Origin of the sequence: Arthrobacter sp. Soil736 (assembly GCF_001428005.1) — a bacterium.
Taxonomy (GTDB): domain Bacteria; phylum Actinomycetota; class Actinomycetes; order Actinomycetales; family Micrococcaceae; genus Arthrobacter.
In genome coordinates, this window is sequence record NZ_LMSB01000027.1 from 1 (window position 1) to 44,504 (window position 44,504).

Here is a 44,504-nt window from a genome sequence, read left to right on the forward strand (position 1 = left end):
GCAGGCAATTACAAATCGGTTATTCTCATGACCAGTGCCGTCCGGACGGCGGCATGACACTCATCCGGGAATCAATTTCCCCACGAACCGCGAAGAGCCCGTTTGGCAGGGCGGTGAGCTGGATCCAGGAGACGAGGTTGAAGGCGAGGGCTGCGATGTTTGCCCAGGCCTGGTTCGCGGCGAAATCGAAGAAGGGCAGCTTGCCCAGGCCGGTGTTTTTCAGGGTTTTGATCCTGTTCTCGCACCGGCCGCGGGCGCGGTGTCTGGCGTCCAGGAATGGTCCGTGCCAGCGCGGTGAGTTGGTCAGCAGTGCGGTGATCCGGTGCCCGTCGGTATCGAGCAGGGTCGGCTGCGCTCCTGGGTGGAGCGGCTCGGCGCGCAGGAACAGTTTTGTGCCCGGCGGGTAGTCGGTGAGTGGGATGACGTCGGTGGCGTTGATGACCCACGCGTCGGTGCGGTCGTTGCCGGTCTGGTCCAGGGCCGGCTGCCAGTAGTCTTTGTCAGTGATCCAGTCGATCATGTGGGCCTTGCCGAACGGGAGGGTGTAGCTGGTGGAGAACTGCACGCCGAGGCTGTGCAGGTGCCAGAGGAACTTCCGTGAGGCCCCGGCACTGTCGGTGCGGACCAGGACCTTCTCCCCGGCCAGGGCCCCGGTTCCGTCGTAGAAACTCTGGGGCAGTTGGGCTGCGGCGGTGTGGAAGACCCGGATGTGGTCCTCGGCGCTATTCGCTCCGGCGTTGCCGGGCCGCAGCACGCAGGCGAGGATTTCCCCGGAACCGTTGCCGGCACCGTAATCACACGATGCGATGAACGGGGCGAACCCGTAGCCGCCCTTGTAGGTTCCGGCGACGTTCTCCTTGTCCGAGTGCGAGGTCACGAGCGTCGCGTCGATGTCGATGATGAGCGGGTCCGCGGCTGTCGCGATCAATGCCGGGTTCCGGTTCCCGGCGGCGTTCCATGCACGGGTGCGCAGTTCCCGGGTGAGGGTTTCAAAGCCGTAGCTGAACAGCTCCGGGTTCGTCACGGTGCGTTCGAAGAACCGTGAAACGGTCGCGTTCGAGGGCAGCTGGCCGAAGGCGCCGGGTGACGAACGCAGGATGTCCAGATCCGAGGCATGTTCACCTCCGGCGGCGAGCATCGCTGCCAGGGACCCGAGGACACTCCCGGGACGATGCCGTGCGCCCGAGGGAACAAACTGGCCCAGCCGGGCCTCGCACAGCCCGCCGAAACCCAAGGCCTCCATGAAGCCGGTGAGGACCGTGACTCCGGCGTGGGAGATCAGCGACTGGCCGGTGAAAGTGACCGGAACGGACGGAAAAACACGGGTAGACTTTTGCATCGAAAGGGTGCTCCTTCGCAAGGCAAATACAGGTCTCGACAACCACTATTTTCCCAGCTCAGAGCACCCTTTCCCTGTTTAAACACACACTCTCAGCGACCCGCCATGAAAACCCCGGGCTAACCCGCGGGCCCTATTAGCCGACCAACATCGTCGAGGATTTAGTGGTCCCAGAATGAACTGGAATGTCGGTCGTCTTCCGTAAGCTGACCGTTAACTCGGGAGAGCGGGAAAAGTCCGTCCTTCCCCGCCAATGACAGGAGGCTCCGCGGTGGCAGAGGTCGACGAGGTTCGCCAAGAGGCGCGGCGAAACACAAGGGCGCGGTTCGAGCAGTGGGCGAAGAACCCTGCGTGCGATGCCAACACGCTGTCGGCAGTTCACAACGTCCGGCTCGATGCTGCCGCTCGCAAGGTTGGCCTGTCGCCGAGCTTCGGCCAATCGCCGTTTGCGATCGCGCGTGGGAACCGATTCGAAGCTGGCCTTTTCCTCGAAAATGCTGCCCGACTTCGCCAGGCGCTCGAGGCGAAGGGCTGCCTGCCCCCGAGTTCGACGGGTTTCGTCGACCTCCGCCTCAAAATGAACGGCGGCCAGTACGTGTCGTCTGTGGATGAGGGCCTGCGGCTTACACAAGAATGGTTGCAGAGAATTGCCTGCGACCCCGGGACTGCCGAGTCGTTGGTTGCCGCTCCGATGATCAAGATTCCAAAGGGCGTCATCCTCCCGGAGGCGCTGCTGATCATCGACGCCGTAACAGTTACCGCGGCTGACGCGATGCGTCCTCGAGTCACTGTCGGCGAGATAAAGGTGTTCCCTGACCGTGGCGGGCACACCGAGCCGCAGCAGCTCGCGAGCGCCCGAGCGCAGGCAGGTGTATATCGCCATGCTCTCGAGTTGGCACTCCAGGAACTAGGTCTTGCCGACGATATGGATATTGCGGCCGACGGCTTTCTGGTGTTCACCTGGCCGGGGTCGAACTCCCCTTCCGTTAGGGCCGGAGAAGACCTCACCTACCAAGTGATTCGCGCTGAGCGTGGATTCCAGCGGCTCGAGGAGGTTGCACAATCGCTTGTTCGCACTGATGACTTCGCGGCTGACAATCCCGCTTTGATTCAGCGCGTGCTCGACGCAAACACGAGCTACTCGGAGGCATGCCTGTCCTTTTGCGATCTTGCCCCACGCTGCCATCAACATGCCGCGGACGCTGACGACGCCATCATCCTTGGAACGGATGTGAAGCGGTTGCTTGGCGAAACCCACATCTCCCGTGCCATCGCTTTGCTTAACGGTGCGGTGCCTTTCGATGACCGTGAGCAGGATCTTCAGCGGCAGCTGGGGTTGTCGTGACGGCGCGCCAGGTCAAGCGGAAGCTGCGGTCGTGGGAAGCTGGCCGCCCGTTACCGCGGTACGACACGCTTCACCACGCCGTGGTGCCGGAGGAACAGGCACTGATCGTGGCATTCGTGCGGATGGCAGGTGAGTCTCGGCCTTGGGGCATCGCTTGGGGCCACGTCGGGTCGGCACCGAAGATCTCTGCAGTCCCAGACGGCCGTGTTCGCGATGACGTTGCAGCCCTCTGTGCAAAGTTCGCTGAAGATCTGCTCGAGCACATGCGAGTGCACAACTGGACCTACGACCCCGTGGACGGCAAGGCGAAGCCAGATGACTTGCGTCAAGTGTGGCTGCCGAATGGCCAACATGTTGCCATGCTCCACCACCTCAGTTACACGTACTCCCAGACGAAGTTCGGTGGGGCCAACCAAGACATCCTGCGTGCGCTCGGCCGCCTCGCGTCTTGGATGTTCCGCGACACCTCACGAAAAGGCGGCCAGCACGTGGTCAGTGCCAGTGGGGCGCTGGGCGAGGCCTACGTGTATCCCGCCCAGGACGTCCGAACCGCACACCTCGGGTATCAGCTAGCCTGGCTAACCACGGATGGTGGTCGGGATCAAAGGATGAACGCCGCCGCCGTCGCTGAGCGGCTCACCGTGTCGCCCACGATGGACCCCGCCATGGAACGAGACCAGCTGAGTGATCTCGTCGAGAAGTGGCAAATCGCGAGGAGAAAAGGTCCCGATCCTACAGTTGTTGCGGAGATAGGGGCAATCCTGGAGCTTGAACTGCGACGTCGGTGGGATCTCACGGAACGGGCCTACCAGGTGTTGGCCAACAACGATAGAGGCGTCAACGCTGGTGTCACAGATCTGGTGAAGCAGGCACATGAAGAGTTCTGGTTCCAGCACCAGCGGATTGAACTGCGCCACAACGACCCGAGCCAGGGGCCGGCGTACGTTGCTCACCCGGAAACCGACTTCCACGGGTCGTCTGCTGCCTCTCGCTACCTAATTCATGCGGCGGCTGACGAAGCCTACATCGGCCACCTGATCCACAATGACGGAGAGTTGTTTCAGGAAGCACTGGACAGTGGAAAGGCACTCCGCGCAAAAGTCGCCAACGTGATTGACCTAGGTTCCGGAAGGTCAACCACCCCAACTTGGGTTCTCCACTTAGATCCGGGGCAGCCCCATCGGCTCCGCGAAAACGGCCGCTTGGCACCCTACGGTTCGCGTGGTCACGAGGTCACTATTGCGTCAGTGAACGTGGCTGAGGACGTACTAGAAGTGACGATCGAGTGGACCGGTCGAAAGACAATGGCTCTGTCGTGCGGGCTGGGGGCGAAGCCGGCGGACTCCGCTTGGGTGGGTGAGGAAATCGCTTTTGTGGTTAGTGATGCATCGGATTTGACCAAACGGCGGAGCAGTCGTGTCTGGAAGGCGAAGGACGGCCCGGGCGCCTGGCTCACACACGGCAAGTCCCCGACGCAGATAGAAATCACAGGAGATGATGGGGGTGCGGACCTTTTGATCGACGACGTCCGGCAGATTGAGGAAGGTCAGTCCCTATGACCGCCGTGAGCATCGACGACGAATACACACGGCTTCGCGAAGCGCTCATCGACTACCTTGTGGATGGCGGCAAACTTGCCGTAGTCAAGGCTCCGCCAGGGTCAGGGAAGACCTACATGCTGATTGAAGTGCTCGCCGCTCTCGTTGCCGAGGGGTCCCGGATCGCCGTGGCAGCGCAGACCAACAGCCAGGCAGACGATATTTGCCGACGTATCGCTCGGGACCACCCCCATGTTCCTGCGGTTCGGTTCTCCAGCAAGGGGAACAAAGCGCCAGATGGATTCCCCGCGGCGGTGCTCTGGACCAGTGATAAGGACGCGCTGCCCCCTGACACTGGCGTGGTCGTAGCGACGACCGCAAAGTGGTCTCTGACCGATGTTGCAATGCCTTTCGATCTTCTTGCCGTTGACGAGGCATGGCAGATGAGCTGGGCAGACCTTATGCAGTGCGCCCTATTGAGCAGAAACTTCCTCATGATCGGTGACCCGGGCCAGATTCCTCCAGTCGTAACCATTGATGTGCGCCGATGGGAGACGTCCCCCCGCGCGCCCCATAAGGCTGCGCCAACGGTCGTACTGGCAGAGCCCACCCTAGACGGAGTCCGATTCGTCGGCTCCCTGCCAACCTGCCGTCGGCTTCCGCATGAGTCAGTCGCCTTCGTCAAACCCTTCTACGACTTCGACTTCCAGGCATACGCTAAGGCCGCAACTCGCGGGATTGACCTGCCCGACGGTCACAAGCTCGGGAAGCTCGGCGACGGGCGACCGCTCGCTTTGACCCTGCCCACGGCGCCCCAGGGCCCACCCATCGAGGTCGACCACGAGCTGGCACAAGCGGCAGCCAAGGTAGTTGCGGAGCTCCTGGACTCCCGAGCTATGGTTCGTGACGGTCACGGCGCGGCGCGGCACCTGAGACCTGGCGACGTTGGGGTTTGTAGCAGTCATCGCGTTATGAACGCTGCGCTCACGTCCGGGCTGTCCAGATGGGGCACCAACATTCGCGTCGACACTCCCGAACGGTGGCAAGGGCTGGAACGTTCTGTGATGATTGCCATCCATCCGCTGTCGGGAGTTACCGACCCGTCTTCATTCGATCTCGAGACCGGCAGACTGTGTGTCATGGCATCCAGACACCAGGCGGCGCTGGTACTGCTCACGCGCGACCACGTAGGGGAGACGCTCTCGAATTACATCCCTAATGCGGAACAGGCTCCGGGGCGGCCGGACATGGTGGGTCGTGGTCACGACGCCCATTTCCGGTTCTGGCAGACGTTGCTTGAGCAGGAACGGGTTGCTCCGTTCAGTTGAGCTTCGCTGCACCGCAGACTTTGTGGAAGTCGCAGCTGCGGCACTTCTTGATTTCGGGAAGCGGCATAAAGTCCCGCTGCTTCAGGCTTTCCGCCGTGATGAGCACTTTGGCTTCGGCGGCGGCGACTGCCGCGTCATCGACGCTAACCGAATGTCGCGTTGTGCTGTCCATATCGTGGATGAATGCGGCCCCAACTGTAAGCCCCTCGCGCCTGCCGGCACCTGCGTAGACCTGGAGCTGGAGGGGCTCGATGTTCCCGCCTGTCGAGGTCTTATAGTCGATAATTGCAAGGTTGTCCTGGACACCATCGTGCTCGTCGTAGATCACGTCGGCACGTCCGCTGACGACGACGCCCGGGAGGTAAAGTTCGAATGGACGTTCGGTCGCCCAGGTGCGCAGCAAGTCCTCTTTATGGTCGGCGACGTATTTGAAGACCAGGCGCCTTGCCTTCTCGCGCATTTCCTTATGTGCCGCCTTGTTGGCGAACGGCAAGAAGAAATCTGATGTCAAGAGGTCGTTTATCTCTCGCGGCGATGGCAGCTTTCCGACGGTCTGCGTGTGCTCGGCGAGCACCCGCATGACGTGGTGTACGGCATTGCCGTATCCCAGCTCGGCCTTGATCGGCGGCATGAAACCGAGTTCCCTCCTCAGCAGGTAACTCTGTGGACAAGTTGCGTAAGCTGCGAGATCGCTGTAGGTGATCGCAAGGTCGGGCAGGTCGAATCCGGTGGCAATCGCGCTCTTGGGGAGCCCGACACTCTGAATCAACCGGTTGCACTCGACTAGATACGGTGACGGGGCGGTCCTTCGTGTTGTCACTCGCTCGTGCGATGACAGTGAAACCCAGTCGCGTGCGCGCGTCATGGCAACATAAAACAAACGTCGTTCGTCGGCATCAGATCCTTCGTACCGGGCGGCGTCGAATAGCCCTGGGTCGACGAGCCAGTTCTGCGGTGTGCCGACCTTGTTTGAAGGAAACCGCGCTTTAGTCAAAGAAGGCAGGAATACCACCGGCCACTCCAGGCCTTTGGACCCATGCACTGTCCCAAGCGCTACACCGTCGGCTCGGAGATCATCTTCGCCGTCGAAGTCGTCGTAGTTGCCGGTTGCATAGTTCACCAGCAGGAGCGCGAAGTTGCGGTAGAACCACTCGTCACCAATCGCGCCACCGACCTGCTCGGTTGGGGCGTTCGCGTCCCGTCTGGATCTCCTAGTGACCGTTTCATAGTCGGCGAGAACGTTGGTAAACCGTGCAATCGTACCGAGCCGGTTCCGCTGCCGCTCGTCGGCTAGATCCCACTCCGAGAGACGGAGCAGTCCGGCCAGTACGTAGAAGTCGCCTACGAGGTTTACGTTGAAGTCCTTCTCGCCGGTCCGTGCCTTCCACTGGGTCAGGTGCTCTCGAATTGTTCCGAGAATCAGGCCGCCGAGGCCGAAAACTCGGGCGTAGCTGTCCACGAGATCATCGATGGTGATGCGCGCGCGAGTGATGAAGCGTCCTGGCGACCAGTCAATGTCCGCGATCCAGGCGTAGGTAGCGCCGAAGACCGCGGCCTCCGGCTGCGCAAACAGGCCGGTCCTGCCCCCTGGCTGGACGGGGATGCCTGACGCCTCCATGGCGTCGAGAAGCTTGACATAAGCCACCTTCCCGCGGACAAGGACCGCGATGTCCCGGTATGGGACACCGTTAGCATGAAGCTGTTCGATGTCCTGGGCGACCATGTGCGCCTCAGCGGTCTCATCGTCGAGTCCAACATTGATCGAGACAGCCGGTCCATCAGCGATCCGATGCGTTCCCATTTCCTTGGGTAGGCGTCCTGGGATTGTCTGGGCGAACGCGTTTGCGAGGTCGACAATGCCAGGACGTGATCTGCGGTTCACGAGGAGATGGAACTGAGTGACGCCGTCGTAGCGCTCGGCAAAGGCCACGATGTTGTTCACATTGGACCCACGCCACTGATAAATCGCTTGGTCGTCATCGCCAACTACCACTAAATCGGCGTTGCCTTTCGGCTTAGCCAGCAACTCGATGAGCTGCTCCTGCGCGGGGTTGACGTCTTGGTACTCGTCGACGATTAGGTGGCGAAGGTCTGCGGTCACCTTCGCGTGTACGTTGGCATCCTTCAGCGCGTCGATTGCGCGCACGATCTGGGTGCCGAACGACATAAACCGGTAGCTGTCCAGCATCTCGTAGTACTTAACCAGCGCGTCTTTGAAATCCCCGGCCGCAAGCTGGTCGATGTGGAGAAGTTCGTTCTCGACTACGTCAACGCTCTTCTGGAATGCCGCCACTCCGCGGAAGAGCTTGCCGGCATTGTCGAATCGCTTCAACCCGAGCCGAGTCGCCTCCCGGTAGAGCAGGTTTACCAATTGATTCGCATCTAGCGGCGTGTAGGTCTCGTATGTCGGCACATGCGATTGCAGTAACCGGAAGCAATAGGCATGGATAGTGCCGACGAAGAGCTTTCCGAGCTGATTGGTGGCGGACTCGCCAACCTTGGCCGTCACTCGTTCTCGGATCCGTTCCTTGAGTTCGGTCGCGGCCTTCTCGGTGAACGTGAAGGCCACGATCGACGCAGGGTCCGCCCCCTCGGCGAGCAGAGAAGCAACCCGTTGGGAGACGACCTCAGTCTTCCCGGAGCCGGCAGCGGCAATAATCTGAACGTGGCCACCGCGGTGGGCGACCGCCTTGGCTGCTTCGCCCCCAAGGATGGGAATGGCACTCACTGCATCAATCATGAGACTCAATGTAGTGCAGGGCTTGGCCCTCTATATGGAGGGCAACAGTACAGATCGCGGTGTCGACCTTCGAGGTGCGCTAAGCGGCTTTCTCCGCCAGCTGACACCGAAGTGTTGCTGGTGAGAAATTCTGCAACAGCGGCCGCCTTTGCGAAGACTCAGGATCCCTATCTGGAAGATTGCGACAGGTCGAAGCAAGACAAATATGTCCCTCCGAACCCGCTCGGCCCAGCGCCCCGAGGGCTGTGTAAGGCGAATCTAGTAACAGGCGGGCCAAGGCATGGGATTTTCGCTGGTTGACGGCGAACAACGGGAAGCGGCCTATTTGTCCTTGGCCGGCGACTCTTCTGAGTTCTACGCCTGGAACGCAGGGTTGCTTAGCTATGGGCAGACCACTTTGAGGTGCGCAGCAACCTCTTCCGGGCAGGGCTAGCTTGATGGAGCAAGCACGATGTCGGTTGCGTGCTGTCGAACAGCTTGTACGTCCGTGAAAACGAGATACCCGAGACTGGCAAGGTGGTTCAGTTCATCGGAATTCCCATCCAATTCCAGCACGAGAGGCGGCGTCATTCCAGGCTGGAGGCCATCGGCCCAGTGCGCTTCTGCTACGCAGACGAGATCGCCTGACTCGTGATCGCGGACTTCGACGTCAACCTCACCCACGGCGAACCCCATGTCAGCTAGTTCGATGACTAGCTCCTCAACCTCGGCCAACTTGGTCGTCGAAACATCAGGTGCGAGTGCCGTTCGCGCTAGGTCATCCGAGGTTGTGCCGTGCCAGAGCTCGTCTAGGACGGTGTTTATGGCGTCCGCCAGGAGCTGGCGGCGAGCTGCCAGAAATTCTCGATATTTATCAATTGACCATAGAGATCGGTCCTGGGGGATCCACTGGCTGGCTAGCGCTCCCGGAAAGGCCGCTTCGACGACAGGGAAGTATTCAGCCGGGTCGCGGTCCGTTATGTCAAGGTTCGCGTCCTGTGTGAGGAAGCAATAGTTTGCGACAGCGTTGACTTCCTCCTTCGCGTATCCCGCTTCGTATAGTCGAGCCTTAGGGAAGATGTGGTGGACCTGCAGGGACGAGTTCCTGCCGAGCATATGAGCTGAGAGCGCTATGCCGGTGGTGAAGTCCTTCGCCCCCTGGGTGCGCGTAAGCATGTAGAGCATCGGGTAGAAGCGGGCGCCAATGGTGTTCCCTCCGAAATCTGCCTCTCTGACGGCCAAGTCGCCACGGGAACGGAGCATCTGCGCCATCAGACCCTCAATACCGTTCTCATCGACGGCCTTGAGGTCGACGTTAAGATACGACTCGGTTGAGCCAGCGAAGCGCCCCCACATGGCGGCGTGGATGTACCAAGTGAGAATTCGGTCGCGGTCTACTGCATTAGGGAACCGTCCGTTGTTGTTATGCAAATAACGGGCGATAACTGGCACGGCAAATCGGGCGGGGAAAACGCGGTCGAAATCGAGACCGAGACGGGCAGCAATGACATCCAAAACGATGGACACGAGGCCTGCTGTTTCCTTGAGCCCCTTACGAATGTCTTCTTCAGCGACCGGGGCCAGTGCTGTGAAGAGGGCCTCCCCGGTCACGACCGCGTTCACGTTACGGAGGAGCCATTCGAGCGTGAACCGGTAACCAGCGGTTTCCCATTTCAACCGGTGTGCGTTCATCTCGGATCGCGCCTCTGGCCAGGATGCACATATTTTAGCGAGAGCAAGGTCGCCCTTGGAAAGCTTGGTGCCCCCAGAGTTCACGCGATTGAAAATATCGACGACGACATCAATGGTCTTGTCTGATCCGCTTACTTCTTCAATATGAACGTCCCGGTGCTGAACGTCAGCGAGTTTGGTTATGCGAGCCATCACTTTCAGCATTTCGGCCGGTCCAAGCTCCGCTATGTCGGGGTGAGACGCCCAGTAGTTCTCCACGTTTTTAACCATGAGCTCGGAGACGTTGACCCATACAGGGTTGTCTTTCATCTTGACGGGAGCGTAGAACTCAAACACTTCGTCGTAAACGTTGAAATACAGATCGGTGAACGCTTGTGCGTTTCCTTCGAAGAATTTCGGGGGAACTCCGCGCATCACGCCATAAAGAGTCGTGGCGCGCTGCTGTCCGTCCAAGAGAAGCTTGACGCTGCCATCGCGTTCGATTTCGCCGCCTCGAGTTCTGGCCGTCATTACAGCGGTATTCCAAGTCATGAAGCCGCCAATGGGGTAACCCTTGTATAGCGATGTGAAGAGACTACGGACTTGCTGGCGGTTCCAGACATAGCCACGCTGAAACTCCGGAAGGGCCATATCTTGGCTGTCTATCTGGTCAAGAATTGTGGACAGCTTCATTGCTTGCTCCTGAATAGTGGGTCAGACACGGTTTTACGAGCTTCAGTGATTCAAAAACGGACATCAATCTACGAAACACTCCAGGTGTAGCCGCGGCACTCCTGCAAATAGTCCGTGGTCTTTTTCGTCATCTTTTTCAGTCCTAGCGCGTTTAGCACCTCCCTGTCCAAGTCCCAGTCCGCAACACCCCGGGCTGACACCAATTCGAATAAGGCCATGAGCTCGGACTTCGGTACTTCGAAAATCGTCCTTGGGCCAAGCTGCCGCACCAGCACCGGGTCTCGTCCCGGAATGTACAGAGTGGCGCCCACGACACCCTGGACACCGTCTTCGAGGCGGGCAATGGTGCCGGCACGAAGCGCGCGGCTGGCAGCGACATTGAAAATGCTTTGAAGAGACTTTCCAACACGCTGGCCACCAGTTGCCTGCTGATAGCGCAGGTAAGCCTGCCGGGCGATCATGGGTCCCTCATGGTTAAGGATCTCCACCAAGCCCTGCTGAATGTAATGAAGATTCCGGTCATTCACTGGAGGCTTTGGGACCAGCGGCCACACCTTGTACGGAGAAAGATCCACAAACTCGGTCGAGGGAGTTGAGTCCTGGCCGAAGAGCAGCTCTGAGGACTCCTCGTCCTCTGGGGCAGCTGGGACGTCAGCTTCAAGTTTCTCAGTGGCACCTGCCACGCTCGCTTCAGCGGCTTTGGCGTGCTCCCCCCCAGTAGCCGAGATATTCGTTTCCGAGTCATCCACATTCTTGATACGGGCTGTTTCAAAGGGCGTAGGTGCGTCGAGGGAGCCGAGGAACTCCTCCCATTCAAAGTCGGAGGGGCTTTCAGAGTGGGTCTCGTGATCGGTGTTATTGGGTTCCGTCTCGACGGACCCCTTTGCAAGGTCCGCCGTCGTGACTTCTCGAATGACTGACCTTGTCGGACCCTCTATCCACCCGTCTCCTGTTGGGATCCCAAGGGCATCTAGGTGCTCCCACACGGAGGTCATGGCCGCATGCGGGTCCCTAAAGAAGGCCGAACCGCGAATGCGTTCGAACGTCCAGCCTGAGCGTTCAAGAACCTCCTGCCGTGCCCGATCCTGGTACCAGACATCAGGACCGTGCCAGCGATCGCCGTCGCACTCGATTGCTAGTCGGCGTTCCGGTCCGGAAACCACAATGTCCAGGCGATACTGCCCGACCGTTTTCTGAACCTCTACACCTTTGTAGCCCCGGCCGAGTAATTCACCGACGACTCTTCGTTCAAATTCAGATTCGCAGGCGGCCATCAATGCCGCCTGCTCCGGGGCTTCTGCCACGTACGCGGCGCAATGACGGATCAGCGCAGCGCGGAGATCGCCCTGGGGGAGCATCTCGGGGTCAACTGAGGTTACAACCCACATCTGACTGCGGGCCCGTGACGCGGCGACGTTGATCTTGCGCAGATCCTTAAGGCTGGTCATTGCACCGAACCGCGTTGCCGACTGGGCTGGGTCGATTGCCACGACGGTTGAGATGACAATGACGTCGCGCTCATCACCTTGGAAGTTGGCAGCCTCGCCACAACGGATTTTTCGTTCCTCAAGCTGTTCCGGCCCGAGCTGGTCGTAGAGCTTCTCCCAGATGAGTTTGGCTTGGCTCGAACCCAGCAGAGTCACAACGCCAAAGGTCATCCCGTCATACTGCTCTTTGGCGCACATCTCAGTGATGAGATTGGCAACTTGCAGAGCCTCATGCTCGTTGACATCGCCAACTCGATATCCGTCCATTACGCGTACAACACCAAGGGGCACCCAGCCTGGCTGCGGCGCCTGATCCCGAAGGGGGACGATTCGCCCGTTATAGGCCTGCCTATTAGAGAAAGCGATGATTTCCGGGAGACACCGGAAATGCTCCGAAAGCATCACGGGCGTCGCAAATTTCTGTGTCGCGAGATCGTACAGACTATTGTCCGGGTCGAAAAGTGTCCGGTACTTGGGTACAGCCGCAAGGTGATCATCCATGATGTCGAAGACCTTCTGGCGGTCCAGACCGACGTGTTCGGGACTCGTTTGTTTGTCATCGCCCACGACTATCGCCTTCTTCGCCAGCGACAACAAGGGGAGGGCCTCGAATCCGATCTGAGAAGCTTCATCAACGATCAGCACATCAAACGGAGGAATAGCTGAAGGGCGGAAACTAGTCAGGGCCCGGGACGTGGTCATGATCCAGACCGGCACCGCGTCCTTCGAGTCGTTAAGCGACTCACGCATTTCGCGAATCCAACGCTGTGCGTACTTGCCGCCTGTTTTGCCGTACCTCGTCACGGCTTTCAAATAGCCCTGCAGCGCCTGGCGTTGGCTAGGCCCGAGGTTATCCGCGAGTCTCCTCCACGCTAGGACTTCGACAAGTTGCGCCACTGTCCGCTGTCGTTGACGTCCAAGATCATCAATGCGCGATTGAAGTTCTCCTGGCGACGACTGGGACATCGCCGACGCTACCCAGCCCTCAAGTTGCCTCCACTGCCATGCTGCCCTAATCGTCTCAGCCGGCGGGGCAGCATCTGGTGCAGAGGCAAGAGCCTCAGCCCATAGGGGAGCGACGCGGATCAGCGATGTGTGGAGTTCCTTGAGTCTGCGGGCCCGGTCAAGGAGCGCCGTCGTGCTCAACACTTCGTCACGTAGTCGGCTCCAAAGATCCAGCTGTTGGTTTTGAGCGGCGTCCAGAAGTTGGAACCAGAGCGGCGACGAATCTATCCGGCTGCCTCCAGTTTTCAACATGGCTTCAAGGGAAGTGATTCTGGCCATCGATTCAACAGCATCAAAGTGATGCATGGCTTCGTCGATGTCGAGTAGCAGGCGGCTCGTCTTCTCTGAACTCACGAGGTTTGTATCTCGAAGCCCGAGAGTTTCGAGCCTTAATGAGACCTGACGCTGCTGACTCGGTAGTTCTACAAGCTCCTGTAGTAGCCGAAGTTCGCCTGCCACGTCATCCTCCGGCTTGGCCGAAAGCGATACAAGGTGAGCACTGGGCGATTGATTGATGAAGATGCGGCCGATATTCTCGCGTGCCAACTCCAAAAAAGTTGCCGAGATGCAAAGATCTGCTTCGCGCGCAGTTGCCGGGACTCGACCATCCACCCTGAACATGGATACGGTCGCTCTATGTTGAAAATCAAAGAAGCCCAGCTTGCCAGCTGAAGCAAGCTGCTTCTGCGCATCGATGATTCGCTGGAGTAGTCCCTGGTTGGCCGGTTCCTGGAGCTGGACGGTGGAGGCGATGAGTGCACGGCGATGTTCAATTGCCTGCTGCCGAAGATCTGATAAGGCCTTGAAGTAGTCAGCCAATTCCTGTGCAAGCAGGTCATCCGACAAGTTGACTATCTTTGCCGCAAAGGGCGAGGACTCGAGCCTGACTAGTGAATCCAGATAGGTAGCGACGAGAGACCGCGCCGTCCTAACGGCGTCTTTTGACGAAGTCACGAAGCGCGACCAGTCGAAAAATGTGGATCGCACGGCGGAGGCTCTGCTCTCACCAGCTGCAACGGCGCCGAACAGGGCACCTAGTTCAGTCGCTGTTGGAAGCTCGGACATCGGCGGCAAGACTGTCAGCGCATGCGCGGCACGGTCAAGTCCCACTGTTTTCAGCAGTCCCAAGTATTCGCCGTACTCCGCGTCCGAGATGGGCATAGGTGCGGACAGTTCGATGACGTCTGGAATGTATGCGTGAGCCAAGGCATGTCGGCGGACCCAATCGGCAGCGGCTTGCGGCGAAATGTTTTCGCCCGCGTGCCATGTCCCTGGTGCGGTGTCGACCTCTGCCTGACGGGCTCTAAGCATGTCCGTCGTTGTTGCAGCGATCCCTCGGTTGGCGGCGTCCAAATCCAGACGGAGTCTAGCTATGGCTTCGTCTGCGCCGCGAGTGTCAAGGGTGCCGACTCTGCCTTGGATTGTGGTCACCGACTTTTCCAAAGACTTCCGGCTTTCCTCATCAGCACCCAGCACGGACACTGTCAGGTCCCGGATGCCGGCGGGGATCTTGTCCGCAAGCACACGCAGCGCCTGCTCCTTTTCAGCCACGACCAGCACTCGCTTCCCATATGCGACATAGTGGCTAATCAGGTTGGCGATAGTGTGGGATTTGCCTGTGCCCGGTGGGCCCTGAACCGTCACTCCGGGGTGACTTTGCGCGAGTTCGAGAATCCTCTTCTGCTCCTCATTGGTCGCAAGCGGGAGAAGGAGTGGTTCCGTTTCCGTTGCGACGTGGCCCTGCTCAGGATCCGATCCAAAGTTTCCTGATTCGTTACCCGCGTCCATGACGATATCCCGTAGCGGGTGGGGGATCGTCCCGTCGGCTAGGTAAATCGAGCGCATTTCATCAAGGAATCCCTGAGAGTCAGGGACGCGAGGCCGCATGTAAAGGGTCCAGCTCTTGTCCACGACGAGGTCGGGGGCGGGGGCACCAGCATCGGCTACGACGGTTCCGCGGTCATCGATAGATCTGGTAAGGCGGAGTATGAGATCTGATGTCTCGGCTGCATTCCAAGGATCGAGGTCCAGCTCGGACGCGGCCTGGCGCGCGGCAGTAATCGAAGGCCGGTCGTGAACGTCGAGGCCGGCGAGATAACGGATTTCGATCTCAGCCTGCCCCGCTGGCGTCACGGACAAACGCTGAGTCTTCTGGTCCAACGAGACTTCTACAGGAACGGTCACAACTGGGTGGTCGACGACATAACCGTCAATCGCCCAGCGTGCCCGTCCGAATCCCCACACGAGCTCAACTGACTCCCGATCCAACATGAGCTTCTCGCGTTGTTCGAAAACGTTTCGATGGAGCTGTTTAACGCTGGACGCTCGAGAATGCTCTGCAGCCCAGGGCTCCCACTCGCTCTGGATCCAGGATTCCGCGTCGGCGACGAACCTCGCGTACTCATCTAAAGCGGCTTGGCGCTCGTCATCTGTGGGCCCCTGATCAATCGGCGCATCCGCTGCATCGTGGGTGGCCGGTTCCTCGAAAGCGGGCACTGGGACCGTCACTGCCGGCCGTGATCCAGCTGACAACTTGGCGCCACCCGCAATGTGCTCCGAAAGCTCCTCCGGGACCTTGGGCGCGGAAGGCAGGTCAACGAAGTCGATGCCCAGCCATTCCGTTTCGCCAGGGCGAAGCTGTACGGCGTCGTGAACGGGAACGGCCTTTTCGGGAAGCCGGAAAAGTCGGTAGTCACCGATGTTACGTACAGGCTTGTTCCGCTGGGCATCGTATTCGGAGAGGAAGTCTATGAGTCTTAGAACTTTCGCCCGCGAGTCTTGCGCGTTGACTTCAGCGTCCGCTGTCATTGGTGCCCCCAAACTAAAGCGCTGGAGCCAAGACCCAGCAAAGTGATCCAATTGTATGGCGACATGACGGGTGTGCCTGCCAGTGGAGGCTCGCGGCGTCCAACGATCTGACCGGAGTCCACGGGGTGGCGCTATGTCAACGGGATACCTTCAAGGCCAGAGCAGCGACCAGCCGAGCAAGGGACGCTGCTGGATACTCAGCGGCGTGTTCGGTTGTTCGTTCTGTTGCGCCCGCTGGCAGCAGCACTCAGCTGTTCCACCACTTACGGAGGCGCCCAAAGATTGACTCTTCGGGCAGAAGGCGCCTTAGTTGTATCGGTATTTTCACGACCTCAGTCAGACCCTCATCCACGTAAGACAGCCAACCGTCATGCACGAACACCAGTTGGCCGACTGGAAGCGCGATATGTAGTGGCGTTACCCACTCTTCCGCCGCTGCCTTCTGATCGAGCCGCTGGAGCTTCAGCAGGGTGCCACTTTCATTTTGTCGGAATCCTAGAACCGTGAATGCTTTCTTTATGACAGACGCTGGCACTTGGTCTGAGACCATCTTTCGTCGGCCAACGGCGGACGAATAGAGTGCAGGAGACATTCGCTGGCTTTGTCCCAGCTCCGGAGAACTCTTGCTTCGGGCACTATCCGTGCATGGATGTTTTGGCCAAGGCGGACCAATCTCATCAAAATACACGCGACTGCCGAATTCGTTTGAATAAAAATACACAAATGCGCCACAAACTGGGCAAACTGCATTGGGTCGCACCAGGCCTGTGGAATAGGGGTAGCCGGGTCGTTGGAACAGATTGAGTTTGATAGGCAGGCTTCGCATATACCCCTGACACGGATCGTGGCGGCATAGGCGCATATGTCGGCCAGGTCGTTCGAGAAACGGTATGGCTGGACACCCAAACCCGTTGTCCGTTCGGGCCTCGCCGGTAGTGGCCTCGGCGGTGATACGTCGTCATTCGATAATCATGGCACCCGCCGTAAGAGCCGCCAATACATTTGGCAGTTTTTCAACTGATTTTAACAATCCGGGAGCAATGAAATCAGCAATTTGCTCTAGCAGTCGCCTCGAGTCCGAAAGGACGAAACTTCTCGGTCCGCGTCGTAGTGGCCCGTGATCCCGGGAGCGAAGCCCAGGACGCCGACCAGAAGGAACACTGCACCTACAGCCATGGATGCCTTCTGGACGTTAGTGCGGGCCGCCATACCGATGCTGGTGTGTGGCGCGCAAATGGCGTGTGCCGCCGTCGTGCGTCACAGCTCCAGCCGGAACACCCAAAGCAGCACGTCCTCGCCGGGTACGTACCAGTCGCGGGCCGGAACCCGCTGGAAGCCCAGGGACTCGTAAAGACCATGCGCCCGTTCCATAAACGTCGCACTCGTGATGCTGATCGCACCGATACCGGGCAGCGACTGTGCGTGTTCGATGACCCGTCGGACGACGGCGCGACCAACCCCGCCGCCCTGCGAAGTCAGCGTCACGGCCGCCACCACCGCGCCGGAGGCTTCGGCCACCCACACCTCAGCATGCTCCGCCCGGTGTTCCACGTTGTCCAGCACACTCATATACGGGTGGTCGGCAGTGAAATGCCCAGCGTGGAGGTAGGCGTCCCGGGTGACTCTCCGGACCTCTGAATAATCGGCCGGCCTTGCCGGCCTGAAAACGAAATTCACTGCCCGGCAACCCCGGCTCCAGCCACCCGGGCAACGTACCCCTCCAGCCGAGCGAGCGCCGGCTGAGATGACGGATCGCCCACAGCATCCGCCCCGACCGCGTTAGCCACTGCCAGGGCCTGGGAGTAAGGAAGCCCCGCCCGCAGCGCCAGGACCAGAGCCGCGCAGAACGCGTCGCCCGCACCAATCGTATTGGCCACCGTCACGGCCGACGCCGGCGCCTCCGCCACCTTCCTGCCGTGCTCGAACATCGCCGACCCGTCCTTCCCGTACGTCACCGCCACCAGCTTGGCCTCTGCCAGCGCGGGAATCAGGTCGTACTCAGTCTCGTTGACGATCACCAGGTCGCACCGCTCCAGCAATTCGGCCGGCAGATCCATGGCCGGCGCCGCGTTCAGGACGAAGAACCCGGAGGAACGCCGGGCGGCATCCAGCACAACAGGCAGTCCAACCTCAAGCTGGCACAGCACCGTCTCGTCCGGCCTGAACTCCACGCCGTCCAGCGAGAACTTGGAGTTGGCGCCCGGGCACACCACGATCTGATTTTCGCCGTCGCTGTCCACCACGATCAGCGCGGTGCCCGTCGCATCGCCGTCGAGCACCGCCACGTCAGAAGTGTCCACTCCGGCAGCAGCAAGAGACTCCAGCATCAGGCGGCCCTGGGCGTCGTTGCCCACGGCTCCGATCATCCGGGCGCTCCCGCCCAGCCGGGCGGCGGCAACGGCTTGGTTGGCTCCCTTGCCGCCGGGCTGCTGCTGCAGGACGCCGCCGCCGATGGTTTCGCCGGCCGTGGGAAGCCGGTCGGTGGTGGCGATGATGTCGAGGTTGATGCTGCCGACGACGGTGACGGCAGGAAGTCGAGTGCTCATGGGAAGTCCTATCGGGTGAAGCCAGGGCGGCTGGATTAGGAAATAGTGTACGCCATGGTTGTACTTGTTCGTCATACATGGTTGTATAACAACTCACATCCCAAAGGCAGGACCCGCCTGCAGAACAAAGGAGTTTGATGTGAACAGCCCAACCCCGGTCACCACCTCGCCGCCAGCCGCCGTCGGTACCGAAACAAGCGCAGCCCAGCCGCAATTCGGCGGCCGCCGCGCTGCCCTGCTGATCTCCACGCTGCTGCTCGGCGTGCTTTCCTTCCAGCTCAACGCCAGCATGGTCACCCCGGCGCTGCCCCAGATCGCCGCCAGCTTCGGCCAAAGCGCCGACAGCGCCGCCCCCGTGCAGTCCATGTTCTTCCTCGCCGGAGCCATCGCCGGCCCGGTGATCGGACGGTGGAGCGACTTCATCGGCCGCCGCGCCGCGCTGCTGCTGGTCCTCGGCATCATGGGCGCCGGAACCCTTCTCTGCATCGCAGCCCCGACGCTGCCCATGCTCATTGCCGGCAGGTTCCTCCAGGGCGTCTCCAGTGCCGTCTTCGCCCTTGCGTACATCGTTCTCAGCGAGAACCTGCACGCCCGCCTGTTCGGCACCTCTGTCGGGATCATCGCGGCCATCAACGGCGGGATCGGCGGCGTGGACGGCTACGTCGGCGGCCTGATGGCCGAGACCCTCGGATTCCGGTCCATCTTCGTCGTCGTGCTGGTGCTGACCGCCGTCGCCGCCGGCTGCATCCTCAAGATCGTCCCGAAGGGACGGCCCCAGGGCGTCCGCGGCGCCATGGACTGGTGGGGAGCGGGCTCGCTCTCGGTGTTCCTCGTCTTCATCACCTACTTCGTCTCCGGCGGATCGGCCGCCGGCTGGACCGCCCCCAGCACCCTGGCCCTGCTGGCCGGCACCGTCGCGTCCTTCGCCGCCTTCTGGATGATCGAGAAGAAGCGCAGCCACCCGCTCATCGCCGTCCACCACCTGCGCTCCCGCCAGGTCTGGGCCGTCATCGCCACCACCGTCCTCACCCTCGCGGGCATCTTCGCCGTCATCAACTTCACGGTCGTGCTGCTCAGCCAGGACGCCCGCCACGGCTTCGGGTTCAGCGCGTCCCTCTCCGCCCTGCTGTTCCTGACCCCGGCCGCCCTCATCGGCGTATTCGCCGCACCGCTCGCCGGCTGGCTCGCCGACCGCCGTGGCTGGATCAAGACCCTGCGCGCCGGAACCGGGCTGAGCCTGGCCTGCGCCATCGCCGCCGCCACGTTCTCCGACAACCAAGTGGCGGTGATGATCGCCGTCGCATCCCTCGGAATCTTCTACAACGGCTTCTTTCTGACCGCCATTAACGGGCTCTCCGTCCTGCTCTCGCCCAAGGAAGCCCCCGCCGCCCTGCCCGGCATCAACGGTGCCTCCTTCGGCATCGGGGCGAGCCTCGGCGTCGTCATCGTCGCACCGTTCGCCGCCCAGGCCACCTCCGCCGGCTACGCCACCGCGCTCTGGATCTCGGTAGCCATCACGGCGGCCGCGTTCATCGTCAGCCTCTTCGTCGCCGCCCCCAAGGGCGAATCCCTCTGACATCCCGTCCCAAACCAGCACCAACGAAACGAGAACCACCGCAATGACCACGCCCACCAGCCACCCGTTCTACCTCGACTGCGACACCGGCATCGACGACGCCCTCGCCCTGGCCTACCTGCTCGCCTCCCCGCAGGCGGATGTCCGGGGGATCGGCACCGTCAGCGGCAACGTCAGTGCCGCCGTCGGCGCCCGCAACACCCTGGACCTGCTCCAGCTCGCCGGGCACGCGCACATCCCCGTCGCTCTTGGAGCCCACGACCCCCAAGCCGGCACGTTCCACGGCGGGGCGCCGCACGTCCACGGCGCCAACGGCATCGGCGAGGTCTCGCTGGACGCGGCCGCCGCCGTACTGGCGCCGGAATCCGCGGCGGAGATGCTCGTGCGGCTCGCCCACGAACACCCCGGCACGCTGCGGGTCCTCGCCATCGGCCCGCTCACCAACATCGCCGAGGCCCTGCGGCTGGATCCGGAGCTTCCCCGGCTGGTGGAGGAGATCACCATCATGGGCGGGGCCGCGCTGGCTCCCGGAAACATCACTGCGGTGGCGGAGGCGAACATCGCCAACGACCCCGAGGCCGCCGCGGACGTCTTCGCCGCCGACTGGAACGTCACCCTGGTGCCGCTGGATGTGACCATGTCCAACGTGCTGGAGGAAAGCCACCGGCAGGAGCTGCTGGCGGCAGGCCACCCGGTTCCGCAGGCGCTGGGGGAGATGCTCAGCTACTATTTCCGGTTCTACGAGGGCATCTTCGGCCGGGCCTGCTCCGCCATGCACGACCCCCTCGCCGCGGCGCTCGCGGTGGGCGGCGTTAAAGCCGCCGTTGCCCCGCTGGTGCGTGTCGACGTCGACACTACCGACGGTCCCGGACGCGGCCAGACCGTCTGCGACCTCCGCGGACTCTACCTGGACTATCCGGCGCAGCCGGGCGCCCGCTGCCGGGTGGTGCTGGCGCTCGACGGCGACTTCGCGCCGCACCTGGTGGAGGTGCTGCTGTCGCTTGATCAGAGCACGACGGCGGGAGTTGCCGTGCGTGCGGCGGTCGCCTGACCGCGGGACCGGTGCTCCATTAAAACGCTGAGGGCCACGCCCACCGTGGCCCTCAGCGTGAACTCGCTGCTTACTCGGGGGTCACGTAGGCTCCGGCAATGCCGCCGTCGACGAGGAAGGTGGAGGCGGTGATGAATGACGCATCATCGCTGGCAAGGAAGGCCACGGCAGCGGCCAACTCCTCAGGTTCGGCGAACCTGCCGAGGGGAACATGGACGAGCCGGCGGGCGGCCTTCTCGGGGTCCTTGGCAAAGAGCTCTTTCAGCAGTGGCGTGTTGACGGGGCCAGGGCACAGGGCATTCACCCGGATGCCCTGGCGGGCGAACTCGACACCCAGTTCGCGGCTCATCGACAGGACGCCGCCCTTGGAGGCGCTGTAGGAGATCTGGGAAGTGGCAGCGCCCATTACGGCGACAAAGGATGCCGTGTTGATGATGGACCCTTTGCCCTGCGCCTGCATGTATGGCAGGGCATACTTGCAGCAGTAGAACACGGAGGTGAGGTTCACTTCCTGCACCCTCCGCCATGCGTCGATTCCCGTATCGATGATGGAGGCGTCGTCCGCCGGGGAGATTCCGGCATTGTTGAACGAGATGTCGACGCTTCCGTAGGTTTCGTTGGTCACGGCGTAGAGGTTCTTGACCTCTTCTTCGCTGGTGACATCGACCTTGACGAACAGTCCGTCGACCTCTTCAGCGGCACGCTGCCCGGCAGTCGGATCGAGATCGGCGATAACAACGTGGGCTCCTTCGGCGGCGAACCGACGTGCAGTTGCCAGGCCGATTCCGCTTGCGCCTCCGGTGATGACTGCGCTGCGGCCTTTGAGTCGGTTGGAGATGACTTCAATCATTTTGCTTTTCCTCGTCTTGTGTTCAGGCGGTGGTGGAGATGAAAACGTTCTTGGTTTCGGTGAAGGCGTTGAGGGCGTCAGGTCCCAGCTCACGGCCCAGGCCTGACTGCTTAAATCCGCCAAACGGCGTGGAGTACCTGACGGATGAATGCGAGTTGACGGAGAGGTTTCCGGATTCCAGTCCGCGGGCAACGCGCAGGGCCCGTCCGATGTCCCTGGTCCAGATGGAGCCGGACAGGCCGTAGATGGTGTCGTTGGCCAGGTGGAGCGCGTCAGCTTCGTCCGTGAAGGGGACTACTGCCACGACCGGGCCAAAGATCTCCTCCTGCATCACCCGGTCCTCGCGGGACGGAGTCAGGACGGTGGGCGGGAACCAGAACCCCTTGCCTTCGGGCGCCGATCCGCGGAATGCGACGGGCGCTCCATCAGGCACGAAGCCTGTCACGGTGCGGTGTTGCGCGGCGGAAATCAGCGGCCCCATGAACACGTCCTCGTCGCGGGGGTCCCCGACTTTCAGCGCTTTGACTGCAGGTTCAAGCAGTTCGAGGAACCTTTCGAACACATCGTGCTGAACCAGGATGCGGGACCGGGAGCAGCAGTCCTGGCCCGCATTATCAAAGGCCGCACCCGGGGCTGCTGCGGCGGCCGCCTCCAGATCTGCGTCAGCGAAGATAATATTCGCGCTCTTGCCGCCCAGTTCCAGGGTCACCGGCTTAACCTGCTCAGCGCAACCTGCCATGATCCGCTTGCCGACGCCCGTTGAACCGGTGAAAACCACCTTGCGCACAGCCGGGTGTGTGACGAAGCGTTCTCCGACGACGGATCCCTTACCGGGAATGATCTGGAGCACACCGTCGGGCAGTCCGGTTTCCCGGGCAAGCTGCCCGAGGCGCAGGGCGGTCAACGGCGTCAGCTCGGCAGGCTTGAGGACGACGGTGTTGCCCGCTGCAAGCGCCGGAGCAAATCCCCACGCGGCAATGGGCATCGGGAAGTTCCACGGGACGATGACCCCCACAACACCCAAGGGTTCGTTGAAGGTGACATTGACGCCTCCGGCAACAGGGATCTGCTGGCCTGTGTGGCGTTCCGGGGCGCCGGAATAGTACGCGAGGACGTCCCGGACGTTTCCTGCCTCCCAGCGTGCGTTTCCGATGGTGTGACCGGCGTTGATCACTTCGAGTTGGGCGAGGTTCTCAAGGTCGGCGTCTACTGCAGCGGCGAAGCGGCGCAGCAGCAGTGCCCGGTCGGCGGGTGAGACGTTGCGCCACGTTTCAAAGGCCACGGCGGCCTTTTCGATTGCCCGGTCCGTTTCTTCCAGTGTGGCGAGCGGGACCGTTTCAATGATCTCTTCCGTGGCCGGGTTCAGGACGTCAAACGTGCTGGTGGACATCGACTAGATTCTCCGTTCGTTCTTTGCGGTAGTTGCGGGCTGCTTCAATAAATCCCCTGAAAAGACGCAGGTCCTCCGGGTTCTGTTCGGGGTGGTACTGCACTCCCAGCACCCATCCCCCTGCTGTCGTCTCGAGTGCCTGTACGGTTCCGTCCTGCGCTGCCGCCGTCACACACAGTCCATCCGCGATCCGGTCCATGGCCTGGTGGTGGTAGCAGGGGGCGCTGGCCCGCGGCCCGAGCAGGCCTTCGCTGATGCTGCCGGGCTTGGTGGTGAATTCGACATTGCCAAACACTCCAGGCGCCGGCTGGTAGTGGGCTGCGCCCGGATTGACGTCCGGAATATGTTGGATCAGGGATCCTCCGAGTGCGACGTTGAGGATCTGGGCGCCGCGGCAGATGGAAAACAGCGGAAGCCCAGTGGCCAGCGCTGCCCTGGTCAGGGCGATGTCGTGGGTGTCCCTCCCCGGTTGGGAGCGGGTCAGTTCATGAGGCTCCGCACCGTACTGCTCCGGGCCAACGTCGCTGCCGCCCGCGACAATGAGCCCGTCCAGGAGGTCAACGATGGTGGGGTCGGTGCCTACCGGCGGCAGCAGGACAGGTGTGCCGCCGGCAGCGACCACTGCCTGTACATAGGTTCCGGGCAAAATGGCCGCATCGGCCTTCCAAACTCCCCAGGAGGCCCCTTGGTAGTAGGTGGTGAGGCCGATTCTCGGTCGGTAGGAATCAGAGACGTTCAAAGCCACGCTTGTGCTCCCAATCTGTGACTGCACTGTCGAATGCTTTGAGTTCGACGTCGGCGGCGTGCACATAGTGGTCCACCACTTCGTCGCCGAAGGACTTGCGGGCGATTTCGCTGTTGACGAGCAGTGCACGCGAGTCACGAAGCGTCGTCGGGATCCGGTCGGCAGTGGACTCGTAGGCATTCCCGGCCGTGACGGGCTCAAGGGGCAACTCGTTCTCGATGCCGTGAATAGCTGCCGCAATAAGTGCTGCCGCGGCCAGATAAGGGTTGACGTCACCGCCGCCCACACGGTTTTCCACGCGGAGGCTGGCGCCGCGCCCAACGATGCGCAGTGCACAACTGCGGTTGTCCAGGCCCCACGCGATGGCGGTTGGTGCGAAGCTGCCCTCGACGAAGCGCTTGTACGAGTTGATGTTTGGCGCCAGGAAGTACGAGAGTTCCTTCATGGCTGCCAGCTGGCCCGCGACGAAATGCTCCATCAGGGGGCTGAAGCCATGCTCACCGTCACCTGCAAGCACCGGATTGCCGTCCAGGTCCGTCAGGCTGAAGTGGATATGGCATGAACTGCCTTCCCGCTCGTTGTACTTGGCCATGAACGTGATGCTTTTTCCGTGCTTTCCCGCGATCTCCTTGGCACCGTTCTTGTAGAACGCGTGGCCGTCGCACGCGCGGAGCGCTTCGGCGTACCTGAAGGTGATTTCCTGCTGGCCGTAGTTGCACTCACCCTTTGAGGATTCGACCACGAGTCCGGCGCTTTCCATGCTGTTGCGGATGTCGCGGATGACCGGTTCGAGGCCGGCCGTCGCAAGCAGGGAGTAGTCGACGTTGTAGCGGGTGGACGGCTTCAGTCCCACATACTGCTTGTCCCATGCTTGCTCGTAGCTGTCGTCGAACATGATGAACTCAAGTTCCGTGCCGATGTGGGCACGGTATCCGAGGGCCTCGAGGCGTTCGATCTGGGCACGAAGGATCTGCCGCGGCGACTGGGTGACGGGGCGGCCATCAAGCCAGAGGATGTCGCACTGGACCATCGCCGTGCCCTCCAGCCATGGCACCAGCCGGAGCGTGCTGACGTCGGGCCGCATGACCATGTCCCCGTAGCCGTTTGCCCATGACGACATCGCGTATCCATCGACGGTGTTCATTTCCACGTCGACGGAAAGGAGGTAGTTGCAGCCTTCGGCGCCATGTCCAAGGACATCCTCCAGGAAGGACCTCGCGCCGCAGCGCTTGCCCTGCAGCCGGCCCAGCGAGTCGGTGATGGCTACGACCACCGTGTCGATTTCACCCGAGGCAACCTTCTGCTTCAGCTCCTCGACAGTCAGCTTTGCCTGGGAGTCTTTCCCTGCGATTTCATTGGTCATTTGATTTCCATAACTTCGATCGGGGTGTTGGACGTGATTCGTGCTCTCCGCCGTGTTGTGCCGGCGAGCGTGTTTCAGTTGCTGAGTTCGGCTTCGGCCGCCGCGAGCTGTGCAAATTCTTCTTCGGGTGCACCTGCCACGATCCTGTGGCGGCTGTAGAACCAGTAGTAAAGGAGCGCAGCGGCGAACACGGCGGCGGTGATGGACGCCGCCAGTACATCGACCACGAAGGTGGCAACGACGGCAACAGCAGCCAGGAGCAGGGCGATGGTTGTTGTGACGGCGCCCCCAGGGGTCCGGTATCCCCGGGGAAGATCGGGTTCCTTTACCCGCAGGACTATGTGCGAAAGGTTTAGCAGCACGTACGAGACGGTGGCTCCGAAAACCGCGATATTGATGAGCAGGGCACCGTTGCCCGTGGCGGCAGCAAGGACGAATCCGAGGGTGCCGGGGACGATGAGCGCCCAATACGGCGTACGCCTCTTACCCGTCAATGACAACCACTTGGGAAGGTATCCTGCGCGGGAAAGGGCGAAGAGCTGCCGGGAGTAGGCATAGATGATGGAGAAGAAACTGGCCACCAGCCCTGCCAGTCCTGCATAGTTCACAAAGTCGGCGAGGATCGTATTGCCCCCGTAGGCCAGGCGGATCGCTTCGGGGAGGGGGTTGTTTGAGGCGCCCATTGCCTCGGATCCGGCTGCGCCGGGAACCAGGACGAGCATCAGGGCTCCGAAGATCACCAGCACCAGGAGAGCGACGATGATGCCGCGGGGCATGTCCTTCTTGGGGTCGGCGGTTTCTTCCGCTGCCAGTGGAACGCCTTCGACTGCGAGGAAGAACCAGATGCCGTATACGAGGGCCCCCACAACACCGCCGATGCCCATGGGAAGGAAGGCGCTGGACGTCGGGGAACCGTCCGGCACTACATCGAAGAGGTTTGCCGCGTTGAAGTGCGGTACCAGGCCGATGACCACTGCCGCCAAAGCAACGACGGCTATTGTGGTGATCGCAAAGATCAGTTTCAGTGCCTCGCCGACTCCGCGGAGATGGATTCCGACGAAGACAGCGAAGGTTACAAGGTAGACCGGCCAGGAGTTGGTGAGGCCGAACAGCCCCAAGGCTTCGACATAGCCGCCGATGAAGGTGGCGATGGCGGCGGGTGCAACAGCGTATTCGATCAGCACGGCCATCCCGGTGGCAAAGCCGCCCAGCGGGCCAAGCGCCCTGCGTGCGAAACCGTAACCGGCGCCGGTGGTTGGCAGTGCGGAGGACAGTTCGGCCAGACCGAACACCATGCACGTGTACATGATGCCCATCAGAATGAATGCGATGAGGAGGCCGCCCCAGCCGCCCTGGGCCAGGCCCAGGTTCCAGCCGGCGAAGTCTCCGGAGATGACATAGGCGACACCGAGCCCCGCCAGCAGGACCCACCCAGCCGCTCCACGTTTGAGTTGACGGTGATGGAGGTAGCCTTCGTCGTCGTTGACGGGCTGCTCCGAGGGACGTAATGACATGGGATTTCCCTTCTTTCAAGGGTCTTAATGGTCTGTAATTAGTCCAAAAGTCCTTTGCCAGTGTGGTGCACATCACCGCAAAGAGTCAAGGATCATCCCGAATTTCACCAAAATTGGCCAGGCTTCCGCCTAAATCCGGGTGAATCATAGGCCTGTTATTAGACCGCGCTAGGATGGAGTCATGGAAGAGGCATTGCTTGGGGTCCCCACGAGGCTCATACGGCCGGTCCGGCACGGGAACGCCTTTGAGGAAACCATCGAACGGCTGCTCCAGAACATCAAGCTGGGGCTTTTCGGCGTGGGTGACAAGTTGCCTGCAGAGCGGGAGCTCTCGGAATTGCTGGGCGTGTCCAGGGCAACGCTGCGCGACGCCCTGGCGGAGCTCCAAAAGGCCGGCTATGTGGAAGTCCGCCGCGGCAGGTCCGGCGGAACCTACGTATCGGCACGAAGGCTGGGGGAGTTGAGGGGTGCTGCAGGCCTGGACCCTGCGGAGGTCAATGACGTCCTAACCTACCGCGCCGTGCTGGAACCGGCCGCAGCATCGCTGGCCGCGCAGGCCATGCTGTCTCCCGGGCAGAGGCGCCATCTGCTGGACACCCTCGCCGATGTGGCAGGGGCACCCGCGGAACTGTACAGGCCGAAGGATGCGAGGTTCCACGTGGCCATTGCAGAGGTGAGCGGATCGCCAAGCCTGGTTGCCGCCGTTGCAGACGCGCGTGCAAGGGTGAGTGACCTTCTGGACCGCATCCCGTTCTTGGAGCCCAACCTTGAGCATTCCAACCGGCAGCATCAGGAAATCATCGACGCCATACTCCGCGGCGATGCGGACGGCGCCTATCGGGCTGCCCTGGATCACCTGCAGGGCACGGCCTCGCTGCTCCATGGGTTCCTCGTCTCGCCGGAGAATTCCTCGGCAGCAACATCCGACGTTCCCTGACTTGCTTTCTTTGCCATCCCGGCAATGAACGTTTGTGCAGGCCCGTCCGGCGGTTTCTGCTGTCCATGCCCTGCGGATACAAGCTACTGACCAGTAACTATGGGGAAAACGAGGGCGGATTTCCGTGCGGGATGGGAGCTCGCCACGCAGCCGTCATTCACGCACATCTGTGCAAACCCATGGCCGCGTCGGACTTCGGGCTGCATACATTGAGTACCCGGGCCAAGCCTGATTGACACGCAGAACAAGGGTTCACTCCTGGCCCCGACCCCGCTGACACACGAACAAAGAGGTTTTCATGTCGCTGCTCACCAGAGCCCTTTCCGTTACCGCCATTGCCATCCTTGCCGGCTCTCTGGCCGTGGCGCCGGCCCAAGCCGGCGTCGTTGAGATTTCCCCGCCGGGAGCCAACGACTGGTCCTGCAAACCAACGGCCGAGCATCCCAATCCGGTGATTCTGGTGCCGGGCACGTTCGAGAGCATGGAAAAGAACTGGTCCACGCTTTCGCCCTACCTCAAGAGCGCCGGGTACTGCGTCTTCGCACTCAACTACGGCGAGACAAACGGCGTGTATGCCACCGCGCCGGTGGCCAAATCGGCGCAGGAACTTGGCCCTTTCGTGGACGCAGTGCGTGCCGCCACCGGCGCCAAGAAGGTGGACCTCGTGGGTCACAGCCAGGGCGGCATGATGCCCCGCTACTACATGGGCTTTCTGGGCGGCGCCAAGTATGTCCATCAGCTCATTGGTATCGCACCCTCCAACCACGGCACCGAAGGTGTGATTGTCCCGACGCCGGGCCTTGTCCCGGATCCGAACTACACCGGCCTGGGCTGTGCCGCCTGCGCCGACCAGCAGGCAGGGTCGGCTTTCATGCAGAAGCTCAACTCCATCGGGGACACTGTGGCAGGCCCCTCCTACACCGTCATTTCCACGGTTCACGACGAAGTGGTCATCCCCTACAACAGTCAGTTCATCGACGGCCCGGCCCGGCAGGTCACCAACATCACCATCCAGGACAAGTGCCCGGCCGACGTCTTCGAACATGACCAGACGCCGAACGACCCCGTGGTGCACCAGATTGTGGCCCACGCGCTGGGTAAGGCGTCCGGTCCCGCTGATCCGGCCTACCAGCCCAGGTGCCTTTAGCAGTAAATGACGGCGGAGCGCCCGCACGAGTGCGGGCGCTCTGCGCGCGGGCACATCGGCCGTTGCCTCGGATATGCCACTGCTCTCGATGAAAACCCGGGGGTAACTTTCCGGCAGACACTATCTAGCCGGTGCAGATTGAAGCAAGATACTCCCCATGAAAAGAATCGTTATAGCTAGCTTCGCGGCGGTAGCCATAGGCTGCGGCGCAATCACGTTGGCAGCCCCAAGCAACGCAGTGACCCCGGGCAATGCGGCGACCCAGTCATCACACATTTCGGGGCAAATCATGGTGAACTTCCGCGACAAAGGCGCGGCAGCGGGCGTACTGCGCCAGCATGGCCTCAGCCAGGGCCCCAGTATCGGCAGCACCGGCGCTCAACTCATCAAGGTACCTTCCGGCAAAGAGTTGCAGCTCATCGAAGCCTTAAGCCGGAACCCGGCCGTTGAGTACGCCGAGCCGGATGAGGTGGTTACTGCCACTACCGATGACCAGTACTTCCCGCAACAGTACGCCCTGCAGAATACTGGTCAGTCCCTCACCAGCACCGCCGGCACGCTGGTAGCGGCCGACGGCACAGCGGATGCCGATGTGGACGCCGTTGAAGCGTGGAACGTCCCCAACGTAAACGTCCCCAACGTCGGCGCCACCAAGGTGGCCATCCTCGATACGGGTGTGGCAAACGTCCACGACGACATCGCACCGCAGGTTGTTGGATACGCGAACTTCGTCAGTGCGGACACCAAAGAGGATCCCAAAGCAAACCCTGAGGATAAGTACGGCCACGGCACCCACGTCGCCGGCATCGTTGCCGCCAAGGCCAACAACAAGATTGGTGTTGCCGGTGTGTGCCCGGACTGCAGCATCCTGGACGTCAAAGTGCTCAATGACGCCGGGGCAGGCTCCAGTTCAGTCATTGCAAACGGCATCAGCTGGGCCGCCAGCAACGGTGCAAAGGTCATCAATATGAGCCTTGGACAGCGCGTCTCCTCACGCACGCTCGAAGCCGCCGTCAATGACGCCTGGAATAAGGGAGTAGTGATCGTTGCCGCGGCCGGCAACGCCGGTACCCAGGCCAAGATCTATCCGGGTGCGTATCCCAACGTTATTGCCGTGGCTGCAACCGACAACAACGATGCCAAGGCATCCTTCTCAACCTACGGCAAGTGGGTGGATGTCGCGGCGCCGGGTGTCAATGTTTACTCGACCTTCCCGAACCACCCCTTCGTCCTGGGTACGCAGAACGGCCGGTCCATGGGTTATGACATTGCCAGCGGTACCTCAATGGCCTCACCTGTTGTCGCCGGCGTTGCCGCGCTCGTCTGGAGCTCATCACCTGCCGACACCGAAAACAAAACAGTCCGCACAAAAATCGAATCAACCGCCGACAAGATTCTCGGCACCGGCACCAACTGGGCTTCCGGCCGGGTGAACGCATGCAGGGCTGTCGGTGGTAGCTGCCCCTAGCCCTACCGCATGACCGGCCTGCGCCCGCATGACCGGCCGGGGCCCGGGCCGGTCATGCGGGCGAGAGCAGCCCAAGCTCCGCCCCACCCGCCGGCCTAGGACTGGAGGGACTGCATCACTGAGAGGTGCCCGGCGCGGTCCGGGATGAGGCATTTGGCCAGGTAGAAGGGCCGGTTCGCGTGCCTGACGTACTGCGTCAGCACGAGGACCGGATCCGATGCCCTCAGGTCCAAGAGCTTGGCCCGGCTGGGTCCCACCTGGCTCAGGCCGATCTGGCATTCGCCCGGGCCCAGTACCCGGCCACCGCGTTTGTAGAGCGCCGCGAGCAGCGTGGTGCCGCCGTCGTCGTCGAGCTCCAACGGGGCGGCAGCAGCGGCACCGCTGCCGAAGCTGACCGGCCCCGCGGAGATGTTCTCCTGCAGGTGGGCGATGGCCTCGCCGTCGCGGATCAGGACCGATTCCCAGAGCCAGCAGTCGGCGCCGGGCTCGACGCCGACGCCGGGGGCGACGAACTCGGAGGCGGGCTGCCGCTCCCGCTGGACGCGTTTGATCTCGATGTGCTGCCCGGGGCCGCCGAGGACTTCCTCGAAGGGCCGGATCCGTTCGATGCCGATGCGGGGGAGGGTGTCGGAGACGAACCGGCCGACGCCGCGGCGGGCCCGGATGAGGCCGTCCTCCTCGAGCAGCATGAGCGCTTCGCGGACCACGGTGCGGCTGACCTTCATGTCCGCGCCGAGCTCGGTTTCGGTGGGGAGCATCGAGCCGGGTGTCAGCAGGTTGTTGCGGATGGCCTCGGCGATCCGCGAGTAGACCGCAACCCGGAGCGGTGAGCCGGGCCGGGCCTCCACCGGCTGGGACAGGAACCTGGCGGCGTCCTCGTGCACGTTTTGCCTCGCTTTGTTCTTCGGGGAAATCCAGCCTACGACAAGTGTGACTTGTTTGTTGGACAAGCCCTACGGATCGATGCAGAGGCGACGCCTCCACTGAGGAAAAGTGCAGGCTCAATGTCGTGTTCGGCAGGGCCAAAGCTGCCGCCGACAAGACCTTCGCCTATCTTGCCTGAAACTTTCGCGGATCTTTCCTGAACGGGGTGAGCATCAATTCATACCTGGAAGGAGTGAACATCATGGCTGACGACAAAGATCTGCTGGACTGGGTTTCCCCGCGCAAACAGCGGGAAATCGACAACCAGGCCGCATTTCTGCGCTATCTGCTGGAGCGTGAAGAGGCGCAAGGCAGTGGCAAATCATGAACGATTACGTTCCCCGTCCCCGTGAACCGTATGACGCGCATTGGGCCATTAAACGCGACTTAGCGAACATCATCGCCAAATACACCGATAGGGGCGACCATGAAACTGCCGCTGTCTACATGGAAGCACTTGCCCGTTACAACGGCGACTGAATCTGGCAACCGGCGGGCTTGGGTTCGACAAACTCAACCAGCGGCCGGGTGGAGGCGTTCTACGGCCCAGTCCCAGCGGATCAGCTCCTGTTCGAGGCGAACGCTCCCGCAAAATGCCACCGTTGACGCCGTACCTGGGAACTGCCAGTCTGGCGGCAGCGCCTTGCTTCCCTAATAGGCGATGACTCTGTGGACCGGCGAAGGAGACGGACATGGGAGAGCTCGAGGATTTCCTCACTGCCATGCTGGACCGCCACATATCGGCAGAAACGGCGCTCCACAACGGACGTGGAGCCGAGAATGTCGCCGACCCGGTCACATTGTTCGGAGCCATGGGCATGTCCGATACGGGGTGGGACACGGTCAGCAGGACCGTCCGCTGGGTTGCCTCGCGGTTCTCCCACTGCACCGCCTACAGTTTTGAACTTGTTGCGGCCGGAGCCAGCGGGGATCTTGCCTACACTGTCGGCTTCGAACGTGCGGACCTGTCGGTCGACGGCGGTCCGCCCCAGTCCACGAAGCTCCGCGTCACCCACGTCTACCGCCGCGAAGCCGGGGAATGGAAGATCGTCCACCGCCACGGTGACTACGTTCCCGTTGATGAGAACCCGACGGTCCTGCCGAACCGGACGCCTGACGCCAGGCTTACGGGAGCGGCTGCCGTTCGCCGACGCTGACTGCACCGTCGAGCGGGACGTACGTCCGCCGTCGTCGTTCGAGTCTTTCCTGTGGGGCCGGCGAAGGGATCTGCGCGCCTTTCGCGCGGTTGCATCTGCTGCACGCGGCGACGAAGTTCTGCAGGCTGGTGGATCCGCCCTTGGACCACGGGTAGAAAAGGTCGCCGTGCTCTGCGGGCCGGGAACAACGACGGCGGAAGCCCGCCTCCATCTCGCACTGGCCGGCTGCCTGGGCCATGCCTTCGCGGCGCTGTTGGCGGCGCCTGCGCGGCCAACACAGCCGGTGATCCCGTGGTTGTGTCTTTGGCTCGCGCGGGCGGGCATGGCGACGGGCCATCCCCCCGTTGTTGGGCGCGGGTCAGGCGCCGACCCAACGTCGGAGTGTGCTGTTCACGAGCCCGATCAGCACGGCCGTCCACCAGCAGACTTGTGAGACGGAAAGGGCCATCAGCAGTCGGTTCCTAAGCCTGCGGGCGACCTCGCCGAAGCGCGTCTGCGGAGGCAGGGCCAGCAGCTGGTGCATGGCTGGCCCTATGCTCAGACCATTGAGCATGAGCACTAGGACACAGGCCAGCTTCACAAGCGTGACGGGGTTGCCCAGATCCGGGTGGATGAAGGCACCGGAAATCAGTAGCAGGGACAGCCCTCCCCAGATCAGCGGCTTGGCCGCTGACTCCAGGCGACCGGATTCGTGGATCTCCCTCTTGCCGAGGAGCCAAAGGAACCCGATCCAGTCGATAACCAGTATCGCCCCGAAAGATAGCACCAGGGCGAGGACGTGAACGGCCAGGCCGATCCGGTGAAGTTCCGGCCCGAAGTCCACGTGGTGGCCGATCACTGCGGCGGTCAGCCACCCGGCAGTGCACAGGAAGCCGAGCAGCAGCGTCCGGACACGCCGATTCAACGGCAGGCGGGGTGCCGCTGCTGCCGGCGGTCCGCCCCCTGCCGGCTGCAGCAACTCAGTTCTCATGCCACTGCTCGTTTCTGATCGCTCGATGCGTCACAGTCGACCGGCAGGGCACATACGACGGCTGATTTTCTTTGCCTGGGGCGAGCTCGATGCGAGGGGTGGACCGAGGCGGCGTGCATCGGTCCCGGGAATCCGTTCATGTTGGTCTTTCAGGAACTGCGCGATTAGGTCAGGGTTTTTTTGACAGGGGCGGCGGGCTTGAATGGTCGGAAGGCGGGCTTTCTAACAGTGGCGGGAAGCGCCGCGGAGGCGACTAAGCCACCTCCTAGGAGAACGGGGTGGGGTGGGCCGTTCAAGAGTGCGGGCAAATTACGCAAGAGTTTGCTTACGTAATTACGCCTCCCCACTATAGGGCTTAGGTAAGCCTAAGCAAACTATGACGTAACGGACGCCTCACCTGGATTCCCATCTGCCAGAACCGCACCGTACGGTGGCTGAGGTCACATTGCGGTGATGGATAAAAACTGAGTAAGGTTCACGTAAATAAGGCTCCCCTAACTAAAGGACTTACGATGCTTCGTGCCACCCTGGCCGCCCTGACCGCCCCGCTTGCCCTCGCTGCACTCACCGGATGTGGCGCACAAGCCGCCGTAAAGGACGATGGGTTCGCCGTCCCGGCTGGCGTTCAGAAGCAGTACGAGGTGCTCGCCAATGAGGTTGCCGAAAAGGGCAAAACAGTCGAGTCCGGGGAATGGACCGTCAACCTGATCACCGAGGCTGCCGAACCATGGTTCGACGCACACGGTGCGCATTTCCGTGCGCCAAAGGCTGGCGAGACCCATCACATCGAGATCATTCCGACCGAAACCTCGACCGGCCGGATCGTCCCCAACGTGCCGATCACCCTAGAAGTGGTCGATGCCCAAGACAAGGTCGTGCAAGAGCTGAAGCTAAACTTCTACTACTCGACCTTCTACCACTACGCCAACAACTTCACCGTGCCCGAGGCCGGGACCTACACACTGCGTGCCACCCTCGGTGTCCCGGCATTCAACCGCCACGGCGAGGAGTCCGAAACACCCGCCCTGGCTAAGGGCACGACCGTCGAGTTCACCGACGTCGATCTGACCAAGGAGTGACCATGCACCGCACATTCACGGTGTCTCTAAACGGCCACACCGGCTCGGATGCGAGTGCCGCGTCAGGCAACGTTTGCGCGGCAAGGTCTGTGTGATATTTTCAGCGGAGCCGTGCAGCTCTACGACTGGAGGAGGTGAGACCGATCAACACTGTGATGACAGGTCGAGCCTCCCTCCCGTGCATGGTCTAGGGAGCGCCCGCGCAGGCACCCTCGAAAGGCTTGGAAACGCCATGCACTTCAGCTTGACCTCCCAGACGTCGACCGACGGCGTCACCGAACAATCCTTCACCCTTGGCGAGATCCCCGGCGTGCTGTTCACGCCGGAAGGCGCCACCGGCCCTCGCCCGCTGATCCTCATGGGACACGGCGGCGGCCAGCACAAGAAGGCCCCCGGCGTCCTGGCCAACGCGCACCGGTTCGCCGCAGAGGGCGGTTTCGCCGTCGCCGCAATCGATGCCCCTAACCACGGCGACCGGCCGAAAGACGAACAGTTCATCCAGTTCGCGGGCGACATGCGGACCCGCATGGCCGCCGGAAACGATCCGACTGAGCTGGTCGCGGCCATGCACGACCTGCTGGCCGGGCAGGCCGTCGCCGACTGGCAGGCCGTTCTGACCGAGGTCCAGAAGCTTGACCACGTAGGCGCCGGCCCGGTCGGCTATCTGGGTGTGTCGATGGGCTGCGGGCTCGGTATGCCGCTACTCGCCGCCGAACCCCGGGTCCGCGCCGCGGTGCTGGGCCTGCTCGGCGCGCACGGGCTGGCCGAGACCGCCGCCCGCGTCACTGTGCCGGTGCAGTTCCTGCTCCAATGGGACGATACGCGGGTGCCCAGGGACCATGCCTTGGCGCTGTTCGACGCCCTGGGCTCGACAGACAAGACGCTGCACGCCAACCCCGGCGACCATGGGGGAATCCCCGCGTTCGAAACCGACAATGCGCTGCGGTTCTTCGCCCGGCACCTTGGATAACGCGGCTGCCTTGTAGCTCGCGACGCGCTGGCCGATCCGTTCCCGGTCAGCGTGTTGGAGCCAGAGTGTTCAGCACGGCCGGGCGGTGCGGGTGCGGGAAATGCGCCTCGTCGCCGCCTCGGGGGAGCGGTGGCTCCTTAGGTGTCTCGTTTCCAAGGAACGGGCCCAGCGTGGGGTAAACAGGTGGCGGCGCCGCTCTATGCCGAGCTCTTGCAGATCCTCACTGTGCGAGGCCCCCAACGAAGGGCGCGGGTCCCGGGTTTTCCCAAGCTGCCCGAGTGAGAGTGGAGCCAGTCCTGCACCTGAGATTGTCGCGAGGCGTCAATGCGGGACAGCCGGGTTCGGTCCCTTTCCCCAAGATGTAACCGGGCCCGGCTCCTAGGGACCTGTGCCCGGCGGCTGCTGGGGCCGCCGGCACGGGACCGGGAAAACGCTCGCTTGTGAATGCTCGTTCTAAAGCTCGGGACTGACGTTGTCTGCGGGGCGGCGGGTGCGGAGCCCAAGGCTTCGTGGGGAGGGTGCTACCGCGTTACGCCCGGGGAAAGTGTGCTCAGTCCGGCATCAGTCGCTGCGGTGACCAGTTCGACGTCGTAGGCAATCAGCACGTCCGTCTCTAGGCGGATCGCAGTCGCCAAGTGTATGGCGTCGGCGCTGCGCAGCCTCCCGGGCATTGCTGCGGCGTAGAGGAGATCCGAACGGGCCAGATCGACCAGGTTGATTCCACCCAGCACCGTATTGATTAGTTCGGCCGGCAGGGCGCGGCGCTTTCCGGCGCAGTGAAGTTCGGTATATAAGAGCATGGAGGCGACCAAGTGGTTGCCTCCTTGCGCCGCCGTTGAGAGATGCTCGGCCAACGCAGTGGACTCGGTTTCCTCGACGACGAGTTTGAGTGCAGCTGATGTGTCTACGTAGATGATCAACGGTCGCCGCGCAGGTCGGACAGGATTTCTGCGCTGTCGGCATCACTTTTCACGCGAGGCAGGATCCGGAAATCGACGGGTCCCAAGGCCGCCCGCCTCACGCTTCCCGAGAGGAGCAGCCGCTCGAAAGGGGAGGCAGCAGGGGGTATCAGAGTAGCCGCCACCTCGCCGTTGTTGGTGACGTCGATGGTCTCGCCGTTCTTCACGCGCTCGAGGATCTTGCTGCTCTGATTGCGGAGCTCGCGATGCGGGATTGTTGTCATGACTGCCTCCGTAGCAATCGTAGCAACGGGTTTCGACAGGCTCAACCACCAGGGAGGAGTCGGTCGAGAGCCCAGTCCCAGCGGATCAGTTCCTGTTCGAGGCGGACTGCTGGTCCGTAGGTGTCATTGCGAAAAGCTTCGTACAGTTCGGACTCCTCCGCGGAAAGCCTGGCCAGCTCTGCCCGGGATTGCTTCGGTTCACTACCCCAGACGTCCCGGTGCGCCATCAGCGTGGCCTCATCCATGAGGACGCTCGTCACGTGAGGATGCGCTGCCCGCAGCTGGTCGAGGATGTGGAAGCCGTGGGTGTCCAGGTCGCCCCAGTACAGGACCTCGCAGTCCTGAAGCCAGGCTGCGTCCCGCAGGGCCGAGAAACCATACCCGGCACCGAAGAGCGCCAAAGTGCCAGGCCGCTCGGGCAGGGCCAGAAAGTTGACGAGGTTCTCGGTGACGATGACAGTCTGAACAGGCAAACGGAGCAAACTGAAAGCCTCCGCCGTGACCGTGATGTCCCGCCCTTCACCGAGTAGTGGCCTGTCTGCATCCAAGAGCCGAAACCGCACGAGCTCGGGCGGATGCAGGAATCCGTGCCGCGCCGCGAAGCGGGCTGCCGGAGTGCGTGCCGAGCCGTTCCCCAGCACCGCATCGCCAGCCTCCGGCACCGAGGGAGCCTCCGCTGATTCCGATGCATCATCAGCGGCCTCGACTTCGACCACGCCGCCGTCATCCTCAGGCGCCCTTGCCTCCGCCGGCTCAGACCCGGCCCCTCCAGCCGCCAGCACCGCCGCCATCTCGTCGATGACCCTCCGGTGACCCTCGATGAATTTCGTGTGCACCCCGGGAAGGCTGAGCTGCCGCACGTAGATGCCCGGTGCAGGATGGTCGCGGAGCCAGAGCGCCACCCTGGCTGCCGTCAGCGCCGCCTCGCCCAGGCCTAGCAGCTGCTGCGGACGCTTCAGCGCCCAGCGGCGTAGCGCCGGGTCCAGATCGCACAGCCCTGCAGCAAGCTCGCGGAACCGGACCGCGTCCCGGGTCTTGCTGACAAAGGCCATCTCATCTTCGACCGAAGCAAATACAGCCGCCGACGGAATCCGGTTCGACCCGATCGTCGTGCGCCCCACTTCGGCTGTTTCCAGCGAATACTTGCCAGCGCCTGCGACGAGTTGGGTGGCCCACGCCTGAGCGGCCGCATAGTCCTTGAGTAGTTCAGCCGCCGTCGGTCGCTTCAAAGATCGACGCCGCGGATAGACGCCGGACGGTTCCAGCAGCTCCCGCAGCAGCGATCCGCTGTTCCAGGCCTTCAACGACTGAGCCCGGAGCATTGCCAGCGTGGTCCACGGCGATGACTCAGCCGGCACGCCTGTCCCGTTCGTCCCGGTACTCCTGGATGGTCATGTTGCGCAGCTGTGAGTCGTCGCCGTTGGTGTTCGCTACGAATCCCACGTGCGAGACAAAGGGCTCGATCACGTGGATTTTCTGCAACGGCGTAACGATCAGCAGCTGCAGTTTCATCCGCTGGAACAGCTCCAGGCCATAGCGCGCCGACTCGTCGGATCCGCGGCCGAACGCCTCGTCAATCACCACGAACCGGAAGCTGCGCCCGCTGCCCGCGTTCTTGCCGGCACCCCGCCCTGAGCCCAGGCCGAACTGGAACGCCAGCGCCGCCGCGAGGATGGTGTAGGCCAGCTTCTCCTTCTGCCCGCCCGACTTGCCGCCCGAGTCGGTGAAATGCTCGAACTCCTCGCCGGTCTCGGTCCACTTCTCCGATGCGGAGAAGGTGAACCAGTTCCGCACGTCCGTGACCTTGGCGGTCCACCGTTCGTCCAGGGTGGTGTAGCCGTCCCGGCCCCGGAACCGCTCGATGAGCCGCTCCACCTGCAGGTACTTCTGCTCGGAATACTGGTCCTCGTCCCCGATGGTCCCCTCTGAGCAGGCCCGCAGGTCGATGCCGAACTGCCGGACGTCCAGGTCCGTGGTGTTCTGGTGCTCCAGCTGGATGTGGCGGCCGGTGTTGTACTCGATGCCGGCGAGGGACAGGTTGATTTCCCCGATCCGGTTCACGATGTCCTGCCGGCGGCTGTCCAGGAACGCGTTGAACGCCACCACCTCATGGATGGTGTTCTGGTTCAGCGACTCCTTGAAGCGGGCCTCGAAGCGGGGAAGATCGTTGTCCTCCAGCTGCTGGAGCATCCGGTTGAAGTCCCCGGCAGCGCCGAGGGCGGCATCGATTTCGGTGGTCTCGTTCGGGTACTTGTTCCGGAAATCGGCCATCAGCCGGACCGTGTTCTCTGCGGTCCGGGCAATCCGCTTCACCAGCGCGTCGATCACGTCCGTCAGCCCGGCGCGGACGGTGCTTTCCACTGCGGCGGTGTTCTTGTACGTGAGTGCCTTGTCCCCGAGCGCCTCTGCGGCGAGCTTGTCGACGGCGGCCAGCACGCCGCCGTCGTCCGTCAGCGGCTGCTCACGCAGCACGCTGACGCACTCGTCAATCGCCGCGGCGATCTCCTTGGCCGCTTCCTCGTTGGCGCCGATCCGGCGCTGGAGTTTGTCCGCCTTCTCTTCGAGACGCCGCAGCTCGGCAATCACGGCAGCCTCCTTGGCGGCCAGCTCCTGCAGGACGTCGCTGGCGGCCTCGAGCCCGGCCTTCTCCTTCTTCAGATCCTCGATCCGGCGGGCAGTGAGCTGCCAGCTGATCTCGGCGAAGTCCGCCACTGAGCGCACCGTGCCGAGCTGCTGGTTTTCCCGGCCCAGGGAGCCCAGGGCGTCGTCCACTTTGCGGAGCCGCGCGGTGATGCCCTGCAGCTGGCCGCGGACCTCGTCCTGTTCGGTGAGGAAGCGGGTGACCTTGTCCTGGTTGTCCCAGCCGAGAACGTAGTTGCGCCGGTCGGCCAGGTCACGGCGGTCATCCTTCTCGTGCCGGCCGCGGCCGCCCTTGAGCTGGCCGTTGACGGTGAGCGCCTTGGGGTAGCGGCGGAAGTCCTCCAGGTTGTCGCAGCAGAAGTAGTCAAACCTGTTGCTGAGCTCATCCAGCAGGAAGCTCCGGAACGGCGTGCCCTGCTTGATGGCGATCTTCGCCGCGAGCGTGCCCGGTTCAGGGGCCGCAGGAGAGTACGAGTCGCCCACTTTGAGGTAGACCAGCCGTCCGCGGAGGTTGTTGCCGTCCACCCAGCTACTCACGGCCCGGTAATGCTCGGAGGGGACCAGCAGGGAGAGGGCAAACCCGTGCAGGGTCCGTTCCGCGGCCCCTTCCCAGGCGGCTTCGCCGTCGCGGACCCGCAGCAGTTCACCGGCGTAGGGCAGGGCATTTTCCGGTACCCCGGTGCCCTCAGACAGACGACGGCGGAGCTCCAGTTGGGGGCGCGGCAGCAGGTTGGGGCGGGACTGCAGGCTGGTCAGCTCTGCCGCGAGTTCAGCAGCGCGCTCGCTGAGCGCGGTGCGCTCGACCGTCAGGCCGGTGCGGTCCTCCTGCAGCCCGCCGTGCCGGGACCGGAGCTCCGTTTCTACCTCGGCCAGCCGGGCCCGGTTGGCGTCGAAGAGAACCCGGTCTTCGGGGACCTGCAGGCCCAGGTCAGCAGCCGCCGTCGTGTAGTTCTCGAAGCGGGCACGCTGGGCGCGGGACTCCTGGGCCAGGCGGGTGATGTCGGCATCGATCGCGGCAAGCCGGCCGCCGCCGTTGGTGCGGATGTCATCCTTGACGACGGCGAGTTCCTCCCGCAGCCGCGCAATCTCGGCGGACAGCGCGTCGCCGTCCTCCCGGAGCCGCACACCGGTGCCCTCCAGCTCCGCCTGGTGCTCAAGGCTCAGCTTCAGCCGCCGGTCCGTGAACCACGGATGCAGCTGGTCCCGCTGCGACCGGGACAGCTCGTCCTCGCGGCTCAGCCTGGTGTGCTGCGCGGCGCCGTCCCTGATGGGCGTCAGCAGCGTGATCTGGTCCTTGGCCCGCAGCACGGCGTCGTGGGCTTTCTTCAGGTCGTCGAAGTGGTGGATGAGGTTGCTGATCCGGGCGGCAACGTCGTCCTCCTCGAGCATGTTGGTGCGCACGAACGAGGTGATGTTTTCCACCTGCTTCATGGACACCGTGCGGTGGAACAGCTCCATTGCCTGGTTCCCGCTGATGCCGAACTGCCGTTTGAACGCTGCGCCGTAGGGCTCGAAGGCATCATGGACGGTGACACCGGCCGTGCGGAGCTTCTTTTTCAGCTTGGCCGGGTCCTGGCCGAAGTTGGCGAAGTCCGCCGCGATGGACTGGTCCGCCTCGGCGAGGGAGTAGAACCGGTTGGGCTGGCCCGCCTCCTGCGTGGCCCAGAGCGTGACCGCCAGGGTGACCGACTTGTCCAGCACCGCGTTGTGGAAGACGCCGAGCACCACCGTGAGTGCGCCCGTTCCGCGCAGCGCCACCGGCTTGGAGTGCTCACCCCCGGTGCTGCGCGTGCTCTTGTGGAAGCCCCGGACATAGGACATCAGGCTGCGTTCCTTCTTCTGCGCACCCGCGGCCTTGTTGTAGTCGATGCGGTGGGCAGGCAACAGCAGCGTGGTGATGGCATCCACCACGGTGGACTTCCCCGACCCGATGTCGCCGGTGAGGAGGCTGTTGGCGCCGTCCAGCCGGAACGTGCGGACGCCCTGGTGGAACGTCCCCCAATTGAGCAGTTCCAGGCGGTGCAGCCGGAATCCCGGGGGAGTGCCGGCGTCGTCCGTCTTTTCTGCAGCCGCACCGCCTGCCGGCTCGGGCGCCCGGTTGTCGAAGCTGAAGAGGCTGTCCTGCAGCTCGGTGCTCATGGTGACTCCGTTTCGGTGGCCAGCGGTGCGGCGCCCCGTGCCGCGGCGAGCGGTTCTTTGGTGAGCGTGGCCCGGTAGTCCGCCAGCCGCGCGTCGAACTCCTCCAGCCATTGCGCGTCCACGTAGGCCTTGAGGATGCGGGCCACCTCATAGGTGCCCGGCTGGTTACGCAATCTCCGCAGGAAGCCGAGCTCCACCACCTTCTTGATGTTGGCGCTGAGCCGGTCCAGGATGCGGGCCTCGTTGCTGGATTCGGGCAAGAAGACCGACACCATGTCCGCGATGTCCTGCTCGGTCATGATGAGGCGCAGCTCGCTGCTGTTGGTGTCGAACTCCAGCATCCGGCCGCGCAACAATGCCAGCAGCAGGCTGACATCGAAGGTGAGCTGGCGCCGGGGGATGAGCCGCGGGAGTGTGCCGTCGGGATCCTCGCGGGACTTCAGGAAGGCGTAGCCCTCGGATTCGTCGAGGATCAGGTCCAGGCCCAGCACGGCCACGTAGTCCCGGACATGGCTGGCCAGTCCGAGCAGCGATTGCCAGATCTTTTCATCCGTTTCGGCGTACACCACGCCTTTGAAGAGACGGGTCACGACGGCGGGAAGCTCCTCGGGCGTGCGGGTCTCCGGTGCTTCGGCGGGGTTCATGCGGGCCTTCCAAAGATGATCTGTTCGACGGTGGCTTCGCGGACTGTGCCGTCCGGGAGCTGCCAGGACACCTGCTGGGTGACCTCCGGGTTGATGTCCGCCCATTCCGATTCGGTGGCGAGCTGGTAATAGGCCACCACTTCCGCCAGGCCCTGCGAGAGCGGATACGCGCCGGTGATCTCCGCGAGGGTGGCCTGTTCCGCGCTGGCCAGGACGGCGTCGATGTTGGCCTGGAGCCGCTCACGGTCCACATGGAACTGGTTGAAGAGCGCACCGGCGTCCATGCCCGAGTCGTCGGCGGCGACCACTTCGTCATCCACCATCACCCGCTGGCTCGGTTCATACATGGGCCGTTCAAAGGGCAGGGCGACGTCCACGGACGGGGCGGCAACGTCCATGAAAACGCCCGACGGCGGCTCTGCGCGGGTGCCGAGAGCGCCGGACTCGATGCTCCGGATCAGCTGCATGATGCGCTTGTTCTCCAGGAATACCTTGTCATCGAGGAGGCGGCGCATCTGCTGGGAGAGCTGGCGGACCGTGGCCTGGGTCTGCTCGACGGCGGGAAGCCAGTCCTGATGGAGGTTGGTGACGGCGTGGAGGTTGTCCATCCCGGACAGCGCCTCGATCCGGGTGGCCCGCTCCAGCAGATCCTGGAGTTCTTTGCGGGACTGCGGCGACATCAGATAATCCCAGAAGCCCTGGAAAGTGCGGCCCTGCAGCGAGCTGCTGATGTCCTGCTGGTTGGCGAAGATCGTCGCGAGCAGCTCGCCCTGGCTGCCGTCCCAGGTGGCGATCTGTTCCCGCACCTGCCGGTCCAGCTTCCGGAAGTTCTGTTCGACCTCGCGGAAGTCGGAGAGGAGGTCCTTGGCCAGAGCGGTGAGCTGCTGGAAGTGGTCGAGGGCCTCGGGTGCGGTCATGACCCGGATGTTGCCGCCGCGGATGCGCTCCATTTCGGCGTCGATGCCGTCGCGCTGGCGCTGCAGTTCGGCAAGCCGCACCTCGGGATCCGTCTCTGACTGCTGCACCAGCTGTTTGAGGACGGCGAAGATGCTGGTGAGCCGGGACTGCGTGGCCACGAAGTCGCGGCCGCGCAGGTTCTCCACCCAGCGCACCACGTCCTCCGCGACGGGAGTGAGGTCGTAGCGGGGTTCATCCTGGCCGGGCACGTAGTACTTCCGCAGCCAGGCTTTTTCGGGGGCGGCCCAGTCGTCGAGGTACTCTGATGCCGGCCGCGGGAACCTGTCCTCCCCATAGGCATCCCGCAGCCCGAAGAGAAGGTCATCCAGGCCGTCGATGAGCTGCTGGCGCCCCAGGTTCCGCTGGTTGGGCCCGGTGAACGCCGCCATGAAAAACGAGACTGCGAGAGGCGCGTTCTGGGCGCGGAGCAGGGACCAGCCTGAGTGGTTCTCACGCAGGGCGTTGATTGCGTAGTAGTCCATTGGGTCCTCGTGGTGGTCCGAGTCGCGTCCTGGGTTCACTCTAAAGGGCACCGCCGACATTTTTCTGTGGAGGAAGAGTCGGGGTAACTCGCAACGTGCGCCGAGAGAGGGCGCACGACCGCAGGAATGGCTAGGGGAGCGGCAGCCGTTCGCCGACGCTGACTGCACCGTCGAGCGCGACGTAGTCTCGCCGTCGTCGTTCGAGTCTTTCCTGTTGGGCCGGCGAAGGGATCTGCGCGCCTTTCGCGCGGTTGCATCGGCTGCACGCGGCGACGAAGTTCTGCAGGCTGGTGGATCCGCCCTTGGACCACGGGTAGAAATGGTCGCCGTGTTCTGCGGGCCGGGAACAACGACGGCGGAAGCCCGCCTCCATCTCGCACTGACCGGCTGCCCGGGCCATGCCTTCGCGGCGCTGCTGCCGGCTGAAGCGCCGGACCGGGTCGCGGCGCTTCACGTCCCTGGCCTGGATGACGACGGCCACGATTATCAGGACGACGGCGAGGACGCCAGTAAGCGCGCTGGCCGCCAGCACGCCGTCGAACATCTCTGTAAAAATGGCAGTCACTGCATTGGGCCGTCGGCCCGCAGCCACATTCCCGGAACGCGCCACGAACGACAGGATGGCAGCGGCGAAGATCCACACCGTCAAAGCAGCCATGGCCAACCGGAGTAATTGGCGCGTCCAGTAGATGCGTTTCAATTCAAGCATTTGGTCTCCCCCATAAAGACTCCGGCAAAGTGGCTCTTCGTGGTTCGTGGGGAAATGATTCCGTGTCGTAGCTGAAAAAAGGGCCCGTGGCCCTGCTGGGATGAGTGTGTCTAAGCATTCAACCTGGAAC

Annotated in this window: 35 protein-coding genes; 13 read left to right on the forward strand and 22 right to left on the reverse strand. The window is 62.7% G+C overall.

What is annotated here, in order from left to right:
• Window positions 1-25: 25 nt before the first annotated feature.
• Window positions 26-1,339 carry an IS1380 family transposase gene (locus tag ASG92_RS15525; RefSeq protein WP_240987155.1) on the reverse strand — a complete coding sequence of 438 codons (1,314 nt, stop codon included), beginning with the start codon at window positions 1,337-1,339 and terminating at the stop codon, window positions 26-28.
• A 271-nt stretch (window positions 1,340-1,610) separates the two neighbouring features.
• Here ASG92_RS15525 and ASG92_RS15530 point away from each other — a divergent pair, with 271 nt between their 5' ends.
• The 3 genes from ASG92_RS15530 to ASG92_RS15540 all read left to right on the forward strand — a co-directional run bounded on the left by ASG92_RS15530 (window position 1,611) and on the right by ASG92_RS15540 (window position 5,550).
• A complete protein-coding gene (locus tag ASG92_RS15530) occupies window positions 1,611-2,684 on the forward strand; it encodes a hypothetical protein (protein ID WP_056630041.1) in 1,074 nt (357 codons plus the stop codon).
• A gap of 359 nt (window positions 2,685-3,043) precedes the next feature.
• Complete coding sequence (locus ASG92_RS15535) at window positions 3,044-4,243, forward strand: hypothetical protein (protein WP_157372241.1); 1,200 nt, start codon at window positions 3,044-3,046, stop codon at window positions 4,241-4,243.
• Entirely contained in the window at window positions 4,240-5,550 is a 1,311-nt protein-coding gene (locus ASG92_RS15540) for an AAA domain-containing protein (protein WP_056630048.1), read from the forward strand. Before ASG92_RS15535 ends, ASG92_RS15540 begins: the two co-directional genes overlap by 4 nt.
• On the opposite strand, the gene ASG92_RS15545 is transcribed toward ASG92_RS15540, so the two are convergent.
• The 6 genes from ASG92_RS15545 to ASG92_RS15575 form a co-directional block, all read right to left on the reverse strand.
• Window positions 5,543-8,290, reverse strand: coding sequence for an ATP-dependent DNA helicase (locus ASG92_RS15545; protein WP_082579531.1), 2,748 nt, complete (start codon window positions 8,288-8,290; stop codon window positions 5,543-5,545). The two genes, ASG92_RS15540 and ASG92_RS15545, sit on opposite strands and share 8 nt — an antisense overlap.
• 429 nt (window positions 8,291-8,719) lie before the next feature.
• Complete coding sequence (locus ASG92_RS15550) at window positions 8,720-10,633, reverse strand: DUF262 domain-containing protein (protein ID WP_056630051.1); 1,914 nt, start codon at window positions 10,631-10,633, stop codon at window positions 8,720-8,722.
• 68 nt (window positions 10,634-10,701) lie between these two features.
• Window positions 10,702-15,933 carry an AAA domain-containing protein gene (locus tag ASG92_RS15555; RefSeq protein WP_082579532.1) on the reverse strand — a complete coding sequence of 1,744 codons (5,232 nt, stop codon included), beginning with the start codon at window positions 15,931-15,933 and terminating at the stop codon, window positions 10,702-10,704.
• Window positions 15,934-16,992: 1,059 nt separating this feature from the next.
• A complete protein-coding gene (locus ASG92_RS27430; protein WP_346762995.1) occupies window positions 16,993-17,142 on the reverse strand; it encodes a DUF4383 domain-containing protein in 150 nt (49 codons plus the stop codon).
• A gap of 48 nt (window positions 17,143-17,190) precedes the next feature.
• Window positions 17,191-17,610 carry a GNAT family N-acetyltransferase gene (locus tag ASG92_RS15570; RefSeq protein ID WP_056630064.1) on the reverse strand — a complete coding sequence of 140 codons (420 nt, stop codon included), beginning with the start codon at window positions 17,608-17,610 and terminating at the stop codon, window positions 17,191-17,193.
• Window positions 17,607-18,479: a ribokinase gene (locus ASG92_RS15575; protein WP_056630066.1), complete on the reverse strand. Its 873-nt coding sequence runs from the start codon at window positions 18,477-18,479 to the stop codon at window positions 17,607-17,609. The genes ASG92_RS15570 and ASG92_RS15575 overlap by 4 nt, the downstream gene beginning before the upstream one ends.
• A 139-nt stretch (window positions 18,480-18,618) precedes the next feature.
• Between ASG92_RS15575 and ASG92_RS15580 the strand changes: the two genes are divergently transcribed.
• Window positions 18,619-20,055, forward strand: a complete 1,437-nt coding sequence (locus ASG92_RS15580; RefSeq protein WP_056630069.1) for an MFS transporter — start codon at window positions 18,619-18,621, stop codon at window positions 20,053-20,055.
• 43 nt (window positions 20,056-20,098) lie between these two features.
• The gene (locus ASG92_RS15585; RefSeq protein WP_056630072.1) at window positions 20,099-21,106 is read left to right on the forward strand and encodes a nucleoside hydrolase; all 1,008 of its coding nucleotides are present in this window, start codon (window positions 20,099-20,101) and stop codon (window positions 21,104-21,106) included.
• Between the two features lie 70 nt (window positions 21,107-21,176).
• Here ASG92_RS15585 and ASG92_RS15590 read toward each other — a convergent pair whose 3' ends face one another.
• The 5 genes from ASG92_RS15590 to eat all read right to left on the reverse strand — a co-directional run bounded on the left by ASG92_RS15590 (window position 21,177) and on the right by eat (window position 26,968).
• Complete coding sequence (locus ASG92_RS15590) at window positions 21,177-21,944, reverse strand: 3-oxoacyl-ACP reductase (protein WP_200951990.1); 768 nt, start codon at window positions 21,942-21,944, stop codon at window positions 21,177-21,179.
• A gap of 34 nt (window positions 21,945-21,978) precedes the next feature.
• On the reverse strand, window positions 21,979-23,346 hold the full coding sequence (locus ASG92_RS15595) for an aldehyde dehydrogenase family protein (RefSeq protein ID WP_056630078.1): 1,368 nt from the start codon (window positions 23,344-23,346) through the stop codon (window positions 21,979-21,981).
• Entirely contained in the window at window positions 23,327-24,091 is a 765-nt protein-coding gene (locus ASG92_RS15600; protein WP_056630080.1) for a gamma-glutamyl-gamma-aminobutyrate hydrolase family protein, read from the reverse strand. The genes ASG92_RS15595 and ASG92_RS15600 overlap by 20 nt, the downstream gene beginning before the upstream one ends.
• Window positions 24,072-25,454: a glutamine synthetase family protein gene (locus ASG92_RS15605; protein ID WP_056630084.1), complete on the reverse strand. Its 1,383-nt coding sequence runs from the start codon at window positions 25,452-25,454 to the stop codon at window positions 24,072-24,074. Before ASG92_RS15605 ends, ASG92_RS15600 begins: the two co-directional genes overlap by 20 nt.
• A 74-nt stretch (window positions 25,455-25,528) precedes the next feature.
• On the reverse strand, window positions 25,529-26,968 hold the full coding sequence (gene eat / locus ASG92_RS15610) for an ethanolamine permease (RefSeq protein ID WP_056630086.1): 1,440 nt from the start codon (window positions 26,966-26,968) through the stop codon (window positions 25,529-25,531).
• Window positions 26,969-27,149: 181 nt separating this feature from the next.
• Between eat and ASG92_RS15615 the strand changes: the two genes are divergently transcribed.
• From ASG92_RS15615 to ASG92_RS15625, 3 genes are all read left to right on the forward strand, one after another.
• The gene (locus tag ASG92_RS15615; protein ID WP_056630089.1) at window positions 27,150-27,905 is read left to right on the forward strand and encodes an FCD domain-containing protein; all 756 of its coding nucleotides are present in this window, start codon (window positions 27,150-27,152) and stop codon (window positions 27,903-27,905) included.
• A gap of 298 nt (window positions 27,906-28,203) precedes the next feature.
• Window positions 28,204-29,052 carry an alpha/beta fold hydrolase gene (locus ASG92_RS15620; protein ID WP_056630092.1) on the forward strand — a complete coding sequence of 283 codons (849 nt, stop codon included), beginning with the start codon at window positions 28,204-28,206 and terminating at the stop codon, window positions 29,050-29,052.
• 157 nt (window positions 29,053-29,209) lie between these two features.
• On the forward strand, window positions 29,210-30,520 hold the full coding sequence (locus ASG92_RS15625) for a S8 family serine peptidase (protein WP_056630094.1): 1,311 nt from the start codon (window positions 29,210-29,212) through the stop codon (window positions 30,518-30,520).
• Between the two features lie 95 nt (window positions 30,521-30,615).
• Here ASG92_RS15625 and ASG92_RS15630 read toward each other — a convergent pair whose 3' ends face one another.
• Complete coding sequence (locus ASG92_RS15630; protein ID WP_056630096.1) at window positions 30,616-31,404, reverse strand: GntR family transcriptional regulator; 789 nt, start codon at window positions 31,402-31,404, stop codon at window positions 30,616-30,618.
• Window positions 31,405-31,646: 242 nt separating this feature from the next.
• On the opposite strand from ASG92_RS15630, the gene ASG92_RS30300 reads away from it, so the two are divergent.
• From ASG92_RS30300 to ASG92_RS15635, 3 genes are all read left to right on the forward strand, one after another.
• Window positions 31,647-31,772 carry a hypothetical protein gene (locus ASG92_RS30300; RefSeq protein WP_277309404.1) on the forward strand — a complete coding sequence of 42 codons (126 nt, stop codon included), beginning with the start codon at window positions 31,647-31,649 and terminating at the stop codon, window positions 31,770-31,772.
• Window positions 31,769-31,924, forward strand: coding sequence for a hypothetical protein (locus tag ASG92_RS28360; protein WP_157372242.1), 156 nt, complete (start codon window positions 31,769-31,771; stop codon window positions 31,922-31,924). Before ASG92_RS30300 ends, ASG92_RS28360 begins: the two co-directional genes overlap by 4 nt.
• A gap of 212 nt (window positions 31,925-32,136) precedes the next feature.
• Window positions 32,137-32,601 (forward strand): nuclear transport factor 2 family protein, encoded by a 465-nt coding sequence (locus tag ASG92_RS15635; RefSeq protein ID WP_056630099.1) that lies wholly within the window; start codon window positions 32,137-32,139, stop codon window positions 32,599-32,601.
• Here ASG92_RS15635 and ASG92_RS30305 read toward each other — a convergent pair.
• Both ASG92_RS30305 and ASG92_RS15640 read right to left on the reverse strand, forming a co-directional pair.
• The gene (locus tag ASG92_RS30305) at window positions 32,570-32,938 is read right to left on the reverse strand and encodes an HNH endonuclease signature motif containing protein (protein WP_082579534.1); all 369 of its coding nucleotides are present in this window, start codon (window positions 32,936-32,938) and stop codon (window positions 32,570-32,572) included. The two genes, ASG92_RS15635 and ASG92_RS30305, sit on opposite strands and share 32 nt — an antisense overlap.
• 21 nt (window positions 32,939-32,959) lie before the next feature.
• A complete protein-coding gene (locus ASG92_RS15640) occupies window positions 32,960-33,571 on the reverse strand; it encodes a hypothetical protein (RefSeq protein ID WP_240987156.1) in 612 nt (203 codons plus the stop codon).
• A 512-nt stretch (window positions 33,572-34,083) separates the two neighbouring features.
• On the opposite strand from ASG92_RS15640, the gene ASG92_RS15645 reads away from it, so the two are divergent.
• Together ASG92_RS15645 and ASG92_RS15650 are read left to right on the forward strand one after the other, a co-directional pair.
• Window positions 34,084-34,650, forward strand: a complete 567-nt coding sequence (locus tag ASG92_RS15645; protein WP_056630103.1) for an iron transporter — start codon at window positions 34,084-34,086, stop codon at window positions 34,648-34,650.
• Between the two features lie 232 nt (window positions 34,651-34,882).
• Entirely contained in the window at window positions 34,883-35,620 is a 738-nt protein-coding gene (locus ASG92_RS15650) for a dienelactone hydrolase family protein (protein ID WP_056630104.1), read from the forward strand.
• Window positions 35,621-36,141: 521 nt separating this feature from the next.
• Here the strand turns inward: ASG92_RS15650 and ASG92_RS15655 are convergent.
• From ASG92_RS15655 to ASG92_RS15685, 7 genes are all read right to left on the reverse strand, one after another.
• Window positions 36,142-36,540: a type II toxin-antitoxin system VapC family toxin gene (locus ASG92_RS15655; protein ID WP_056630107.1), complete on the reverse strand. Its 399-nt coding sequence runs from the start codon at window positions 36,538-36,540 to the stop codon at window positions 36,142-36,144.
• Window positions 36,537-36,803, reverse strand: a complete 267-nt coding sequence (locus ASG92_RS15660; RefSeq protein WP_056630110.1) for a type II toxin-antitoxin system prevent-host-death family antitoxin — start codon at window positions 36,801-36,803, stop codon at window positions 36,537-36,539. Before ASG92_RS15660 ends, ASG92_RS15655 begins: the two co-directional genes overlap by 4 nt.
• Window positions 36,804-36,844: 41 nt before the next feature.
• On the reverse strand, window positions 36,845-38,161 hold the full coding sequence (locus tag ASG92_RS15665; protein ID WP_056630112.1) for a DUF3322 and DUF2220 domain-containing protein: 1,317 nt from the start codon (window positions 38,159-38,161) through the stop codon (window positions 36,845-36,847).
• Entirely contained in the window at window positions 38,151-41,582 is a 3,432-nt protein-coding gene (locus ASG92_RS15670; protein ID WP_082579535.1) for an ATP-binding protein, read from the reverse strand. The genes ASG92_RS15665 and ASG92_RS15670 overlap by 11 nt, the downstream gene beginning before the upstream one ends.
• Window positions 41,579-42,226: a DUF4194 domain-containing protein gene (locus ASG92_RS15675; protein WP_056630114.1), complete on the reverse strand. Its 648-nt coding sequence runs from the start codon at window positions 42,224-42,226 to the stop codon at window positions 41,579-41,581. Before ASG92_RS15675 ends, ASG92_RS15670 begins: the two co-directional genes overlap by 4 nt.
• Complete coding sequence (locus ASG92_RS15680) at window positions 42,223-43,665, reverse strand: DUF3375 domain-containing protein (protein ID WP_056630117.1); 1,443 nt, start codon at window positions 43,663-43,665, stop codon at window positions 42,223-42,225. Before ASG92_RS15680 ends, ASG92_RS15675 begins: the two co-directional genes overlap by 4 nt.
• A 130-nt stretch (window positions 43,666-43,795) precedes the next feature.
• Window positions 43,796-44,374 carry an HNH endonuclease signature motif containing protein gene (locus ASG92_RS15685; protein ID WP_056630119.1) on the reverse strand — a complete coding sequence of 193 codons (579 nt, stop codon included), beginning with the start codon at window positions 44,372-44,374 and terminating at the stop codon, window positions 43,796-43,798.
• Window positions 44,375-44,504: the final 130 nt, after the last annotated feature.

Excerpts from the sequence above, each read along its gene's own strand:
- ASG92_RS15625 (WP_056630094.1), top strand. The coding sequence starts at position 29,210 with ATGAAAAGAATCGTTATAGCTAGCTTCGCGGCGGTAGCCATAGGCTGC.
- ASG92_RS15640 (WP_240987156.1), bottom strand. The coding sequence starts at position 33,571 with ATGAGAACTGAGTTGCTGCAGCCGGCAGGGGGCGGACCGCCGGCAGCA.
- ASG92_RS15670 (WP_082579535.1), bottom strand. The coding sequence starts at position 41,582 with ATGAGCACCGAGCTGCAGGACAGCCTCTTCAGCTTCGACAACCGGGCG.
- ASG92_RS15635 (WP_056630099.1), top strand. The coding sequence starts at position 32,137 with ATGGGAGAGCTCGAGGATTTCCTCACTGCCATGCTGGACCGCCACATA.
- ASG92_RS15650 (WP_056630104.1), top strand. The coding sequence starts at position 34,883 with ATGCACTTCAGCTTGACCTCCCAGACGTCGACCGACGGCGTCACCGAA.
- ASG92_RS15620 (WP_056630092.1), top strand. The coding sequence starts at position 28,204 with ATGTCGCTGCTCACCAGAGCCCTTTCCGTTACCGCCATTGCCATCCTT.
- ASG92_RS15680 (WP_056630117.1), bottom strand. The coding sequence starts at position 43,665 with ATGGACTACTACGCAATCAACGCCCTGCGTGAGAACCACTCAGGCTGG.
- ASG92_RS15525 (WP_240987155.1), bottom strand. The coding sequence starts at position 1,339 with ATGCAAAAGTCTACCCGTGTTTTTCCGTCCGTTCCGGTCACTTTCACC.
- ASG92_RS15685 (WP_056630119.1), bottom strand. The coding sequence starts at position 44,374 with ATGCTTGAATTGAAACGCATCTACTGGACGCGCCAATTACTCCGGTTG.
- ASG92_RS30305 (WP_082579534.1), bottom strand. The coding sequence starts at position 32,938 with ATGGCCCGTCGCCATGCCCGCCCGCGCGAGCCAAAGACACAACCACGG.
- ASG92_RS15585 (WP_056630072.1), top strand. The coding sequence starts at position 20,099 with ATGACCACGCCCACCAGCCACCCGTTCTACCTCGACTGCGACACCGGC.
- ASG92_RS15535 (WP_157372241.1), top strand. The coding sequence starts at position 3,044 with ATGCTCCACCACCTCAGTTACACGTACTCCCAGACGAAGTTCGGTGGG.
- ASG92_RS15550 (WP_056630051.1), bottom strand. The coding sequence starts at position 10,633 with ATGAAGCTGTCCACAATTCTTGACCAGATAGACAGCCAAGATATGGCC.
- ASG92_RS15645 (WP_056630103.1), top strand. The coding sequence starts at position 34,084 with ATGCTTCGTGCCACCCTGGCCGCCCTGACCGCCCCGCTTGCCCTCGCT.
- ASG92_RS15555 (WP_082579532.1), bottom strand. The coding sequence starts at position 15,933 with ATGACAGCGGACGCTGAAGTCAACGCGCAAGACTCGCGGGCGAAAGTT.
- ASG92_RS15675 (WP_056630114.1), bottom strand. The coding sequence starts at position 42,226 with ATGAACCCCGCCGAAGCACCGGAGACCCGCACGCCCGAGGAGCTTCCC.
- ASG92_RS15575 (WP_056630066.1), bottom strand. The coding sequence starts at position 18,479 with ATGAGCACTCGACTTCCTGCCGTCACCGTCGTCGGCAGCATCAACCTC.
- ASG92_RS15605 (WP_056630084.1), bottom strand. The coding sequence starts at position 25,454 with ATGACCAATGAAATCGCAGGGAAAGACTCCCAGGCAAAGCTGACTGTC.
- ASG92_RS15660 (WP_056630110.1), bottom strand. The coding sequence starts at position 36,803 with ATGACAACAATCCCGCATCGCGAGCTCCGCAATCAGAGCAGCAAGATC.
- ASG92_RS15545 (WP_082579531.1), bottom strand. The coding sequence starts at position 8,290 with ATGATTGATGCAGTGAGTGCCATTCCCATCCTTGGGGGCGAAGCAGCC.
- ASG92_RS30300 (WP_277309404.1), top strand. The coding sequence starts at position 31,647 with ATGGCTGACGACAAAGATCTGCTGGACTGGGTTTCCCCGCGCAAACAG.
- ASG92_RS15595 (WP_056630078.1), bottom strand. The coding sequence starts at position 23,346 with ATGTCCACCAGCACGTTTGACGTCCTGAACCCGGCCACGGAAGAGATC.
- ASG92_RS27430 (WP_346762995.1), bottom strand. The coding sequence starts at position 17,142 with ATGGCGGCCCGCACTAACGTCCAGAAGGCATCCATGGCTGTAGGTGCA.
- ASG92_RS15540 (WP_056630048.1), top strand. The coding sequence starts at position 4,240 with ATGACCGCCGTGAGCATCGACGACGAATACACACGGCTTCGCGAAGCG.
- ASG92_RS15615 (WP_056630089.1), top strand. The coding sequence starts at position 27,150 with ATGGAAGAGGCATTGCTTGGGGTCCCCACGAGGCTCATACGGCCGGTC.
- ASG92_RS28360 (WP_157372242.1), top strand. The coding sequence starts at position 31,769 with ATGAACGATTACGTTCCCCGTCCCCGTGAACCGTATGACGCGCATTGG.
- eat (WP_056630086.1), bottom strand. The coding sequence starts at position 26,968 with ATGTCATTACGTCCCTCGGAGCAGCCCGTCAACGACGACGAAGGCTAC.